Below are 57671 nucleotides of genomic sequence, written 5' to 3' on the forward strand. Positions count from 1 at the left end.
TTCTTTTGTTAGGTATGCTTTTCTTATTTCTTCGTTTCTTTCTAACATTATTGATACTTTTATTTTTTCATCTTCGTGTAGTTTTATCATTGGTTTTGTTAGTAGGGATTTACTTCTCATAAAGTGTGTTCTTTCTTGTTTTTTCATCTTTTTTGATTCTGCTATTCTTGTGTTTTCAAATCCCCATGTTACCTGTCTTATGAAGTGATATCTGTCTATTAGATGTTTTGCGTTTGGAAAGTGTTTTTTCTTTATATCTCTGTATGGTCTATACATATCGCTTACGAAGATTTTTACTTTATCTTTTTCTTCTTTTGGTATTTGACTGAAGTATTTATCTAGGTAATCAAATTTCCTTGTTGGTAGTACGTCTAATATCTTTTTATTTTGACTATCTGCTATTATTGTCTGGTATTTCTCTCTTCCGGAGTCGCCTTTGAATTCGTCTATATTTAGTACTTCTCCTAGTTTTAATCTTTTTATTTCTATGGTATCTATTATATTTGAGACTGTTTTGGGTGAAATGTAAAATTTTTTAGCTATATCTTTGATGGATATTTTATTTTTAAATTCTTCTAATACTCTTCTTTTGAGTCTTGTTGTTATTTGGCAATGTTTTGATACGAATGGTTTAGATTCTGTAAATCTTTTATTGCACTGTCTACATTTAAATCTTCGTACGTCTATTTTTAGTATTACTTGTTTATCTCTATATGGTAGATCTCTTATGTTTTGATGTCTATGGTCATGTATTTCTATCTTTTTTGATCCACAACAAGGACATGTTTTAGGTCTTTTCTTGCATTTACCTGTTATTGTTATCTTGTCTTCTGTTTCTTCTACTTTTTCTAATTTTATACCTTTTATTCCCACAAGCTTTGTGATATTATTTATTTGCACTTACTTTACCTCCTTTTGAGTTGTGGTGACTTTATTTTAGGTGATTTGTAGAGTAAGTGCAATTTTTTTATTAAAAAAACTGTTGAGGTGGTATGTTTATTCATACCCCCCAACAGTTTCTTTTGTTCCAAAAAAAACTACCGTTAAAGGTAGTTTTTTTGACTAGAAAATAAGCCGTGTTCTGTATTAGATAATCATCTGTCTAGCCTTATTGTTACCAATAAGGTCAAGCGATCTACCCATGGTGTAGCGAGCAACTACATTATTCCATTTTGATCTTGCACCAAATGGGGTTTACATAGCAACTTAGTCGCCTAAGTCCTGGTGAGCTCTTACCTCGCCTTTCCACCCTTACCATAAATGGCGGTATCTCTCTGTTGCACTATCCTTAGGGTCGCCCCCACTGGACGTTATCCAGCATCCTGCTCTACGGTGCACGGACTTTCCTCGTTATTTCACGCGATTATCTCTTCTACTCATGTATATTATAACATATTATATGATTTTTCTTTTTGAAATGTCATATTTAAAACTATGAATTTTTTCTTCCACAAATTCAGCAAAATATTTAAATAAAAAATCTATAGAGTCTATTTCAGAATTATAGTGTCCTATATCTAAAATAGCTAGATTATTTTCAGAAGCTTTCTGACCGTCGTGGTATTTTATATCTGCTGTTATAAGTAGATCTATTTTTTCATCAATGCACTTATCTATTGCAAATGCACCACTACCACCCATTACAGCAACTTTTTCAATTTCTTTATTTAAATCTCCATAAGAAATTATGCTACTTAAATTTAATCTGTCTTTAACTAGTTCAGCCATATTAAATAAGCTAATTTTTTCTATTTTAGAACTTTTCCCTAATCCATTTTCAGAATTTTCTTCTTCAAATAGAACTTCACTGTTCTTTAATCCCAGTTTTTCTGCAAGAATATTTGAAACACCAAAACTAATTTTATCAAGATTTGTGTGTGCAGAATAAACTGTAATTCTATTTTTAACTAATAGCTCTAAAATTTTTCCTCTAGTCGAATAAAAATCTAAAGACTTTATATCTTCAAAAAAGAATGGATGATGAAGAAATATTAAGTTTGAATTTTTTTCTATTGCAAATTCCACTAACTCTTTTGAAAGATCTAATCCTATTACAATTCCCTTTAACACTTCTTTGCTAAAGTCTATTTGAACTCCACTGTTGTCCCAATCTTCTTGTAGATTTAATGGGCAGTCCACTTCAAATTTATTAATTACATCGATTACTTTCAATCTCTTCAACCACCTGTTTTAAATATTCTTTTCTTTCATTGAAGTTATTGATTTTTTCAGTCATATCCTCTTTACTCAAAACCTCTATATCTTCAATTATATTGTTAATTTTTTCTATTTCTAATTCTATAAATCCCTTTAAGTTAAGGGAGCCTTTTTCAATCAAAACTTTCCCAAACTCATAGTAATAATCTTTTTTGTAAACTTCTAATCCAGACTGTACTTTTAATATCTGATAGTATTTACTGTTTTCAAACACATCAAATTCATCTACTATAGCATATCCATTTTCATGGAGAAATCTTCTTAATGCTTCTATATTATTATTTCCTTGAAGTACTAATGTATTTGCAGATTTTGCAATTTCTGGACTTTCTTCAAGAATTTTTGAAATTAAAAGTCCTCCCATTCCCGATATAATTATTGTATCCACTTCAAATGGTTTGAGTGCTTTTAATCCATCGGAAACTATTGGATAAATATTTTGATACTTTAAATTATTTTCTATTTTTAATTTCAATTTTAAAAGTGATTTCTCACTAATATCAATCCCGATTATCCTCTTAGCTATTTTGTTTTTAGATAAATATATTGGAACCAATCCATGATCAGTTCCAATATCTGCAACTATAGAATTCTTTTCCACAAATTCAATAATTTTTTCTAATCTATCTGACATATCTACTCCAAAAAGTCTCTTAATTTTTGACTTCTACTAGGATGTTTTAACTTTCTTAAAGCCTTGGCTTCTATTTGTCTAATTCTTTCTCTTGTAACATTAAATTCTTTACCAACTTCTTCCAGAGTTCTTGGAGTTCCATCGGTTAGCCCAAATCTAAGTTCAAGAACTTTTCTTTCTCTATGATTTAAGGTAGATAGTATTTCATCTAGCTGTTCCCTAAGCATAGTAAAGTTTGCAGCTTCATCTGGCGCTACAGCAGTTTCATCTTCGATAAAGTCTCCAAGATGACTATCTTCTTCTTCTCCTATTGGAGTCTCCAATGATACTGGTTCCTGTGCAATTTTTCTTACTTCTCTAACTTTTTCTACATCTATTCCCATTTCTTTGGCAATCTCTTCATTTGTAGGATCTCTTCCTAAAGCTTGAATCAATTGTCTTTCAATTCTAACTAGTTTGTTAATTGTTTCAACCATGTGAACTGGGATTCTTATTGTCCTAGCTTGATCTGCAATAGCTCTTGTTATAGCTTGTCTTATCCACCATGTTGCATAGGTTGAGAATTTAAATCCTCTGGTGTAGTCAAACTTTTCTACAGCTTTCATAAGACCTAAATTTCCTTCTTGAATCAAGTCAAGAAACTGCATTCCTCTACCAACATATCTTTTAGCTATACTTACAACTAGTCTAAGGTTTGCCTCTGCAAGTCTTCTCTTCGCAAAAACATCTCCATTTTCCATCCTTTGAGCAAGCTCAACTTCTTCTTCTGCTGTAAGTAAGGAAATTTTACCAATTTCTTTCAAATACATCTTAACTGGGTCATCTACATTGATTCCCTTTATATCCACTGCTAAGTTCTTAACTTTACTTAAACTATCTTGATCTTCATCAAAGTCTTCATCGGCATCAATATCTTCTATGTCTTCATCTTCATCATCGTCAAGATCTTCATCGTCACTATCAGTTGAATGACCTTCTCTTTCGATGGCATCTTCTTTTAATAGCTCTATATTCTCTTTATCAAGATATTCTTTTATTTCTTCAATGTCATCTTCTGTTAATTCAGAAAATCCATCAATGCCTGTGAATTTACTATACTCAATCATTCCATCATTATCTGATGCTATCGATAATAGTTCTTCAAAAATATCTTTTTTTATACCTTCTAAATCATCAGAATATTCTTGTTTATTACTCTTCACGTTACCCTCCCCTTTTAAATACTTTTCAAAAGCGAATTTATTTTAAATATTTCATTTGCTAAATCAGTATAAGATTTTTTTAAACTTTCAGATAATTCTTCATTTTCTTGAAGAAGAATTAATTGTTCTTTAAGTTTATCTCTTTCCATAATTAAAACATGCCTTTTAAGGGAGTTTAAAAATCTTATAGCATTTTCTTTATTATTGTAATAATCTCTGTTTTGAGTTTTTAAAGTAGTTTCGATGATTTTTTTAATATTACTATTCCCATCTAACTCTTTTATATCATCTAAAGTTGTATCTATTGTTAGTCCATTTTCCTCTATAAAAATAATAGTAGGTGTAAAATACTCAGTTTCTTCCTCTAGAAAATTTCCTGAGTTTAGTATTTTACTTCTAAATTCAATATCATTATTAAAAAGATAATACTTTATGCTTTCTAGGAAAATTAACTTATTGTTATTTACCCTATTTACCTTAGGAGTATCTTTTACAGGGGTTTTTGAATAACTTTTTTGTTTACTTAACTCCGATTTAATACTGTCAATGTTAATGTCCAAGTCTTTGGAAAACCTTATTAAATACTCATCTTGAATAAGTTTATTATCAATTTCATTAAGCATCTTTACAAGCTCATTTAAAAATTCAGTCTTACTATTAATATCATCTAAATCATAATTTTTTAAAAGCTTTGTATAGTTATATAAAATTGAATTTAACGAATTTGTTATTAATGTTTCAAAAGACTCTTTTCCGTATTTTTTTATATAGTCATCAGGATCAAGCTGTTCTGGTAGCTCTATAACATTGGCCTGTATGTCAATTTCCTTAAAAATCTCAATTGCTCTTTGAGTCGCACTTTGTCCTGCTGAATCTCCATCATAACATAAGTAAATATTTTTTGTATATCGACTAATTAATTTTGCCTGTTCTTTTGTAAGTGCAGTCCCTAAAGAAGCTACACAGTAGTCAATTCCATAGTTATATAATGAGATTACATCAACATAACCCTCTACAATTACAACTTTGTCTTTCTTAGAAATAGAGTTAAAGTTTGTTACTCCATATAAGTTCTTAGATTTATGATAAACTATTGATTCTGGTGAGTTTATATACTTAGCCCTGTCATCAACTAAGGTCCTGCCACCAAATCCTATTACTTCTTTTCTATTATTTGTAATTGGAAAGATTAGTCTGTTTCGATATGCGTCGTATAAATGACCATTTGCAGACTTTTTAATTAGACCAAGCTCTAATAAATCCTCTGTTTTTACATTCTTACCTTTGAAATAATTAAGTAAATTATCAAAACCATCTGGAGCATACCCCAACATAAATTTATTTACCACTGACTTGTCTAGTCCTCTATTTGATAAATACTCTTTTGGAAGTTGATATGTTAGTAATTGTTGAAAAAAATAGTACTTGGCCTCTTCATTAATTCTAAGAAGTGTCTTTCTGTGCTCATAAAGTTCTTTATCAACATTTCCTGTATCGAGAAAAATCCCTAATTTGTCAGCTAAAAAATGAATAGCTTCAACATAGTTCATATTCTCTTTTTTCATGATAAAAGTGATAGCATCTCCGCCAACACCGCATCCAAAACAATGGAAAATTCCCTTACTTCTTGAAACAGTAAAGGAAGGTGTTTTTTCATTATGAAAAGGACAAAGTCCAATATAGTTCTGTCCTGAAGGTTTTAATTCTATATAATCAGAAATAATATTTACAATATCAAGTTGATCTTTAATATCTTGAATTTTCTCTTCAGGTATATACGCCATTTTTCCTCCATTAAATATGCCATTGTTTAGGAATAAAAATATTTTTATATTCCTGTATGGCAAAAGTATCAGTCATTCCAGCAATATAGTCCGTAACTATGTCCTCCTTGCTAGAATATTTTAAATTTTCATTGTTTTTATAAATTTCTAAATGTTCATTTGGTAATTTTTCAAAATTCTTTAAAAAATATAAATATAATCTTTCAATTAATGCCTTTGCTTTTTCTTCATCTTGTTTAACAATCGGATTAAAATAAACTTCTTGAAACATAAATTTTCGAAGCTGCATCATCAGCCTATATTCTTCATCACCCATAAGAATATCATCTTTCCCATAGCTTTCATTTATCACATTAACTACCATGTTGTTAATTCTTTCAGATGGAGATTTACCTAGCTTTTCACGTATATTTTCTGGTAGGTCTTCTTCAGTTAATATACCTGCTCTTATGGAATCATCAATATCATGGTTAATATAGGCTATTCTATCGGCAAATTTAATTACTCGTCCTTCTAGTGTAGAAGCCTTGTTATTTCCCGTGTGGTTTTCAATTCCATCTATAACCTCTCTTGTAAGATTTAATCCATGATTTTGTTTTCTAATTTCTAAATATTTAACAATTCTGCTTGACTGCATATAATGTTTAAAACCTTTAGGGTTTAAAGAATTAAGAGCATCTTCACCCATGTGTCCGAAGGGGGTATGACCAAGATCATGTGATAGGGCTATTGCCTCTGTCAGGTCTTCATTAAGTTCTAACGCCCTTGCAATTGTTCTTGCAATTTGAGCCACCTCAAGAGTGTGGGTCAATCTAGTTCTGTAATGATCTTTTTCTGGAGAAATATAGACCTGTGTTTTATGTTTTAATCTTCTAAATGATTTTGAATGAATTATTCTGTCCCTATCTCTTTGGAATGAAGTCCTGTAAAAATCTCCCTCTTCATCTATATCCCTTACTGCAAATTTGCTCTTAGCAGCATATTTTGACAGATATCTAGTTTCAAATTCTTCCTGTTTAACCCTGGTGTTCATCAAAGCTCTCCTTATTATCTATCTAATAAAATAGATACCCAATTAGATTAAACTTCCACAAAATACGAATAAAAAAAGATAGAGTTAACTCTACCTTTTTTTAATTATTCTTCGCTATCTTCGTTTTCGTCAAGCTTAGCCGCAATTAAATCTCCTAGATTATGTTCTAATTCTTGATTTTCATATTCTGGAGCTTTTTCTTGTTTAGGCTTTGGAGACTTCTTTGGTTGTGGTCTTGGTTTTGCTTCAGGTTTTTCCTTAGTTTCTTTAATACTTAAAGCAATTCTCTTGCTTTCAGGATTAATTTCTAATATCTTAGCTTCAATTTCATCTCCAATGTTAAGCTCATCTGATGGCTTTTCAACATGTTCATATGAAATTTGTGAAACGTGAACTAAACCTTCAACACCTTCTTGAAGTCTTACGAAAGCACCAAAGTCTAGAAGGTTAACAACTTCTCCCTTAACAATGTCTCCCTCTTTGTTGTTTTCCATGAATTCTTCAAAAGGTTTCTTTGTTAATTGCTTTAATCCTAGAGAAATTCTATTTCTTTCTCTATTTGCTCTTAATATTTTTACTTCAATTTCGTCGCCTACTTTTAAAACATCTGATGGATGATTTATTCTCTTCCAAGAAATATCAGAGATGTGAATTAAACCATCTACTCCTCCTATGTCGACAAAAGCTCCGAAATCAGTTAATCTTTCAACTCTTCCTTCTATTACTTTACCAACTTCAATGTTTTCCCAAGCCTCGTCCATTTTCTTTTGAAGTTTTGCTTCTTCAATAACTCTGCTTGATAAAACAAGTCTTCTCTTCTTTTCATCTAAGTTGATTATTTTACATTCTAAAGTTTCACCAACATAAGGAGATAAATCCTTGACAAAAGTAGTTGCAACTTGTGATCCTGGAATAAAAGCATTAATGTCGAATACAGTTGCTAAAAGTCCGCCTTTAACTAGCTTTGTTACCTTAGCTTCTACTGTTTCATCATTTTCTGAAATTTCTACTAACTTTCTCCAATTCTTTAAGCCTTCTACTCTTCTAGTTGAAAGAACAACATTACCTTCACCATCATCTAGTTTGATAACATAAACTTCAACTTCTTGACCTTCTTTAAAAAGATCTCTAGGTTTAGCATCAGGATCAGATGAAAGCTCATCTTGCTTAATTATCCCGTCTGAAGTGTAACCGATGTTTACCATAACTTCAGAATCAGTAACGTAAATAACGCTACCCTTAACCACGTCTTTAGGGTATATCTTTGTTATACTACCCTCTACTTGCTCCATAAATTCGTCTTTGCTGTAATTATCCATTACTTGAACAACCTCCTCAATTATCCAAGCAGGTGTGGATGCACCCGCCGTAATTCCTATTCTATTATATTTACATACTTCTTGTAAAGATAAATCATCTATGGTTTCAATCATAAATGTATTTTTACAATGCTTTTTGGACAATTCAAAGAGCTTGTTAGTATTTGAGCTCGTTCTTCCTCCTATAACGACCATTGCATCAACCGTCTTTGACAGTTCAATAGTCGCCTGTTGTCTATTCTTAGTTGCATTGCATATTGTATTTTTTATCACTACATTAGTATTGCTATCCTTTATTATATCAGATAATTCAAAAAATTTCTCGTAAATGTTTGTAGTTTGTGAAATTATATATAATTTGTCTAGCCCAACTACTTTTTTTGCTTCATCTACTGAATTAATTATGATAGGTTCTTTCTTTAAATGCCCTGACATAGCTATGATTTCAGGATGTTCTCTCTTACCTATAATAACTATTTTATATCCTTCTTCCTCAGCCTTTTGAATCCTTTTATAAATAGATAAAAGCACAGGGCATGTACAATCTATAACATTGTATCCTAATTTTTTATACTTTTCTATATTTCCCCGAGTTTCTCCATGACTTCGAATAATTATATTTGCTTCTTCATATGTTTTTGTTGGATTATTTTCTATTTTAAATCCTAAACATTTTAATCTATTTACTTCCTGAGGATTGTGAATCAAATCACCAGTTGCAATTGTATTTATATTAGATTTTAAAGTTTTTTCAGTCTTTTCTACGGCATTTTTTACGCCAAAACAAAATCCTGAGTGATCCGCAATTATAATTTCCATGTTACTCCTCAATATCGTATATTTTCTTATAAACTTCCATTGTTATCTCTTTGTTAGTTTCTCTTCCTAATTCTTTAAAGTCTTCAGGGTAAACCAAATCTCTAAAGCTTACTTTTATAGGTCTAAAAAGTTTATATTCAGTGTCTATATATACAGGAAGTATAGGTGCTCCAGTTCTATTTGAAATCATCCCTACGCCTTCCTTTATATTATCTGCTGAAACTGTTTTTACTCTAGTACCTTCTGGAAATATTCCAAGAACATCTCCTCTTTTTAATATGGACATGGCAGTTCGAACGCTCTTTAGGTCTGTCTTTGATCTATTTACTGGAAAAGCTTCCAGCTTTTTTACAAAATAACCTAATACCGGTTTATTAAATAACTCCTCTTTGGCCATGAAAAAAATTTTTCTATCACAAACCTGTGCAAGTACAACTGGGTCTAATGCACTGGTGTGATTGGCACAAATTATTAAAGGACCATCTTTTGGAATTTTATTTTTATCATACACTTCAAATTTAAAAAATAATTGAAGCATACCTCCACAAAAAACTTTTAAAAATTTATACATCAATACCTCTTATAATATTTATAATCTTTTCTACGACCTCTCTTAAAGTCATTTCCGTGCTATCTATTAAATGTGCATCTTCCGCTTGTCTAAGAGGAGAGATTTCTCTATTTGAATCAAGTACATCCCTTGCCTTTAAATCCTCTAAAATCTCTTCATAGCTTTTGTTTAAAGAAGACTTTTCATCTTTAAAACGCCTCATGGCTCTTTCCTCAGCGGTAGCAGTTATGAAAAACTTATATTTTGCATTTGGAAAAACCACCGTTCCAATATCTCTGCCATCTAGCACAATAGATTTACCTTTTGAAATATTTCTTTGTGAATCAACAAGAACCTCTCTAACAATAGATATAGCAGAAACTTTAGAAACATTTTTTGTAACTTCGTCTCCTCTTATTTTTTTAGAAATATCTTCTCCGTTTAAAATGACACTGTCTTTTTCTATGTCAATATTTATATTTCCAATAACTTTTTTTATTTCTTCTTCAGTTAAACTTATATTTTCTTTTAACAGATAATAGGTAAATGCTCTATACATGGCTCCTGTGTCTAAATAACTTATATCAAGTATCTTAGCAATTTCTTTTGCCACAGTACTTTTCCCAGAAGCTGATGGTCCATCAATTGCAATGACAAAATTTTCTTTTCCCAATATGTCTATAGTAATATTCTTGTCATCTTTATCTTCTAATATTGATGTCTTTACAAATCCTTCAAAATTAAACTTGTCTAAGTGATTTGAAACTTCTTTATAGTTTTCAGGAATTGTTATAAGCACATTGTTTTTAGTAGTATCGATTTTTTTTAATTCTTCATAAATAAGATTTGCAATATCTTCACTACTTTTGCCTTCTAGTTTTAAATTATTAATTATCATTACAATCATCCTTTATGCTGCTTCCTGCAAGAAAGCCTGTAGAGTAGGCTATTTGTAAATTATATCCTCCTGTAAAGGCGTCTACATCTATAACTTCACCTACAAAGTACAGATTCTCTACTTTTTTAGATTCCATTGTTGATGAATCTAGTTCCTTAACATCTACTCCACCTCTAGTTATTATGGCTTCATTGAAGTCTCTTAAACAATTTATATTAAATTCGAGACCTTTTATAGTCTTTGTAAGTCTGTGTCTTTCTTCTTTAGTAATTTGATTTATCTTTTTATCTCTAGGAATATTAGAAATTTCCAAAACAGGCTTGATTAACGATTTAATTAAGAGATCCCTTAAACCATTTTCAATGTCCTTGTTGATATACTTGTTGAAATCTCGATTTATTCTATCATCTAACTGATTATAATTCAAACCAGGCTTTAAATCTATTGATAAGGAGCATTTCTCCTTTGGATAGATTAGTGATGATAGACTTAATATTGTTGGACCTGAAATTCCAAAATGAGTGAATAGTGCCTCTCCAAACTCTTTTTTAAATGGCTTTCCATTTTTATTTAAAGCAACTTCTACATTTTTCAAATTAACTCCGGAAAGCTCTTTATGAATTGAGCTATTTAAATTAAGTCCCACAAGCCCTGGGTAGATGTCAGTTACTTCAATTCCAAAGTTTTTTGCAAATTTATAGCCATCACCTGTTGAGCCAGTTTTCTTATATGAGTTTCCTCCAGTGGCAATTACAAGATAGTCACATGAAAAACTACTTTCCTTGGAATATAACCTAAATTTATCATCTACTTTTTCTATATACCTTATATCTTCATCAAAAATCAGATTAATCCCTCTGTCATTTAAAATTTTTTTAAATGTCTTTATAACATCCGATGATTTGTCTGATACAGGAAAAACTCTATCTCCCCTTTCAACTTTGTATTCCAAACCATATTCACTTAAAAGATTTAAAATATCCATATTACTAAAAGAGTAAAGTGCAGAATACATAAATTTTTCATTTCTGTTAATTTCAGGAAAGAACTCAGATATATCCTTGTAATTTGTTATATTGCATCTACCCTTGCCAGTAATATATAATTTTTTACCAAGTTTTTCATTTTTTTCTATAATGGTCACATTATTATTTTCATTTTTCGCTGCAATGGCCGCCATCATTCCTGCAGGCCCACCACCAATAACTATAACTTCTTTCATTTTATTTTCTCCAACACAATTAGAAAAGGAGGATTATTTTTTTGATTTATAAAATCAAATTTAATAATTTCAAACTCCTTTTGATTTAATTCTCTTAAATATTTTTCAATATGTATAGCTTCTTCTAGTCCAGATGGATGTCCTGGATAGAATGTAATAAATACCCTACCATTTAGATTTAATTTTTCTAGTAATACATCAAGACTTTTAATTACCTTTTTATAATTAGTTACAATTTTTTTATCGCCCTTTGGCAGGTACCCCAAGTTATAGACCGCAATATCTATATTTTCCTTTACATATTTACCTATGTACTCATGGCTATCTAAAATAAGGTTGATTTTAGACAACTCGTCTAAAGAAAATTTATCTTTTGTATTTTTAATACTAATCTCTTGGATATCAAATCCATAAAAATGCTATCATTTCCCAAAGTAGAAAATATTTTTCTTAGATCATTTCCATTTCCAAGGGTCATATCAACCGCAACCAAATTCTTCCCCTTATAATCTTCTAAAAAAAGATCCAGTAGTCCATTGCAATTTTTAATCATTACAACAACTTCCCTTTAAAAAATCTAAAATGTAGATAGGTGATGGTGGAAGTAGGTCTTTTAAATCTTTATTTTCGTAGTTAAGATATTCAAACCCTAGGTCATAAACCTTTGAAGCTGTTGCTTTAAGATAGAAATTTTTATCAAAAAAATCAAAATCCCCTACAACTAAAAAGTCTTTTAAGTAACATTTTTTGCCATCTATTTCTATTTGAGAGTACCCAACTATTTCTTCATCTTCAAATAATGTGAAAAAAATTTCTGGTTTTTCATAATTTGAACTTAACTCAATATTGTATTTTTCTTTAAAGTACGATAAATCATTTGGATTTGAATCTTTAACAATAAGCATTATAAACTCCTTAAATAATCTAATTCTTCTTTTGTAAGTTTTCTAAATTCTCCTTCAGGTAGATTTTTATCACTTATTTTTCCTATGGAAATTCTCTTTAAGTCAATAACCTTACATCCAATGTAATCAAACATTCTTCTAACTTGTCTATTTCTTCCTTCAGATATGGATATTTGAAACTTTAAATTAGAAATCTTTTTTATTTTAGCCCTCTTAGTTAAGTATCCATCCATTGGTATTCCTTTTTTTAATCTATCTAAATCTACTTCTTTAGGCTTTTTATCTAAAATGACTTCATAAGTCTTAAATATATCTTTTTTTGGATGGGTCAATTTATAAGTCAATTCTCCATCATTTGTAATAATAATTATTCCCCTACTGTCCTTATCAAGTCTTCCAACTGGATATAGCCTCTCATTAGAGTCAATTAAATCTATAACTGTTTTTTCAGCAAATGGATCTTTTACCGTGGATACATAGCCAACAGGTTTATTTAAAAGAAAATATTTAAACTTCTCAAGGGGAGCTACCACATTTCCATCAAACTTAACAACATCATCTGGTAAAACTTTGGTTCCTAGTTCTTTAACCGTTTTTTCATTTATACTTACCCTTCCCTGAGATATTATTTCATCCGCCTGTCTTCTAGAGCAAACTCCACTATGAGCAAGATATTTATTGATCCTCAACTTTATCCACCTCTAAAAATAACTGTTCAACTTCATTTTTTTGTGGAAGTTGTTTTAAATTAGCTAGGTCGAACACACGTAAAAATTCATCAGTGGTTCCATAAAGTATTGGTCTTCCAATTTGTTCCAGTCTACCAACTTCCATTATTAAGTCTCTTGAAAGTAATGTGTCAATTGGACCTTGTGATCTAACTCCCCTAATCTCTTCGATTTCAATTCTTGTAATTGGTTGTTTATAAGCTATAATTGAAAGGACTTCCATGGATGAATTTGTAATATTTTTGTTTTCGTTTTTATTAACTAACTTTTTTACATAGTCTAAATTGGTTTCCTTTGTAACATATTGGAAATTATCTCCATATTGTTTTAGCTCAAGTCCTCTATCGGAAGAGTCGCAGTCAAACATCATTTCATTTAGTATTTTTTTAGTCTCTCCCGGAGTTTTTTCTATTATCTTTGCAATTTCTTTATATGAAAGGGGTTCGCCCCATATATATAATAATGATTCAATTATAGATTTATAATTCATTTTCACACCTTAATTCTATGAATATTTCATCAAAGTTTTCATTTTGATAAAGTTTAACTTCATTTATCTTTAATAGTTCCAATATGGATAGAAATAGAGTAATCATCTCACTTACATGCATATTATCATGGAAAAAATCTGAAAAATTCTTTTTTCTTCCCGGTTTTAAATTGTCTCTAATAACATCCATGTATTCATCGACAGAAAATTCTTCTCTTTGCAATATATCAAACTTTTCTAGGTTTTTTTGCCTCTTTTCAATTCTGTTTAGCACTTTACATAATTCATTGTAAAGTATTGTGCCATCTCCAATTATTTTATTTTCTCTTTTGTCTTCAAAAAAATCGGACAAATCTTCCTGCAACTTAGGATATGAACTGTCCGCCTTATCTTTATGTTTTTGTAATTCTTGTGAAAGTTCTTTAATTTTTTTATATTCTCTAAGTCTTGTTAAAATCATTTCTTCCGTAACTGTCTCTTCTTCATCTAAAAATTCATTTTTTGGAAGAAGTTTTTTTGACTTTATCTCAAGTAATGTACTTGCTAGAAAAACAAAATCTGCAATATTTTCTGGATTTATTGTCTTTAAAGCCTCAACTTCCCTTAAAAAGTCTTCTGTTATGTCACTTAATCTTACAGTGTAAATATCTATCTTGTTCTTTTCTATTAAACTTAATAACAAGTCAAATGGACCTTGAAAATAATCAGTTTCAATTTTATACATATTCTACCCCAATAAACCATACATGAGTTTTAAGACAAAATCAGACATGGAAAGTACCACTTTCGATATTGCACCTGTAAAAATAAGAGCAATTAGTATCATGTTTGTATATCTTTCAATACTCAACAATTTATAAGTCATCTTTTCCGGTAAAAAGGTCATTACAATTTTTGAACCATCCAGCGGAGGTAATGGTATTAAATTAAACACTCCTAGTAGTACATTATACTGTACCATTGACTTAACAAATAAAACCAAGTACGGATTTGCATCTACCTTTAGTATTACAAGGTCAAAAATTATAAGAAATATAAATGCTAACAAAAAGTTAGTCAATATTCCTGATATAGAAACTAAAAAATCTCCTAGTTTTCTCTTTCGAAAGTTGTATGGATTAATCGGCACTGGCTTTGCCCATCCAAAACGGAAAATAAATAGTGATAATGTTCCAAGTAGCGATAGGTGTTTAAAAGGATTTAGCGAAAGTCTTCCACTGTCCTTTGCCGTTGTATCTCCCATATATAGGGCAGCTAATCCATGTGCATTTTCGTGTAGTATTAGCGATATTAAAAGAGCTGAGTAGATTACAGCATATGTTAATATAGTTTGAGTATTAAACATTTAACTTTTCCTAGCCTTCAGATATAAAAGTCCTATAATAGTCTTTGAGTCTTCAATCTTTCCTTCTTCAATCATATTTAGAGCTCCTTCTAATGTGTATTCCTCAATATTTAAATCTTCTCCTTCATCCTCTTGTAAAGGGCTTGAGAATAGATCTGTAGCTAAAAAATAGGACATTTTTTCATCTGTAAATCCCGGAGATGAATAGGAATCAAAAAGATATTCAAAATTCTTTGCATCATACTTTATCTCTTCTTGTAACTCCCTTTGTGCTGCCTCTTTTGGAAGTTCATTTGACTCAATAAGCCCTGCAGGAAGTTCTAAAAGCTCTTTGTCTACAGCCTTTCTATATTGACGAACAAATACAATTTTGTCATCTTTCATTGCGATTATAGTAACTGCATTTGCATGTTCGACAATTTCTCTTTTTGAGTATTTTCTATTCTTGAGTTCAACGGTATCAACTCTTAAATTTAAAATTCTTCCCTCATATATCATTTCAGATTTTATTGTCTGTTCTTTACTCATTTTATTTCTCCTCTTCGTTAAATTGAAACCTTCCCTGCTCAATCATATCAATTGCCTGATTAATTGTGTTCTCGGTTATGTTAATTCCACCTATAAGTCTTGATATTTCCATTACTCTTTCTTTATCATCTATAGTTCTAATGTTTGAAATAGTATCTACGTCACGTTCGCTTTTTTCTATTAATTTATGCGATGAAGCAAGTGAAGCTATTTGCGCAAGGTGAGATATTGTTATAATCTGTCTTGACTTTGAAATCTTCTGTAGTTTTTCACCTACTAAAATTGCAGTTCGTCCACTAATACCCGTATCTACTTCATCAAATATTAAAGTGTCAACATTGTCTATAGATGCTAGTGAAGTTTTAAGTGCCAACATAATCCTGGAGAGTTCTCCTCCAGACGCCACTTTGTTTAACGGCATTAGAGGTTGACCCACATTAGTAGAGATATTAAATTCTATAATATCATTTCCCGTTGATGTTATTTTTTCATCTTCATAAAAATCAATAGAAAATTTTGCATTTGGCATATTTAGCCCTTTAATATTTTCGAGAATATCTTTTTCAAGTTTCTTGCTTACTTTTTTTCTTATGTCTGTTAAAATATCACATAGTTTTTTGCAATCTAAGTACTTTTTATTAATTTCTTTATTAAGTCTTTCAATATTTTCTTCTATTTTTTCTAAAGCATTAAGTCTTTCTTTTGAACTTTCTCTAAAATCTATTAAATCAGAAATATCAGAACCATACTTTCTCTTAAGACTTGTAATGTTTGCAATTGTATCATCTAAGAGTTGTAATCTCTCTTCATCGTAGTAAAGATGGTCTTGATAACTTTCTATATCTCTATACACATCTTCTAGTTCATAGTAGGAAGATTCTATTCTATCAAAAACTTCCTTTAATTCCAAATCTAGTTCTTTTAATTCTGAAAGTTCATTTACTATTTCAGAAAGTGATCCTAACACTTCAAATTTTCCAAAGTCGTTCGCTTTTAAGCTTTCGGATATTTCAGCTATGGATACTTTTATACGGTCAACATTGCTAAGAACTTTAAATTCGTTTTCAATTTCTTCTTCATTAAAATTTTCTAAATCAATACTCTCTAACTCTTCAATTTGAAATCTTAAAATATCTTTTTCTCTATCTATTTCTTCAGAGCTCAAAGAAAGGCTAGATAACTCACTTCTTAAACTTTGTAATTCTTTTAAATTTTTATTTAAGTCTTCTAATATCTTTTTATTTCCATTAGGACTAAAAGCATCCAATATGCTTATATAGTTTGATTTGTTTAAAAGAGTTTGGTTTTCATTTTGGCTATGAATGTCTATTAAATCTTGCATCATCTCTTTTAAAAAGCTAAGGGTAACATTTCTTCCGTTAATTCTATTATTACTTGTCCCCTCACTTTTAGACTCTCTAGTTACAATTAAAACGCCATCTTCTAATTCATAACCCATTTCCTTGAATCGATTTAACTTTTCTTCTGAAGATATTAAAAACTTCCCTTCCACAATGGAAGTATTTCCATACTGACCAATATATGATTTTTGAAATCTATCACCAATCAATAGTTTTAATGCATTTACTAATATGGTCTTACCTGCACCAGTCTCCCCAGTAATAACATTAAAAAATGGATCGAATTCTACTTGCAATTTTTCAATTATAACAAAATTTTGAATATAAAGTTCTGCTAACATGACTCTCCAATTTATTTCATCAATGCTTTAATTTCATTAACAACTTCATCTAGTTTTCTTTTATCGTCAACTGCTATAAAGATTATATCATTTCCTGAAAGAATCCCACTAATATGTTTTATCTTTGCATTTGTAATGGGCACTGCAGATACAGTCGCCGTATGGGAAATAGTTTTTACAATAACCATCTCGCCATTATGATCAATACTAAGTACTGCGGATTTAAAAATTTTATTAAGCCTCTCATTTAATGAATCATGTACAGTGTCAATTACTGAATAATGATATTCTCCATCTTTTGTCTGAACCTTTGTAATCCTTAACTCTTTTATATCCCTTGATATGGTAGCTTGAGTAGCAATAACTTCATTTTGTTCAAGTAATTCCGATAATTCTTCCTGCGTTCTTATTTCATACTTGTCAACTAAATCTAGAATCAGTCTCTGTCTTGCATATTTTTTCATATAATACTCCTTATTACTTAATTATATGTTTCTTAACTTATGTAATCTCATTATTTCAGTTAAAGTCACTCATATATGATAATAAGAGCTTTTAAAAGCTCCTATATATCTCTATTAATAAAATTATTTGTCAAATCTTCTAAAAACTCAGTGTTTTTATTTAAAGATTTCAAACAATTCATAGCATTCTTAGAATGGTCCTCAATAAGCTTTATCATTTCTCCTTTGTCCTTAATCAAAGTTGCAAAGGTAAGCTTTTGAGACTCTAAATCCTCTTCATAATCAAGCATGTCATCTCTAAGTTGAAAAGCTAGGCCAAAGTTATATCCAAATTTTTCTGATAATATAACTTCCTCTTCAGTTGCTCCTGCTGTAATTGCAGCACATTTGCAAGCCGCTTTTATTAATCCACAAGTCTTTTTATCATACATATCAAAAAAATCAGACTCGGTTTCTAACTTATTTTGAATATCTATCACCTGACCATAAATCATTCCTTCATATCCAGACTGCGAATATAGATAATTTGAAGCTTCAACAAATAGTTCTTTATTATCCGAATTTGAAATGGCAAGTAAAATTCTTTCCATGCTTTTATTAAGAAGACCATCGCCAATTAGAACCCCCATATCCTCCCCATACTTCTTATGTACGGTAGGCTTTCCCCTTCTCATGTCATCATCGTCCATACAAGGAAGGTCATCATGAACAAGAGAATAGTTGTGAATTAATTCTATGGCATAAGCAAAGTCCATACAGGCTTCATCAACTTCTTTGAAGAGACTATAGAATTCTATAAATAAAATCGGTCTAAATCTCTTTCCATTATTCATTAGCGCATAAAAGGAACCGTCCTCTAGGATATTTTTATCCGTGAAAACTTTTTCAAGTCCCTTATTAACAATATCTTTTCTTAAATCGTACTCTTTTATAAAATTATTCATCACTATTTAATATATTAGGATCAAAATCAGATTCCCCTTCTTCTGTCATCATCCTAATCTTCCCTTCTTCTCTATCAAGTATTTCCATTAAATTTTTATGAAGCGCCAATGCCTCTTCATAAAGCTTTACATTTTCTTCCAAAGTAATATTGTCATCTTCTAACTTTTCCAATATTTCTTCAAGTCTCTTTAAACTTTCTTCATAGTTTGAAAATCTATTTTCCATTATCAACACTCCTTATTTCTGCGGTTGCTGTTCCATCTTCAAAGTGAAGTTTTAAAATTTTCCCAATTTCTAAATCCTTCGCCGACTTAATATATACACCTTCTGATGTGGCTCTAATATATCCAAGCTTCTTTATTCTTGAATCATTATGACATTCTATTCTAGACTCTAGTGTTTTTAGCTTCAATCTTTCTTGATCCAATTTCGAAAAAGCTTTTATATTTATAATCTTTTTAATATTGTCCACTTCATCTTTTAAAATTTTAATCTTATCAATGGGATTATGTTTTACCAAAGATATATTAAGTTTATCTAAGGCATCTCTTCTGCTTAAAATATTTAGCTTAGCTTGTCTATCAATCCTTATTTTTAATTTATCATTTTCCTCTTTCAATTTTGAAATTTTATCTAGAGGGTTATAAATTTTAAGGATGTTCAGATAATAGTCTAGTTTTTTTCTCTCTTCGAAAAAGTAATTTGAATAGGCTTTTTCAATCAAATCTATCTTTTTATTCAAGTCTTCCTTTAAATCAATTAGATTTGGTGTACATAGTTCTGCTGCAGCCGTTGGAGTTGGCGCCCTAAGGTCTGAGACAAAGTCAGATAACATATTGTCCACTTCGTGACCAACTGCAGAAATTATTGGTTTTTTCGAGTTAAATATCTTTAAAAGCAATTCTTCATCATTAAAGCAATTTAAATCTTCAAAAGATCCTCCACCTCGACCTACCACAATAAAATCTATAAAGTCATGTGAGTTTAATACCTCTATCCCATTTATTAAACTCTGTGGTGCATTTTGTCCCTGTACTATGGCTGGATAGACATATATATTTGCTATGGGAAATCTTCTCTTAATTGTGGTAATAATATCTCTAATGGCAGCTCCATTAGGAGATGTTACTACACCAATATTGTTGGGCATTTTTGGAATTGGACGTTTATGTTTTTCATCAAAGTATCCAAGTTCTTTGAATTTTTCCTTTAAGAGTTCGTATTGCCTATAGATATCTCCAATGCCTGTATTAATAACCTCTTTTACAAGAAGTTGATAGTAGCCACCCTTTTCGTATGTTATTACACTTGCCCTTAGCGAAATCTTATCTCCGTCAGAAAGCTGTAAAGTTTTAGAAATCTCCATGTTTCTAAAAATGATACATTTTATTGATGCATCTTCATCCTTTAAACTAAAATAAATATTTCCTGAAGATTTTTTGAAGTTTGAAACCTCTCCTTCAACAAATACATTTATGAGCATGGGATCTCTTTTTAGTAGAGTTGAAATATATTTACTTATTTCTGATACACTAAATGCTTTGCTATTCACAGTCCTCACCTTTTGAGATACTTCCTAATACGCCGTTTATAAACCTGTACGAATCTTCTGATGAATATTTTTTTGCTATTTCAACAGCTTCGTTAATAGAAACTCTAGCAGGCACGTTGTCATCAAAAAGAATTTCATTTGTGGCAACTCTTAATATTGATTTGTCGATGCAATAAAGTCTATTGAAATCCCAGCCAATTAAATTAGCTATAATTTTTTCGTCAATTTCTTCGAGATTATCTATAATTGAAAAAATTGAACCTTCAATAAACTCTCTATGCTTGTCATCTATTTCAAAATGATTAATAAAACTTTCGACTTCTTCTTTTTCAAATGTTTCGTTTATAGTGATTTGGAAAATAAATTTTACAATCCATTCTCTAGCTTCTTTTCTAGTCAAAATTCCTCCATAAAAAAATCCCTCTTATCACAAGAGGGATAAAATCTTAATATATACCAACAACACTTGTGTTTACTTGTGACACATTCAAACCTGTAAAGTTTTCTACATTTTCTTTTATTTTTTCTTGAATATTTCTTGAAACTTCAGGAATTCTAACTCCCATTTTCAAAATTACATTTACATTAATATTCACAAAATCTCTTCCAATATTCACTTGAACAGCCCTTGAAGCTCCTCTAAGTCCATCTGTGATTCTTTCTCCGAATCCTCCCGCAAGTCCTGCCACTCCGTCAATTTCTAGTGCAGAAGTACTTGCAATTTTATTTATAATCTCGTTTGATATCTTTACACTACCATTTTCAAATTTATTTTTATTCAACATATTTATCCCCCATTTCATTTTAACAAATGTTATATTTCATTGCAATAAAGTAATCAATTGAATATTGCAGAAATAAAATCTTTTGGATTAAATTCCATTAGTTGATCTATCTGTTCTCCCACTCCAATATACTTTATTGGAATGTTAAATTCTGATTCTATTGGAAATACCATTCCACCCTTTGCAGTTCCATCGAGCTTTGTTATAACAACTCCTGTTATATCTGCAACCTCCTTAAATTGTTTTACCTGTAAAATTGCATTTTGTCCTGTGGTTCCGTCTACTACAAGAAGAACTTCTTTCCTTGCATCAGGATACTCTCTATCAACAATTCTATGAATTTTTTCTAATTCATTCATTAAATTCTTCTTATTGTGAAGTCTTCCTGCTGTATCACAAATTAAAATGTCTGTGTTTTTCGACTTTGCCGATGCTATTCCATCAAACACAACCGATGCTGGGTCAGCGCCTTCTTGGTGAGAAATTATATCTACACCAGCTCTGTTAGACCATTCGTTTAACTGTTCTATAGCCGCCGCTCTAAATGTGTCAGCAGCTACAAGTGTTACAGATTTACCTTCATTTTTATATTTAGAAGCAAGCTTTCCTATGGTAGTTGTCTTTCCAACTCCATTTACACCTATAACAAGCATTATTAGTGGAGTGTCTTTAATATTCATACTATTGTCAAGATTTGCTTCTTCAAGTTTTTCAATCATGATGTTCATTAACATACTCTTTACTTCTTTTGGATCTTTAACCCTCTTAAGCTTAACTTGATCTTCTAGCTCATCCATAATATTCATTGTTGACTCTACGCCAATGTCTGCAGATATTAAAATCTCTTCTAGCTCTTCAAAAAGCTCTTCATCAACCTTTTGGTATCTTGCTAATGCGCTGTCGATTTTGTTTGAAATATTGTCTCTAGTTTTTTGAAGTCCACTAAAAAGATTGTTAAAGAAGCCTTTCTTTTCTTCAGTTTTTACTTCTTGAACCTCTTCGGTTTCAACAACTTCTTCTACTTCTTTTTCTTCAGCAGAATTTAAATCCTTAACTCTACTTTCGTTATCTATATCTTCTTTTTCTTCCGTAGAGTTAAGATTTTCTTCGATAGAATCCTTTAAATGGTCAATATTTTCTTGAATATCTTTAGACTCCTCTTTTATATCTTCTAAATCTTTTTCTACCGATTCTTTAGTCTCTTCAATTTTTTCTTTTATTCCAGGTTCTTCTTTGTCTTTTTTCTTAAACTTATTAAAAAAACTCTCTAACATAGTACCTCCTATTTTAATTTTAAGGAAACCACTTTACTAACTCCTTCTTCCTCCATACTTACCCCATATAGTACGTCTGCAATCTCCATTGTCGTTTTTCTATGGGATATCATAATAAATTGAGTTTGATCTGTAAGCGACTTTAAATAACTTGTATATCTTGTTATATTTGCCTCATCAAGTGCAGCGTCAATCTCATCTAAAATACAAAACGGTGACGGTCTTGTTTCAAATATTGCAAATAGTAGCGCAACCGCTGTTAGTGATTTTTCTCCACCGGATAAAAGTGTTAAATTCTGCAATTTTTTTCCAGGTGGCTCTGCAACTATTTCCACTCCAGACTCTAAAGGATTTGAACCCTCTAGTTTAAGTTCAGCATTTCCTCCATCAAAGAGAATTCTAAAAATCTTTTGAAATCTATTATTTATATCCTTGAAAGAAGTAGTAAACATCTCCTTCATTTCTTTATTAAGATTTTTTATTATCTCTTCAATATCATTTTTTGATTTTAATAAATCATTTTTTTGATTTAAAAGGAAATTTAAATCCTCATCTACAATTTTAAATTCTTCAATCGTATCTACACTAAAATACCCAAGATTTCTTAAATCCTTCTTTAACGATTTAAGTTTACTTCTAGTAGGCTCCTCTACTTCTTCAATCAATGTGAACTTGTCAATATACACCGAATATTCCTCAAGGCAATTACTGCGTATTCTAGAAATATTTGAATTTAGATTTTCAATCTTTTCAAGATTTAATCCCATTGAGTAATCAAGTTTTACATTTATATCTTTGTAGTCCTTTAATTCTTCTTTCTTTTCTAAAAGCTCATCTTGTCTAACTTTGAATTTGGCTTCATTTTCTTTTAAAATACTTTCAATTTCACTAAGCTCTTTATCTAGCTCATTAATTTCATCATTATATTTTTTTATATTTTCTCTGTTGATTACAAGTTCTGACTCTACATTTTCTTTAGATTCTATGTCAAGCTTTAACCTATGAGAAAAATCCTCATTTTCATTCTTTATATCTTTTTCCTTATTCGATAGAATATTTAAGTCCCTCTCTAAACCATCCATTTTAGAAGTGATATTTATTTTTTCTATCTCTAAAGTTCTATTATCTAGATTTATTTTTTCAAGATTAGACTTCAATTCTATATATTCTCTATTTAATTTTTGAATTTCTTCGCTAATGCTTTCATGATTTTCTAAATTAAGTTTTTCAGAAGATGCATTTAAAATATTTTCATATTTTCCAGCAGCTTCTTCATATAATGATTTTTTTACATTGATATCATTAGAAAGGATTTGGAGCTTTTTCTCAAGCTCTATCTTTTCATTTTCATTTACGTTTTTTTCAGCTTTTTTTACTTCATATTCTCTATTATAATTTTTTAAAATTTCATCCAAGTCCTTAAGTTCTTTAATTAACTTCTCTTTACTTTGATGTAGTATACTATTTTCGTTTTCAAGCTCTAGGATTTTATTATTTCTATTTAAAATATCTGTGTTTGAAGACTTTCCAGTATATCCACCAACTATTGATCCCCAGGAGTTAAAAATTTCTCCGTCAATGGTAACAATTCTATATCTGTTGTACTTTTTAGAAACTTCTATTGCATCTTCTAGGTTTGTAACAACTAATGTCTTATTTAAAAAGTGATTTATAAGTCCTTTGAATTTACTTTCACATTTAACAAGCTCTGAAGCGACTGCTAAAATTCTTTCATCATCAAATTTAACATTTGCATTTGGCTTATTAATCTTATTAAGAGGCAAGAATGTCAGTCTTCCAATTCTTTCGGACTTTAGAAATTCGATTAATGCCTTGGCGTCGTATTCATTTTCAACAACAACATTTTGAAGAGAACCACCGAGAGCATTATTAATTGCAATTAGATACTTATCTTCAACTTCTATTAAATCAGCCAGCGTTCCTATGCATTTATTTTTTAAATTTGTTCCTTTGATTCTATTGAAGAAATTTGAAACCTGTTTGCTATAACCTTCATAGTTATCTCTAACATTTATATAGAAATTAAGCTCCCTTTCTTTTGTGCTTAAATCAACTTCGACTTTACGATACTGTTCATTTAATAGTAAGAACTTATTTTTGTTATCTTCTATCTTATGTTCTAATTTTTCTATTGAAGATAATTGTTCAGATATTTTGTCATTAATTTCATTGTAAGTAACATTTAGCTTGTCATAACTTTCATTTAAAACTTTAAGTTCTTCTGCTAAACCTTCCTTATCTTTAGAAAGTTTTAAAACATCTTCTCTTCTGCTTTCAAAAAGCCTTTCTCTGGTTAGATTTTCAACCTGAATATTATTAAGTGTCTCTTTTAAAGAAGAAAGTTTTGATTCTCTTTCACTTAAAGCTGTGGTTAAATTTTCAATTTCCTCTTCTAGGTCTGCTAGCATAAAATTAATATCATTAAGTTCTTCTTTGCGATACAAAAGAGAATCATTTGTTTCTATTCTTTCTTCATCTAACTCCTTAGATCTTATTTTATTTTTACTTAACTTTTCATTAAAGTACTCAATCTCTTTTGAAATTCTATCAATTTCACTATTACCATTTAGAACTCGTTCCTCTGTAAGTTTAAGTTTAAGGTTGTAATCTTGAAATTTATTCTTCAAAGAACTTTCCTCAATTGAAAGTCTTTTTATTTCATCTTCTAAGGACTTAAGGTTTAAACTCTCCTCTTCTATACTAGGTTCAAGCTTAGAAATAATCTCTTTATAAGAGTCAATCTCCTCTTGAATGGACTTGTTTTCCTGTATTATTTCGTTGTATTTATTTTGTATTATTTCTACATCCACCAAATAATAATATAGGTCTAGAAGTTTTATCTCTTCTGTAAGCTTTAATCCAATGGTTGCACGCTTTGCCTGCTTTTCAAGATAGTCTCTATTTTCCTGCTTTTGTATTAAAACATCTTCAATCCTTCCAAGATTTGTAACGGTTTTGTCTAGCTTTTTCAAAGCCTCTTCCTTTTTGTATTTATATTTTGAAATACCAGAAGCTTCTTCAAAAATATAGCGTCTATCTTCACTTTTATTTGAAAGAATTTCATCAATTCTACCTTGACCTATTATGGAATAACCTTCTTTTCCAATACCTGTGTCCATAAATAGTTCTCTTATATCTTTAAGTCGACAGGCCTTTTTGTTGATGTAGTACTGGGATTCTCCAGTTCTAAAGACTCTTCTTGAAACCACAACTTTTTCATATTCAATTGGTATCCACTTTTCTTTGTTATCAAAAGATAGAGATACAGATGCGAAGTTTAATGGTGCAATTTTTTCTGTACCAGAAAATATAACATCTTCCATCTTGTTTCCACGAAGTGACTTGGCAGATTGCTCTCCCAAAACCCATCTTATAGCATCAGAAATGTTTGACTTTCCACTGCCATTAGGTCCAACTATGGCACATATGGGATTATTAAATTGTAAATTCACTTTGTCCTTAAAGGATTTAAAGCCCTTTAATTCAACGGATTCTAATTTCACCTAATCAAACCTCTGTAACTTTTTAAAAATTTATCTATGTCTAATTCTAACATGTCTTTATTTGACTGAATTGTTATCTTATCGTCTTTTGTTCCATGAACTTTAAAATTTTTAATATCATATTTTTCAATTATATATTTCTTGTTGGAACCTTTGTTCCCAACAAGATAGTTAAGTTCTTTATTGTTTACACATACATCTATGTCTTGTTTTGAAAAGTTTTTTAAAACTTCTTCCATTGCATCTTTGTATAGCTCTTGGATAGTCAGTTGCCTAATAGATGGATGAAAAGGGCCGGCAACAACATCCTTTCCTAATGTAATATTATCTGTCGGCTGTAAACCGATTCTTATAACATCAATCCCATTTTTATAAAACCTGCAAAAGATATCTTTACATAGCTCTATTGTTTCATTTAAAGAATATGGCTTGTACTTTCCATCTAAGTAAAGCTTCTCTAAGAAACTATCCTTTATAACAAGAGTTGGATACACCCTAACAAACTCTGGTGCAATTTTTACAAATTCTTCTGTAGTGTATAAGTCCTTTTTAAAATCTGATTTATATAGTCCTAGCATTTGTTGTAGACCTAGTTTAAATCCAAATTCCTTTATTAATTTTGAAGAGCTATAGACCACATCTGAAAGGTGATTTCTTTGGTTTGTAATAAGAACTTCATCTACTAAGGACTGAACCCCCAGTTCTATGGTTGAAACTCCATAGGACTTAAGTATATTTAAAATATTTTCGTCAATATAATCAGGCCTTGTTGATAATCTCAAAGAGTTTACAACTCCTTGGTCAATAAAACTCTTTCCAATACTTAAAAATTCTTTCATTACATCCATGGGAAGACCTGTAAAGCTCCCACCATAAAATGCAATTTGAGTTTCATTGTCCTTATTTGAAAAATAATTTAAGTACTCTTCAATGGATTTTCTTGTTTCTTCAAAATCCTTTATATAATTTTGATTTGTAATCTTTCTTTGATTACAAAAAATACAGTCATTAGGGCAACCATAATGTGGAACAAATACTGGTATTATATTTAATTTACTCAAAATCGATCCCCATCTTAATAATTGAATTTTTTGCAGCGTCTTGTTCTGCTTGCTTTTTATTTTTTCCAACGCCCTGTTCAAGCTCATTGGCCCCACAAAGGGCAGTAACATAAAAAGTCTTGTCATGGTCTGGCCCAACAGACTTATCTAGCCTATAGGTCAACTTTTCTTTCAATTCTCTTTGAATATAATTTTGTAATATGGACTTGTAATTCAAACTTGAAGTTTCTAGATATTTCATAAAAAGTCCTATATGCTTTACAGTGATAAGTTCATACACAACCTCATATGAAGAATCTAAATAAATAGATGCCATCAAAGCTTCAAATGTATCGGAAAGTGTTGAAATTCTCTTTCGTCCTCCAGACTTTGCTTCTCCCTTTCCCATGATTAATAAATCTCCAAGGTCAAAATACTCTGCAGCGTATCCAAAGCTAGGTTCACAAGTAACCATGCTCTTTAATTTTGTTAGCTTTCCTTCGTCTTTTTCATCATGTTTTTTAAAAAAATATTCCGCAAATACAGCGCCTAATATGGCATCTCCTAAAAATTCCAATCTTTCATTTGACTTGTAGTTTTTGTTTTTTGACTCATTTACCTTAGAAATGTGATGGAAGGCGAAGTCTAAAAGTTCAATGTCATTGAACTTATAGCCTATACGCTCTTCCAAATCATTTAATTTTTTAAGTCTTTCTTCACTTAATTTCAATTTTGACCTCTTTAATTGTTTTCAATATATGTTACTACATCTGAAACTGTAATTATTTCATCTAATTTAGAGTCATCTATTTCAATGTTAAATTCATCTTCAAGAGCCATAACAAGCTCTACTAGGCCAATAGAATCTGCCCCTAAATCTTCTCTTATAACTGTATCCATTGATACATTTTCTACGCCAAATTCTTCTTTTATAACTTCTGCAACTTTATCAAAAATCATTTTAATCCTCCAAATTCTCTTCGATTTTTCTTACAACATCTTTCTCAATAAATTGAATTAATTTGTCTATACCAGCTTCAACTGCCCTTTCATTGGAACTGCCATGGGCTTTAAAAACTGCCTTTTTAACTCCAAGTAGTGGTGCTGCACCAACTTCATTGTAATCAAAACTACTTTTAAGATTTTTTAGTGCAGGCTTCATTAATGCTGCACCAATCTTTGTTCTAAGTGAAGACATAATTCCTTCTTTTAAGACTTCTGATATTCTAATGGCCGTTCCCTCAATGCTTTTTAAAAGAACATTTCCTGAAAAGCCATCTGTAACAATAACATCTACATTTCCACTTAAGGCGTCCCTTGCTTCAATATTTCCTATAAAATTTAGATCCATGTTTTTTAGATGCTCATATGTTTCTTTTCTCAAGTTGTCGCCTTTGTTTTCTTCAGTTCCCACGGATAATAGTCCAACCCTTGGATTATTTACATTCAAAACTTCCCTTGAATACACATTTCCCATTATTGCAAATTGTGAAAGGAGCTCTGGAGTACAGTCCATATTTGCCCCTCCATCTAATAAAAGAGCATACGAGTCCTTAGCCGGTAGTACTACGGTCAAGGCTCCTCTAGATATTTTATCTATTCTTTTAACTATTAGAGTTGCTCCTGCAAGAAGTGCACCTGTGCTTCCACAAGAGAGGATTCCATCATAACCTTCTTCTTTTAGCTTTTTCAAACCTAAAGTAGTTGAAGAATTCTTTTTCCTTCTAATTGCAAGAGCCGGCTCTTCATCGTTTGTAATGTACTCATTAGTGTCTATTATATCTATTCTATTTTTATTTTTTGAATCTTTTACTAATTCTGTGATTTCTTTTTCTGGACCTATAAAGGTTATTTCAAGTTCATTGTGGTTGTCTAGTGATTTAAGTCCACCTTTCACAACTACTTCATATCCCTTGTCTGCCCCTAATGTGTCTAATAATATTTTCATAATACACCTCACTATATTTTACCATATAAAGAACTATTTATACATTATTACGCATATGTGTTACTAAGTTATTCTCTTTTACAAAAATAAAAAAGAGAGGAGTCATCCTCTCTAATCATATTATTATTCTTCATCCACTGTTAAGACTGCTTTGCCATCGTAGTAACCGCAATTTCTACAAACTCTATGTGGTAATTTTGGTTCATGGCACTCAGGGCATTCAGTTATAGTTACTCTAGGTAACTTATATGATGATGCTCTTCTCTTGTCTCTTCTAGCTTTGGAAGTTTTTCTCTTTGGTACTGCCATTGTTACACCTCCTCAATAGTTAAATCTTTTTAAATTTTTAAATTATGGGAGGCTAACAGTCCCATAAGCTAATTGGTTATGATTTAAATTTATCTAACGTTAGTATTATACTGATTTTTAGAAACCTTGTCAACTATTTAGTTAATTCTAAAGTATCTCTTGCAATCATAAGCTCTTCATTTGTTGGAACTACGAAGATTTTTATCTTAGAATCATCTGCAGAAATTAAAGCTTCTTTTCTAACTTTGTTCTTTTCTTCGTCTAGTTTTATTCCAAAGTTTTCAAGATTTTCTAATATTGCAGCTCTTGTAGTAATTCCGTTTTCACCAATTCCACCTGCAAAACAGATTGCATCTACATCTCCAAGTTCAAGTAGGTAAGCACCTAAGAATTTTCTAACTCTGTTGTGGAACATATCAAGTGCAAGTTTCGCTCTTTCATTTCCTTCGTTACTTGCTTGTTCTAAGTCTCTAAAGTCTGAGCTTAGTCCAGATATTCCTAGAACACCTGATTTTTTATTTAAGAATTGGTTCATTTCATCTGCTGAAAGACCTTCTTGATTTTGAATAAAGTTTAATACAGTTGGGTCTAAATCACCAGATCTTGTTCCCATAATAAGTCCTTCTAACGGAGTAAGTCCCATTGTTGTGTTTAAACATTTACCATTTTTAACAGCTGCTAAAGATGATCCATTACCTAAATGTAGAGTAACTATGTTAATATCATCTTGGTCTTTTCCTAATAATTCTGCAGCCCTTCTTGTAATATATTTATGGCTTGTTCCATGGAAGCCGAATTTTCTCAATCTATATTTTTCATAATATTCATATGGTATTCCATACATATAGTTATATGCAGGCATAGTCATGTGGAAAGCTGTGTCAAATACTGCTACATTTGGTTTTCCTGGAAGTATCTTTTCACATGCTTCAATACCCATTAAGTTTGCTGGATTGTGTAGTGGACCAAACTTGATGTACTCTTTAATAACTTCTTTAACATGGTCGTTTATAAGTGTTGAGTCTACATACTCTTCACCACCATGAAGTACTCTATGGCCAATTGCATTGATTTCATCAACGCTCTTAATTGCTCCCTTTTCTGAATCTGTTAAAAATTCAAATACTAAAGTTAAAGCTTCAGTATGTGTAGGCATTGGAGCTTCTTTAGATAATTTCTTTTCTCCTACTTCTTGTGATATTTTTGATCCATCAATTCCAATTCTTTCTACTAAACCTTTTGCAATAACTTCTTCATTTTCCATATCAAATAATTGATACTTTAATGATGAACTACCGCAGTTTACTACTAATACTTTCATACACCCTCCTGAAATATTTTTATTCATTTTACTTAACAATTATATCATACATCTTTATTTTTTGCCTAGTTTAGACTCTTGTCCCACTCTAATTCTATAAATATTTGATTTATGGCGCCATATGGCAATAACTCCCAAGGCTATTAAGAGAATAGCTCTTTCATATCTCTTTGTAACTAAATAATATATTCCTTGTAAAATACTTGCAAGTGCAGCCGCTATAGATCCAAGGGATACCATTTTGCTAATTGCTACAGTCATAAAGAAGACTATACCCAGTTCTAAAGCCAATAAAGGACTAACTGCTATAAAAACTCCTAAGGATGTTGCTATACCTTTTCCACCCTTTAGATTAAAATAAATTGGCCAGTTATGTCCACATACTGCCCCAACACCTGCTAAGAGAAGTCCAACATCTCCAAATAGTTTATAACCTATTATTGACGGTATAAATCCTTTTAGGGAATCTAGTATAAGGGTAGCAATGGCAAAGTTTTTACCAAAAGTTCGTAATACATTTGTGGCTCCCGCATTTCCAGAACCAAAATCCCTTATGTCCTTTTTGCAAAAAATCTTTCCAAGTATTATGGCCCATGAAATAGATCCTATTAAATAGGATGCTAAAAGTAAAATAAACTTCATTATTTACTCCTTGGTCCTCTAGGTTTTAAATCAAATAATATTGGAACACCTTCAAATTTAAAATATTCTCTAATTTGATTTTCTAGGTATCTTAAATATGAAAAGTGCATTAATTCCTTTTTATTTATATGGAAAAGTATTTTTGGCGGTCTTGTTGAAACTTGTGATGCATAAAACACCTTTAACCTCTCTCCCTTATCTGTAGGAGGAGCATTGTGAAGAACAGCTTCGTTTACTATTTCATTTAAAGTTCCCGTACTTATTCTCATGGAATAATTTTCATTTACCTTTTCAATCATTTGGAAAAGATTATGCACTCTAAGATTATTTTTTACTGACATAAAGATTATGGGAACATAGTTTATAAAACCAAGTTTATTTCTAATGTCCATTTCAAATTGTCTTTGAGTCATATTATCTTTTTCTATTAAATCCCATTTATTTACAGCAATAATCATTGCCTTTCCATTATCGTGGGCATATCCTATTATTTTTGAGTCCTGCTCTGTTACACCTTCCGCTGCATCAATCATCAATACAGATATATCGGAGCTATCTATTGAAGAAAGAGTTCTAACAACACTATATCTTTCAACTTCTTCATCAATATATCTTTTTCTTCTAAGTCCCGCCGTATCAATTAGCACATAGTCATGGCCATTATATTTGAAGTTTGAGTCGATAGAGTCCCTTGTGGTTCCTGCAATGTCTGTAACTATCATCCTCTCTTCTCCAAGTAGTCTGTTGATTAAAGAAGATTTTCCAACATTTTGCTTTCCAATAATGGAAACCTTGGTCACATCATCTTCAAACTCAGCATCCATTGGCTCAAAGTTTTTAACTATTTCATCTAGAAGATCCCCTATGCCTTGAGATCCTTCGGCACTAATCCCCATTACAGTAGGTATTCCAAGTTCATAAAACTCATATATTAAATCATCATCTTTTCTGCTGTCTATCTTGTTAACTGCTAATATAATCTCTTTATTAGACCTTCTCAAAAGATTTGCAACATCTCTATCTTCAGCGGTTATTCCAGTCTTTGCATCTACGACAAATAAAATTACATCTGCCGTTTCTATTGCTAAGTCAACTTGATTGACAATTTGCTTAGAAAACACATCATCACTTTTTATTTCAATACCACCAGTGTCCACTAGTGTAAAATGTCTATTTTGCCACTCTGCATCTTGATATAATCTATCCCTTGTAACACCAGGGTCATCCTGAGTAATGGCAATTCTCTTTCTAACAATTTTATTAAATAATGTAGATTTACCTACATTTGGTTTGCCTACAACTGCTACTATAGGTTTTCTCATATTTCCACCTCTTTTCATACAATATAATTTTATCATCTTTTTAGAATTAAAATCATCTTCTATATTATACTGTATTTTAAAAAAGTTACAAAAAATCCCTGAGATTTCTCCCAGGGATAAATATTATTTGTATAGAGGATATTCTTCTGTTAATGCTAGAACATCTTTTCTAATTTCTTCTGGACTTCTTTCTTTCTTTAGTGTTTCAATAATCAACTCACCAATTTTTTTGAAAGCATCTTCCTTCATTCCTCTTGTTGTACAAGCAGGTGTACCAATTCTTATTCCTGAAGTAACAAATGGTGATTCAGGATCGTTAGGAATTGTATTTTTATTTGTAGTTATATTAACTTCTGATAAAAGCGCTTCTGCTTCTTTACCAGTTAGGTTAAGTCCTCTTACATCAAGAAGTAGTAAGTGGTTGTCTGTTCCACCAGATACAAGTCTTATTCCGCCTTCTTGTAATGTTTCACCAAGAACCTTAGCATTCTTTAAAACTTGTTTTATATAGTCTTTGAATCCATCTTCTAAAGCTTCTTTAAAACATACAGCCTTTGCTGCAATAACATGTTCTAATGGACCGCCTTGAAGTCCTGGGAATACAGCCTTGTCAATTGCCTTTGCATGTTCTTCTTTACAAAGGATTATACCACCACGTGGACCTCTTAAAGTCTTATGTGTAGTTGAAGTTACGAAATCAGCATATGGGATTGGGCTTGGATGTTCTCCAGCAGCCACAAGACCTGCAATATGAGCCATATCAACCATTAAATATGCTCCAACTTCATCTGCAATTTCTCTAAATTTCTTAAAGTCAATTATTCTTGGGTATGCACTAGCACCAGCTACGATTAATTTTGGTTTGTGTTCCAATGCTTTTTTTCTAACTTCTTCATAGTCTATAGTTTCTGTTTCAGAACTTAGTCCATATTCAACAAAATTGAAGTAAAGTCCTGAAATATTTACAGGTGATCCATGTGTTAAGTGTCCACCTTCTGAAAGCTTCATTCCTAAAACAGTATCTCCTGGTTTTAGACATGAAAGATAAACAGCTAGGTTTGCATTTGCTCCTGAGTGAGGTTGAACGTTTGCATGGTCTGCACCGAAAAGCTTGCAAAGTCTTTTTCTTGCTAAGTCTTCTGAAACGTCAACATATTCACAGCCACCATAATATCTCTTTGCCGGATATCCTTCTGCGTATTTGTTGTTTAGAGTTGTTCCTAGAGCTTCTAAAACCGGTTCTGAAATAAAGTTTTCAGAAGCAATAAGCTCTAAATGCTCCCTTTGTCTGTTGGTTTCATCTTCAACTACTTGATAGATTTCACTATCAAATTCCTTTAGATGTGGTAGTTCTCTTAAGCTCATCTTAAAATTCCTCCTAAAATATTTAGTTAATTTTTTTTATAGTTAGAATATCATTGGTATTCTTACTTATCTTTTTATCTATTCCTCTTAAAATAAGAATTGAAATTGCTAAGAACAACATTCCGAATAATAAACTTAAAAATTCATGACTCTTTACATTGTACTTTCCAAGTATAATTGTAGCACATACAACACCTGTAATAAAAGCTATTATAGGTATAATATATACCATCGCAGAGTACTTTAACACCTTTGAACTGTCCATGTTAAGTTCTACTCTGTCTCCCTTATCAAATCTTCCATCATCTTTTACATTTATAATCAGTGGCTTATCTTCTCCAGAGCATCCAGCGCAGCTTTCACACTTTCCACCACAGGCACTCTCCCTGATTACAAGTATATCTAACATGTTACTGTCTTTATTTATTACAAGACCGCTTTTCTTCATTTAATCATTCCTTTATTAAATCTTTAATTACTTCACCTGCAATTACAAGTCCGCAGGCAGGTGGTACAAAACTTATGCTTGAAGGGGAAATTTTCCCCGTAGATTCGTCAACAAATCTATCTCCTGATGGGCTTTCTTTAGACCATACTACTTTTAGTTTTTTAACGTCCAAAGCCTTAAGCTCTCTTCGCATAATGCGCGCAACAGGGCACATTTCAGTTTTATATATATCTGATACCCTAAATCCTGTAGGTTCAAGCTTATTTCCTGCACCCATTGCAGAAATTAATTTCAAATTATAATCCCAAGCGTATTTCGCTAAAGCTACTTTACCCTTTAAAAAGTCTATGCAATCCACAATATAATCATATTCATTAAGATTAAAAATTTCAATATTATCAGGTGTCAATTTTTCTTTAATTGGATTTACATTTAATTCAGGATTTATTTCAAGTAATCTATCTTTCATGACTTCAACTTTAGACTTGCCTACGGTTTTTGTCGTAGCGATTATCTGTCTATTGATATTTGTAATATCAACATCGTCAAAGTCTACAATGGTTATATTTGAAACTCCCGCCCTTACAATTGACTCTGCACATATTCCACCAACTCCTCCAAGGCCGAAGACTATTACTTTGGCCTTGGAAAGTTTTTCTAAAGACTTCGTTCCGATTAAAAGTTCGGTCCTTTGAGTGAATTTATTTTTCATCTTCTCTTAATGACACATGTATTTCTTCTAATTGCTTTTCATCAACTATTGCCGGAGCTCCAGTTAATAAATCTGTAGCAGATTGTGTCTTAGGGAAAGCTATAACATCTTTAATATTATTTGTTTCACAAATTTGCATTGCAAGTCTGTCGATTCCATATGCAATTCCACCATGAGGAGGTGTACCATACTTAAGTGCATCAACAAAGAATCCGAATTTTGCTTCGATTTCTTCGTCAGTTAGCTTAAGGGCTTTGAAAATTCTCTCTTGAATTTCAGAGTTATTTATTCTTATGGATCCTCCCGCTGCTTCTTCCCCGTTAATAACAAGGTCATAGGCTTTTGATTTCATCTTTTCGGGTTCAGTTTCAAGTAATTCTAAATCTTCTTCCTTTGGCATTGTGAATGGATGGTGTTTTGCCACTAGTCTACCCTCTTCTTCAGAGTATTCAAACATTGGGAAGTCAACAACCCAGGCCATTTTAAATTCCTTTGGATCAAGTAATCCAAGATTTGAAGCAATATGTCTACGAAGGGCTCCTAGTGAATCAAATACTACTTCATTTTTGTCTGCAACTATTAAGATTAGTGCATTGTCTTTAGCATCAAATGCATTTAAAATATTTTGAAGCTCTTCTTCACTTAAGAACTTTGCAATTGGAGAATTAACTTCACCATTATTTACCTTAATCCATGCAAGGCCCTTAGCACCGTAGTCCTTAACAAATTTTTCCAGTGCATCTATTTTCTTTCTTGAGTATTCACTTTGATACTCACCAATATTTATACCCCTTACAGAGTGTCCTTCTTTAACATTTCCTGAGAAAACTTTAAACTCAGCATCTTTTACAATTTCAGAAATATCTACAAGTTCAAATCCAAATCTAAGGTCTGGTTTATCTGAACCGTATCTTGACATGGCTTCATCAAAAGGAATTCTCTTTAGTGGAATTTCTATATCCACGCCCTTAAGTTCCTTAAACACCTTTTGAACCATTCTCTCGTTTATATCCATAACATCATCTTCATCAACAAATGACATTTCAATGTCCATTTGAGTAAACTCTGGCTGTCTATTTGCCCTTAGGTCCTCGTCTCTAAAGCATCTTGCCAATTGATAGTATCTGTCCATGCCTGCCACCATTAGAAGTTGTTTCATTAGCTGTGGACTTTGTGGTAGTGCGTAGAATTTATTTGGATTTACCCTTGATGGAATAAGGTAGTCCCTTGCCCCTTCTGGAGTTGGCTTTCCAAGATAAGGAGTTTCTGTTTCAATGAATCCTTCCTCATCTAAAAAGCTTCTCATAAGTGTAATAAGGCGAGCTCTCTTAATTAAATTTGATTGAATAGATTCTTTTCTAAGGTCTAAAAATCTATATTTTAATCTCATTTCCTCTGAAACATTGTCGTCGCTCTTAATATATATAGGTGGGGTTTGTGCCTTATCAAGTATTCTAAACTCGTTACATAAAATTTCTATATCTCCATTTGAAATATTTGGATTAACAGACTCTCTATTTCTCACGCGGCCCTTTGCAGCAATTACAAATTCAGATCTTACTGTCTTAGCCTTTTCAAAGTAGTCTTTACAATCTTCATCGTTAACAACTATTTGAACTATGCCAGATCTATCCCTAACGTCCATAAATATAATATGTCCTAGGTTTCTTTCTTTTGCAACCCAGCCCATCACAATAACTTCTTTTCCAACTAATTCATTTGTTACATCAGCACACATGTTAGTTCTTTTAAAACTTTTAATATTATCCATATCTTCTCCTAAAATTAAAATTTTGCACAAAAAAACCCGTCACAAAGGGACGAGTTAGCTCGCGGTACCACCCTAATTAGGTAAACCTCACTTGAAATTTATAACGCAATTACCATAGCTCCTAGGTGTCATCAAAAGCCTTAGTAAGTAGGTTTCACCAAACCCTACCTCTCTTTGATACTCTTAGCTTTATCCTTCCTATTCATCGCTAATATTAACATGATTTTATTGTATATTATTTAATATCAAAGGTCAAATTATTGTTTTTTCGACTTAACCTTTGACTTTATTTGTCTAATTAAATTCTCAGCTTCTTTAACTTTAAACACCATTACAAGTACAGCATATATTAAAGCTCCCACAAGTATTGCCACAAACATTGCCTTCTTGCTTCCAAAGCTATTAACAAGGGCATTATTTGTGAAATATACTCCTATACCCATAATAATGGATGCGGCTGCTATCTTTAATGTTTCCACAATCAAGTGGTTCATCTTTGAAAACTCACCAATTTTTTTCTTTAAGTTATAAAAAAGCAGAACCGCACCAAAGTATGCTGCAACTGTAGTTCCCAGTGCTAAACCATTAAGTCCTAAAAATCTTGAGCTTCCTACGGAAACAATTATATTTACTAAAATCATCCACATTGTATTTTTTGTTGGTGTCTTAGTATCTTTTAAACTATAAAAAGATTTAAATAGTATGTCTCTAAGTGCTATGGCCATAAGACCAGATGAGTAAAGCATTAAGACCGGTGCAGTTAAAGCTGTGTCACCCTTAGTAAAGTTACCACCTTCATAAATAAATTCCACTATTGGGTTTGCAAGTATTGCAAGTCCCACCATGGCAGGTATTACCAAGAGAAACATTGACACAAATGTATCTACGATAACATCTTTAAATTCTCCAATCTTATTTTGCCCAGCAAACTTACTTAGAATAGGATACATTACTGTACTCACTGATACAATAACAATTCCATTAACAAGTTCACTTAGTCTAGAGGCATATTCCATTACATTTATACCTCTTTCTCCCATTATCATTGTGGCTAAGTTTTTATCTACTATTACATTTAACTGGTTAACAGAAACTCCCACGATTATAGGTATGGCCATAATCAACATGGATTTAATTTCCGGTTCTTTTACACTTAATATCTTTGTCCACTTATATCCCTTTTTCTTAACAGCAGGAATATATGGAGCAAATTGTAAAGTTGATGCAACTGCAATACCTATGGCTAGGTAGTACTTGTTTATATACTTCCCAAGATATAGTCCAAGGATTATAAATACATTTAATATAAAACCTTGTAAAGCCGTTACAATAAACTCTCCATGGCAATTTAAATAACCTCTATATACAGTTGCAATTCCTATTGGTATTAAAGAAACCATAGAAATACGCAAAAAGTTTGTAGTAAGTACCCTTGCAGGTTCGTTTAACTTAAAAGCAAATACGTAGGTAAGTTGTCTTGCAAATATTTGACATAGTATTACAAGCACAATGGTTATAACAGTAGTTATATTAGCTAAATTACTGGTAAATCTATCTGCAAGCTCAACGCCTTGTTGTTCTTCCAGTCTTTTGTATGTCGGTATAAAGCCCGTTGTTATACCAACTGCAATAAAACTGAATACTAAAACTGGAATAGACATTGCCAAGTTAAATGCCGCCGCCTCAATCCCCGTTCCAAAAAGTCTTGAAAGAGTTGCAATCCTTACGGCACCCAAAATTTTTGAAAGCACCGTTAAAACCATTAATATAATTGATATTCCTTTCATATTCCCCCTCTTTTCATTAGCCTTATAACTTTACCATAAACTGGAATTTCAATCAATATGCTAAATTACTTTAAGTATTTTAAAGTTTTTGATATACTCAAAGCATAAAATAAGATAGGGTGAGGAAATGCTCTTAAGTCAAATAAGCGAAATAAAAGAATTAAATATTAAAGATAAAAATATTTTCTCAAATGAAGATATTTACGCATGTTCTATTTCAAATTCAATTGATGAAAATAATTTGAATATCATAACGGAAGATGAAATAAAAAATTTAAATCCTACCAAGGGGAATTTTTTAATTGTAAACTCAAATGGTGAATTCAAAAGCAAGAATAAAATTAGTTATCTACACTCAAGTTTAGATGATGCAGGAAAGGCTATGGAAATACTTCAGCCTTTGATTATTGAAAACCAAAAGTTTTTAGAGACAATTTACTCCATCATCTGTTTAGATAAGGGAATAGAATCTTTGCTTAAGGAAATTAGTTCAAAGTTTAAAGATAAGGTTTGTATTTTGGATAATAACAAAAAATTACTTTATAATCCATTTGACTTTAACAAGGTCAGCGAGTTATATCCACTGAAGTTCATATCGTCAAATTCGTCCAGAATGTTTGCATACTTGGCATTTGAAAATAGCCATGAAGATGAAAAAGAAAGTATAAGTAAATTATGTACTATAATTTCAAATTATATTCACAAAGAAGTTAAGAACCTTCAAACTTCATTCGATAACTTTTATGTATCTCTTAAAAATTTATTAAAGGGAGACTTCTCAGACGAAGATTACAAAATACTTAAGGGGCTTAATTGGAGTGCAAAAGACAGCTACAAGGTTTATGTGATTCAACTTGAAGCAGGACTATTTAAGTATAGAGATATGTTTATCCATGGCAACCGCTTTATACTAGATAACCCACAATACCTATTTTCAATTTTAAACCAAAATCACCTTATACTTTTAATAAACAAGACAAGACTAAACAGAAATAAATTAGAAGATGAAATTTTAGAATACATTACAAAGTATAACTTAAAATACTATAGCCATGATTTAAAGAATAAATTATCAAATTTCAATAAGGTATATGAATTATCAAAATTTATTTTCGATAACGAGGTTCCCATTTCATCTGATGGACAAGAAGAGCTTCACAGTTTAATGAAGCCGCTACTTGGACAAATGGATTTCTTGGAGATATTGATTCCAGAAATTTTAAAACCACTTCTTGAGCACGATTTAGAAAAAAATTCGGAATTTTTAAAGACACTTTATCTTTACTTAACAGAAGAGAGGTCGCTTATAAAAGTTGCAGAAATTATGGACATTCACAGAAACTCCGTAGTCTATAGAATAAACAGACTTTCAGAGATTGTCGACATTGATTTTGAAGATTCTAAAACAAGATATAATCTATTGATTGGAATTGAAATATTAAAAGAGCTATATCCAAAAATACTAGACCTATAGGCCTAGTATTTTTTAATTTAAATCTTTTATTTTTTCTAATAAGATCATTGCATTATTGAAAAGTTCTTCGGAAATGTCATAGAAACTAACAACGCTTTCTAAGTCTTCTTTTGCCTTTTCAGTTTCACCTATGTTCAAATAAATAATCGCTCTGTTGAATTGTAGTGGAGCGTTATCTCCGATGTTTTGAAGAGCCATATTTATAAGACCAAGGGCTTCTAGCACAAGTCCCGCTTGGCCAAGCACAAAGCTATAGTCAATAAAGAAGTTTGCATCCTTCAAGTCCTCATGTTCCTTATGAGTCTTTTCAAAAAGTTCTAAAGCTTTCTCAACATCTCCTCTATTGTAATACGCCATCGCAAGATATTGTTCTTTTTTGTAATTAAAAGTGTCCACATCTTCTAATATTTCAATGACTTCATTATAACTTCCCCTTTGAAGGGCATGAAAAGCCTCTTCAATTTTTGAATCTGTTACAACTTCATGCAAAAGTGGAGCAATTTTTTCCCTAAGTTCTGATTCAAAGGGACTGTCTTTAGATAATTCTAATGCCTTTCGAAGATAAATTTCCGCTTTCATTGGGTTTTGTTCAATCATTTCAATCGTTCCAAACAAAAAGTAATTGTACGGAAAGTCAGGATAGTTTTTAATATTTTCATTTAAAACTCTCTTTGACTCTTCTAAGAACATTTCTTCCAAAGTATTGTCAAAATAGTCCTTAAGTGCAGATGCATATGCGAATGATGACGAACTTTGAGGAAAGTTTTCATAGATGAACTTGAAAAATATCATAGCATTTTCATAATTTATTTCTATCTCTTCAAATGCCATGGCCATTAAATAACTTTCAGTGTTTTCTATATTGTCAAGCATAAAGTTTACATAGTCGTCCCTATATATAAAGTCTTTATCCAACGCACAGATATAGGCCATTCCCCTAATAAAATAACTTACATCTATCTCCTCTGTAAAGGTCTCGTACTTTAACTCATCCATAAAATCCGATTTCAATATTGGGAGTGGAAAGCCGTAAATGCTTTTATCTTTAAGCTCCAAAAAATATATATTATCCGTTTTTGATGCAAAAAATTCTTTAATATTATTCATTAAAATTCCTCATAAACTCTCTTTTTCTTCTTGATGAACCATTTAGTATTTCAAATAACATTCCTCTATACATCAAATAAATACCCATTATTAAAATAACTACAACGGATTTTATAATTGACTTTAAATCACTAAAATATAGCCCTGTAAATAATGACCTTCCATCTATTAAAGCGTAAATTAAAGCCATTATGATTATATTTGGAAGTCCCCAATTAAGAGCATTATCTTTTAAAAATTCCACACTTGCCCTAATAGAGTTATATCCATCATAATCTTCAAGATAAAGGGTTTCTGGAAGGGCATTTAAAATAATCATGGCAATTATTGTAACTATAAAATAAAAGTTCATAGCTAAGGGACGTAATATTATCTGAGCTATATAGATTACAAACCCAACTTGAATAATCTTTATGACAAATGGTTTAAAATCATAATTTTGAAACACAATTCTATTTTCCGTGTCTTTAACTCCCGTATATAAAATGGACATTATGAAGCCTAATATGCACACTTTAAAAATATAAACTAAAAGGCCTGAAATATATCCATTTAATTTTAGCACTCCAAATAAAATATTTGAAATTATATTAGTAGCTATTATGCCAACTGCCAAAATAACTGCACATAGCACAATATATCTTGGATTTTTAAATGTGTTTCTCAGTGCTTTTTTTTGAATATAAATAAAATCGTTTAAGATATCCATGCTACCTCCAACTTTCTGTAATATCATAATATTTTCTGTCTTTAATTCTGTAAATCAAAAGTAATTCTTCTTTTTTGAAATCATCTAAAATCTGATAGTCGTATCTTAAAAAAATATAGTTTTTAATTAGCTTTTTTGCAGGAACATCATGTTCAGATATTTTTTCTAAAACGTATTCGTCCCTTAACAAATCGTGTTCCTTTGCACTTTCAATCTTTTTCGGATTTAAAAACCAAGGAACTTTGCCATTGGTCAACACATAATCATGTATCAAGAGTTCATTTAATAAATCATTCTCTTTAAACTCTCTCTCAATTAAAAACTCTTTTAAAATTTTATATAACGAATCTCTAGAGTGATTTTTAAATAGATAGTCCTTTTCGTCCCAATAATTTCCCAGCTCTAGAAAAAATTCATAGTAGTCGTTGTAATGATTTTCAAAAAGATAATTTATTGTGTTCTTAAAATATCCCTCGTTGTAATACTTATCAAGCATCTGCTCTATCTTTTTAACTTCTTGTAGCTCCATGTAGCTAATCCACTTTGTAGAAATAACTTCAAAAGGCGACTTCTTATCATAAACAATTTCATATTGCTCTGCTTTGTAATAAATTGGCGATCCCTTTAAAACCTTTAAAAATCCCAATTGAAGTTTGTCTGGCCCTATGGATAAGATGTCATTAAAAGACTTTCTCAAACTTTTTAAATCTTCAAAAGGTAGTCCCGCAATTAAATCAAGATGAAGATGTATATTTTGAAACGACATAATCTCCTTACAAACCCTTGTTATGGTTTCAAAATCTCCCACCCTTTTAATCGCCTTGCACGTGTCTTCATTAGTAGACTGAACTCCAACTTCAAATTGAAAAAGATCTTTTCTAGCTTTTCTAAATAGATTTAAATAGTCTTCATCAATAAGTTGAGGGTGTATCTCTAAGTGAAAAGTAGTAAAATTGTTGTCATTATCAATAATGTATTTTAGTATTGTAAGACTTCTCTCTTTGTTAAAATTAAAAGTTCTATCAATAAACTTAACAAGTGGAACATTTTCATCTAAAAATAATTTTATATCCTTTAAACATCTTTCCAGTGGATAAAATCTTACACGCCCCGTAGATGAAGACAGGCAAAATTCACAATTGTATGGGCAACCTCTGGAAGTTTCGTAATAAACTATCTTCTTGTCTTTAATGTAATCTAAAGTGTATTCTATTTTTGAATTTTGAAGATCTACAACTTGGTAAATATCATTGCCAACTACTTCCTCATCAGACAGTGTAACCACACCTGATGGCAATTCCTTTCTCTCACCATGAACATAGTCAAGTAGTTTTAAAAAGGACTCTTCGCCTTCTCCACTCATAATATAATCGACATATGGATGATTCTTTATAATCTCTTTTGAGTTAAAAGAAACTTCTGGACCTCCCATAAAAATAATTAAGTTTGGATTAATTAATTTCAGTTTTTCACAAATCTCTAAAGTCATTTCCACATTCCAAATATATGTTGAAAAGCCAACAATGTCATATGCTCCTCTTATTATTTGAAATATTATCTCGTCACTATTTTGATTTATAGTAAAGTCAATAGTATCGCATTTGTACTTTGGATACACCGTGTCTTTCAAGTATCTTATTGCTATATTGCTGTGAATATACTTTGTATTTAATGATGTTAAAAGTATTTTCATTTAACCACCTATTTCAATTGTGCTACAGTCACACCTAGTCCGCCCTCGTTGAACTCACCATCTCTGAACTTTTTAATAAATTTATGCTTTCTAAGATAGTCCTGTACTCCTTGCCTTAGTACTCCAGTACCCTTTCCATGTATAATTGAGACCTCTTTTAGCCCCACTATATATGCGTCATCTAAAAATTTATCGATTTCGAAGATTGCCTCTTCTATATTCTTGCCTCTTAAGTCCAATTCACTTTTAATATTGGATCCTGATTTTGATTTTATAATGCTTTTGATATTATAATTTGATTTTTTCTCTTCTTCTGATTCCACTAATTTTAAGTTTTTAATATTAGCAGATATCTTCATTATACCAACTTGAACCTGTAAGTCACCTTTTCTATCTGGCTGTGTAACAACTTCACCAACTCCGCCAATACCTAGAATCTCTACTGTGTCTCCAAGTTTAATTTCCTTTTTATTTTTCTTTCTATTTTCCTTTAAGATAGATTTATCTTCAGTTTGCTTCTTTAAATGAGTGTTGAATTTATTTTCAATTTCAACTGCTTTTGAAGCAATATTATCCTTATTTGACTTTGAAAGAAATTTTAATTCCTTCAATAGACTGGCAGATTCTTTCTTTGCCTCATTTATAATTTCATAGGCCTCATTTTGAGCGTCCTCTATGATTTTTTCTCTATCATTTTTAGATTTTTCAATTTCGAAGTTAAGTCTTTCTTTTAAACTTTCAACTTCTTCTTCAAATCTCTTTTGTCTTTGTCTACTCTCTTCTATTTCTTTTCTATCTGAGTCAATCTTATTTAAAATATCTTCAAAGGAAAGCTCTTCCTGTGGAATTATTTTCTTTGATTCATTAATTATATCTTCAGAAAGACCAAGTCTTCTGGAAATTTCAAAGGCATTGGACTTTCCTGGAATACCTATTGTAAGTCTATAGGTTGGACTTAAAGTCTTTACATCAAATTCCACACTTCCATTTTTTACTCCCGGCGTATTTAATGCAAATAATTTTAATTGTGAATAATGTGTTGTTGCCACAGTTCTAATGTTTTTATCAAGAAGTTTTTTAAGAATTGATATTGCAAGGGCAGCTCCTTCAGTAGGATCTGTTCCTGCACCAAGCTCATCAAATAGAACAAGTGATTTTTCATCTACTTTAGAAAGTATGTCTACAATATTTGTCATATGTGATGAAAATGTACTCAGTGATTGTTCAATACTTTGCTCATCACCAATGTCACTAAATACTTCTTCAAAAATCGCAACGGTTGTATCCTCTTTGCAAGGTATTAATAATCCTGATTGGGTCATTACAGTCATAAGACCTAATGTCTTTAAGGTTACCGTCTTACCTCCTGTGTTAGGTCCTGTTATTACAAGGGTGTTGTAGTCTTCTCCAAGATAAATATTAATTGGAACAACCTTTTTCTTGTCAATAAGAGGATGCCTTGCACTTTTCAAGTCAATAATGCCATCTAGGTTAACATCTGGCTTAATTCCGTTCATTTCAATACCAAGGGACCCCTTTGCAAACACAAAGTCCAAATGAGCCATATTCTTTTGATTGAAAATAAAATCATCATATATGTTTAAAAGAAGATTTGAAAGTTCTTTAAGAATTCTCTTTATCTCTTCCTGCTCTTTAAGCTCTAAAGTCTTAATGTCATTATTGATTTCAACCACAGATATAGGTTCTATAAATACAGTTTGTCCCGATCCCGACTGGTCATGTACAATTCCTTGAACAGAAGATTTGTTTTCAGATTTAACAGGAATTACATATCGGCCATCTCTCATGGTCACATATGAATCTTGTAATAGCTTTTGAGAGCTCTGTGCCTTTAAAATTTGAGATAATTTTGTTCTAATGGACTCTGTTTTAGACTGAATTTCTCTTCTAATGCGTTTTAAAGTAGAGCTTGCATTGTCACTTATCTCCGTTTCAGAAATGATTGCAGAGCTTATTTCTCTTTCAATATTTGGATATGGCTTAAGAAGTGAAATCAAATTTCCAATCCTTGGATACTTTTCCATGTTCTCTTCACTGTCATTAAAGTATTTTTTAGTTTCTTGCACTGACCTAAGTAACATGGCAGCATCCAGTAAATCTCTATTATCTAAAGTTCCACCCTTTTCCACATGCTTAAGCATAAGTCTGAAGTCCTTTACTTCATAAATAGGTGCTCTACCATGGGCATATAATAAAGAAAGGGCTTCTTCACTTTCAGAAAGATTGTTTTGTATTGAGTCCATGTCTGTTTCAGGTAAAAGTTCTTCACATAATTTTTTACCCAATGCAGAGCTTGCATGACTAATTAGTTTTTCCTTTATAATATTAAACTCTAATATTTTTAAAGCCTTATTATTCATCTATTCAATCCCCTTTTCAAAGTGTCCAAAAGTGTAATTTTTTAAATCAAATTTATGTTTTGAATTGTTGTTGCCATTAATCTTTTCAAAATATATCTTAGGTAAATCTAGCTTCTCCCCATCGTCTATGACTCTGATATTTCCACCATTTCTAAACTGAATATCAGTTAAGAAATTATACCCTAAAAGTTTTTTACTATGATATACTTCACTATAACCATTTATTCTTTTAACTGGAAATATCTCTCCGTTTTTACCTTTCATAAATCCAAAGTTAAAATTGCAAGTATCGCATCCACTGCTATCTTTGCATCCCTTTATAACGGAAAATGGACAGTGGACCATAATCATTGAAATAAGTGGACCATGCACTATTATTTCTGCATCATCTTCTGTATATTTTAAAATTTCGTTCAATTCTTTTAAATTTAATTCAGTTGATAAAGTAATCCTTTTTATTCCTAATCGTTTTAAAAACAAGTAGGAATAAACATTTAAAACATTTAGTCCATAGTCCCCTATAATCTCTTTGTTTTTAAATTCTTCTTCTATGAACTGAATATCTCCTAAGTTATTTACTAAAAATCCCTTAAAGTCTTTTTCGTTTAATTTTGAATTGAGTGTCTCGAAATCACTTTCAAACTGAATTCTAGGCATTTTATAAAACTTTTCACTGGATAATCCATCAATATTTTCAGTATAAATATCGCCGTATTCATTGTCTGTTCCAGTTGAAAAAATATTTTCTTCAAGGTTCACACTAATATCCTTGTGTTTAAAGTCTGAAACCTTTAGCTGTTTTAAAGAAACATAATCTAATGGAACTCTTTTATTGAAGTTAGAAATTTCTTCATCAAGTTTCCCTACAATTTCACGGCGCATCTCATTTAGTGTTCTAACGGGAATAAAGATGTCATCGTCAATTAAAACTTCGATATTTTCCAATACATAGTCCGTATTTCCGAGTTTTTCTAAAGAACGCACTACATCTTCCTTACAAGCAGGTTTAGTATTGGCTCTTTCAATTGTATTTTCAGATAAAACTTCAAGGGATATATCTTTATATGTTAAAAATAACTTTGCAGGTTCCGATACTTTTCCCACAAATTTAAAATCTATTTTATTATTTAGTTCTAAATTTCTAGAATTGATTTCGTCTATTAGTTTAGATGAACTGGATCTTACAACTTTTGACGACATCTTTAAGTCATAGAAATATTTTTCACAAACTCTTTCGCCCTTTTTAAAATCTCTTTTAAGTGTGTAAGGAATATTTTTATTTTTTTCCGTTTCTAAAATTAATATATCATCTTTATTGCATGGAAGTTTAAACAAGATAGATTTTTTTCCTCTATCTTCAATAATCTCTCCAACTTCTAGTCCCTTTTTTCCGGCTTGTCTGTTAAGCTCCGTATAACTTTTTCCAAAGTCATTAAATATTAGTCCATCAGTATAGCCCCTTAGAGAAACTTCCTTTAATCTATTTTTGTCAAAAGAATTTTTTTCAATTTTATCTTTGTAAGACTTAACCACATTGTAAACATATTCAGGTTTTTTCATCCTACCTTCAATTTTAAAGGAGTTTACACCTGCATCAAACAGTGTTTCCACATTTTCAATGGTGCATAAATCTTTAGGACTAATGAATGAGTCAAAGTCTTTACTTATGTCTTCTTTATTTCTATTTAAAAGCTTATAGTCAAGACGACATGGCTGTGCACATCTTCCCCTATTTCCACTTCTATTTCCAATATATGAACTCATTAAACATTGTCCAGAGCAACCAACACAAAGGGATCCATGAACAAAGACTTCAACTTCAATATCTAAGTTTTTACAAATCTTTTTTATTTCATCTATGGGAGTTTCCCTTGCCAGTACAACCCTTTTAAATCCAAGACTTTGAAGAAGTTTTGCTCCATAGTAGTTATTTATATTCATCTGTGTAGACCCATGTATTGGAAGATTTGGAAGATGTTTTCTTATAAGATGGAGTAATCCCAAGTCTTGTATGATTACTCCATCCACATCCATATTATATAAATCTGTTACAAAGTTTAATGCTCCTTGTATCTCGTTGTCATGAAATAGAGTGTTTACAGTCACATATACTTTAACACCTCTTTTGTGACAAAATTTTATAACTTTTTTTAACTCTTCATTATCAAAATTAGTTGCATAGGCTCTTGCTGAATATAAGAGCCCTCCAAGATATACTCCAGTAGCTCCCGCTTTTATTGCAGCTTCAAGCATCTCCATATTTCCAACAGGAGCAAGTACTTCCGGATTATATTTCATTAATTACCATCCTTAATGTCTTCAAGTTCTGAAATAATATTGTCAATCTTGCTATTTATTTGCATATAAGCTCTGTTTAAGCTGATATTTTCTTTGTTTAACTTATCGTTTTGACTTTCCAATCCTTGTTTTTCTCTCTTTAACACTTCTAAATCTCTTCTCAAGTTTTCTGACTTAGTTTCGAAGTCAAGCTTCATATCTTTTATTTTGAATTCCAAGTCATTTTTTAATTTCTTTTCTTCATTATAGAGCTTTAAAACTTCGTCATACTTTTCGTTCATTTCTATAAATTTTTCATTGTCAGCCTTTGCAGATGATTTATAATTTTCATTTTCAAATTTTAAACTGATTAAATCACTTTCCTGTTTCTCTACAAGATTTTTATTTTTATTAACCGCCTCTGCAAAATACAGAAGTGCCAAAGTATAAACCATATCATTAGAAAGGGATGAATGATCCTTTCTAATGTTTTTGATTTGTTCATTAATAATATCTTCCAAGGCCTTTATATCCTCTGGAGATTTATCAGAAAGAAGATTGTAGGATCTTCCCATAATGGTTACGCTATATTTTTCCTTTTCCGCCATCTTAACTCCTTAATTGTGCGTTAAACTTATCCTCCAACTTAGAAAGTATATTTTTCATTATCTCACTTATCTCTTCTTCTCTTAAAGTTCTATCCTTTGATTGGAATTTAAGTTTATATGCAGAACTCTTCTTGTCCTTTTCTATATTTCCGCCCATGTACACATCAAATAGTTCCACTGATTTTAAAAGCTCTGATCCATTTTCAATCATAAACTTTTCTAATACATCAGTTTCTAAATCTCTATCAATTACAATAGCAATATCTCTTTCAACAGTTGGATACTTACTTATTTCTTCCATTAAAATATCTTTCACAATGTATGGCATAATCTTGATTAAATCAAGTTCACCAATGTAAACTCTAGATGTAATATCGTAGTTTTTAGCAAGTCCAAAGGAAATCTCTCCAATTTCACCTATTTTTACATCGTCGATATAGATTTTAGCCGCCCTTCCTGGATGATATGTGGCATTATCAGTTAATGCTACATAACTTGTATTTTTAATTCCTAGCTCTTTAAGAAGTGTTTCTACTACTTCTTTAAGTGAGTAGAAATCCACATCTCCATACATACCGAATCCAATTTTCTTAGTTTCTCCATATTCGCCTTTAGAGTCCTTTAGGAAGGTATTTGCAAGTTCATATACTTTCATACTAGGTATTTTGTTCTTAGAATTCTTTTCTAAAACATCTAGAATGTTAGTAAGTGTAGTAGTTCTCATAACAGAGAAGTCTTCTCCTAGAGGGTTAATAAGTTCAATTGATTCCTCTGGATTATATTCGATAGATGCTTTTGCATAGGACTTCTTACTTATGAATGAATATGTCATAATTTCAAAAAGACCACATCCATATAGTATATGTTTTATTCTGTCTTCAACCTGTCTACGTTCACTCTTTCTACCACTTAATAAATCTCCTCTTAATGGCATTGGAGTTATATTGTGAAAACCATATAGCCTTCCAACTTCTTCTGCAATATCTTCAACGATTGAGATGTCTGTTCTAAAGAAAGGAACCTTTACATTAACATCTTCTCCATTTGAATTTACTACAAATTCTAAATCTTCAAGGTAACTTATTATTTCGTCTTTTGAAAGAGAAGTTCCTAAAAGTTCATTGATTTTATTGTAATTAAAGTTTACTTCTACTTTTTTACTTTCTTTTTCTCCAATGTCAAACTGTCCTGCTACAACTGTTCCTGAGTTTGTTATTTCGATTAAATTGCAAACTCTATTTATTGCAATTTCTGCAAATTCTACAGGAACTCCCTTTTCATATCTTGCTGAAGCCTCTGTTCTTAAGTTTAGTCTCTTAGATGTATCTCTAACAGAATCTGGAGAAAAACTTGCAGATTCAATAAATATTGTCTTAGTGTTGTCTTTAACATCTGAATCAAGACCACCCATTACACCTGCAATGGCAGCTGGTTCGTCCTTGTCATAGATTACTAAATCATCTGATGTCAAAGTTCTCTCTTCATTGTCCAAAGTTGTAAATTTAATTTCTCCACTTGGTTTCTTAATATGAATTTCCTTAGATTTTATTGTATCTAAGTCAAAGGCATGAATTGGTTGACCAAGTTCAAGTAAAACGAAGTTTGTAATATCGACTATATTGTTAATAGGTCTCATTCCTGACTGCATAAGTCTATTTTTTAGCCATTGTGGAGATTCTTTTATAACAACATCCTTCACAACTTTACCCATATATCTGTAGCAATCTTCAGATTCAATTACAACATCTTTAAAATAATTTTTAATGTCGTCTTCTTCATTTTTAATTTCAAACTCAGGTACTTCAATTTTATCTTTAAATGTAGCAGCAACTTCCCTTGACATTCCTACTATTGAAAGACAGTCCGGTCTATTTGGAGTGATTTCAAACTCAATTATAGGCATGGTCAATTCTAAAACCTCTGTAATTGGAGTTCCAGGATTTCCTTCCTCTAATATTATTATTCCATCTTGGGAATTTTTTGGTACTAAAGATTTTGAATATCCAAGTTCTTCGTATGAACATAACATTCCTGGTGACTCTATTCCCACAAGCTTAATCGGCTTTATTTCAAGTCCATTTGGAAGCTTTGCTCCCACTTGTGCAAAAGCAACAAAGTCTCCTTCTTTCATGTTCTTAGCCCCGGTAATTACATCTATCTCTCCACTGCCATAGTCCAATGTAACAATGGAAAGCTTGTCTGCATCAGGATGCTTTTCTATTTTTAAAATCTTTGAAACTATTATTTTTTCAAGTCCCACACTTAAATCTATAACCGATTCAACATGTGAACCTGTAAGTGTAACTTTGTCAGCAATCTCCTTGCTGCTTATATCTATATTAAGATAATCTTTCATCCAAGTTAATGGTAATAACATATATGCCTCCTAAAATTGTTGTAAAAATCTCTTGTCGTTATCATAAAGTAATCTAATATTCTTTATGCCATGTTTAATCATGGTAATTCTGTCTATCCCCATACCAAATGCAAAGCCTGAATAAATTTCTGGGTCTATTCCACAATTTCTAAGTACATTAGGATGAACCATTCCACAACCTAAAAGTTCCATACTCCAACCTGTAAAGTTACATGCTTCACAGCCTTTGCCATGGCAGTTGAAACATGAAACATCTACCTCTGCTGATGGCTCTGTAAATGGGAAGTGATGTGGTCTAAATCTAGTTTCCATATCCTCACCAAAGAATTCTTTTATAAACACATTTAATGTGTCAATAAGATTTGCCATAGTAACTCCCTTATCTACAACAAGGCCTTCTATTTGGTGAAACATCGGTGAGTGAGTGTCGTCAACTTCATCATATCTAAAAGTTCTTCCAGCAGAAACCATTCTTATTGGAGGCTCTTGCTCCAGCATGGTTCTGATTTGAACAGGTGATGTATGTGTTCTAAGTAATGTATTTTCATCAATGTAAAATGTATCTGAAGTTGATCTTGAAGGGTGATTCATTGGCGAATTTAACTTATTAAAGTTATTTTCAACAGTTTCTATTTCCGGTCCTTCAATAATAGAAAATCCCATTCTTTGGAATAGATTTTCAAGCTCTTCCATGGTTTCATTAAGTGGATGTCTATGTCCAATTTCAAAACTATTTATATTTCTTGTTATATCAATCTTTTCAGTCTTTATCTTTATTTCGTTTAGTTTTTCTTGTAACTCTTCTTTCTTAACTGCAAGTGCATTTTCAATTTCTGCCCTAACTTCATTTGCATATTGACCTATTATTGGTCTTTCTTCCTTTGAAAGTTTACCCATCTCACGTAAAATCAAGGTTAAATCACCTTTTTTACCAAGAACCTTTACTCTTATTTGTTCTAAGTCTTCCAACTTATCTATGCTCTTTATATTTGAAAGGGCATTTTCTTTGATTAAATTAATTTTATCTTTCATAGTTCCTCCCTTATATTAAAAAAATCTCTCATCCCAAACGGGACGAAAGATTCGCTATACCACCCAAAAGTAATTCTATTAACGCTAGAAACGCTTGGCATTACCCAAGAACTCCAGAGCGAAAAAAGTAAAACCAATTACTATGTTCCACCAAACCATAGTTCTCTGAAAAATTCGTTAAACTTCCTTCTCCTTCTTAGAATATATTAAGTTAAAATAAAACATCGATATGCTTGAAGCTATGGCCGCATTTAAAGAGTCTATATTTTCACTAATAGGTATTATTACCTTTTTATGGGCCAGGTCTGATACTTCTTTTCTAACACCATGTGATTCATTACCAATTATTATAGCATGCTTTGGAATTTTTGTCATAGATGTTATGTCTATGCTGTCTTCATCCAACGCCGTTGCAAGTATTGTATGGGTATGTCTTAAATCCTTTATAGTCTTTATATCTATTTGGTTAATTGAAACCCTAAAAATAGAACCCATGGTAGCTCTTAGAACCTTGCTATTGTATATATCAACGCAATTTCCTAAAAGAAGAATATTTTTATAGTTAAATGCTTCTGCAGTTCTAATGATTGTTCCCATATTTCCTGGATCTCTAATTTCATCTAAGATTAGTAGATTTTCATCAAAATCAATTTCACTTTCAATCTCTTTACAAATTAGAATAGCTCCTTCTGGATTTTTCAAATCTGACAATTGTGAAAATAGTGAGTCTTTTACTCTTACAACCTTTTTTTGTAATTTTTCATCTAAGTCTAAGTTTGCATTTTCATCTAAGATTATATTTTCAATTTCTACTTGTGACTGGATAGCTTCCTGGGCCATTTTAAATCCTTCTACTAAAAATAGTTTATCTTTATTTCTATTTTTCAAAAGCTTAAGACTTTTAACTTTTTTCACTATTGCATTGTTGCCGCTTGTTATTATATTACTCATTCGAAATTTTCACCAAGGCCTCAACATTATCAGTAGGTCCAAGCACAAGTAGTACATCTTTTTTATCAATAACTTCTTGAGGACTTGGATTAATTATATCTTCATCGTCTCTTCTAATTGCTATAATTGTTAGGTTGTCATCCTGTCTAATACCAAGGTCAATAATCTTTTGATTAATCCAAGGTTTAGGGGCTCTAACTTCCATCATGCTAAACTCTTTAGAAACTTCTATAAAGTCTAGTATGGCATCTTTAACCATGCTATGGGCAAGTCGAAGTCCCGATTCTTTTTCTGGAATTATAACTTTGTCGGCTCCAATTTTATACATGATCTTTGCTTGGAAACTATCCCTCGCCTTTACAACAACCGTTGGAACTCCAAGTTCCTTTGCTATTGTTGTAACTAATACGGAAGCTTCAAAGTGAGAACTCATTCCTACCACTACAACATCGAAGTTTTGAATTCCTAACTCTTCAAGCACACCCTCCACAGTTACATTGGCAGTTACCGCGTGGGTAACACTGCTACTTATTTCGTTAATTACATTTTCGTCTATATCTATAGCCAGTACTTCTTGCTCTAGCTCTGATAGTTTTATGGCAAGTGCCTTACCAAACCTACCACAACCTATTACTGCAAATTGTTTCATATTTCACCTATCCTAAAATAATAGTTCCATAAGCTTCTTTGTAAAGCTTTTGTTTTCTCTTCTTTGTAGCAAATATTATGGTCAAAATTCCAACCCTTCCAAAAAACATAGTTATGATTATAAGGATTTTAGAAAGCGGAGACAGTATAGCAGTTATACCTCTACTTATTCCTACTGTACCCAAGGCTGAAATCACTTCATATAGTACATCTGAAGTTTTAAAGGGCTCCATAAATACAATAATATTTCCAACTACAAGTATCCACAACATATATATTATAAATGCAGCGATGGCTTTTTTTACCTGCGTAAATTTAATCGTCTTGTTGTACATTATTATATCATCATCACCGCGAATTTCAGACACTAAAACCATTATTATTAGTGCTACCGTAGTAATTTTAACTCCACCACCAGTACTTGCAGGAGCCGCTCCTATTATCATTGCAACCATGGACATAATGGTAGAGCTATTATGCAAGCCTGTTTGACTCATGGCTGAAAATCCAGCAGTTCTTAAGGTAACAGATTGGAAAAATGAATTTAATAGCTTGTATCTTACAGGTAATCGTCCTATGGTTAGTTCGTTATTAAATTCAAAAACAAAAAATATAATCGTAAACGAAGCTAATAATATTGCAGTTGTAGTTAAAACAACCTTTGAGTGTAATGAATATCTTTTGAAATTCAATCTATATTTTGTAATATCCATATACACATTAAATCCAATTCCACCTATTATAACTAAAAGCGCTATTGGAAAAATAATCATAAAATTTGTATTAACTCCAAGTAAACTCTCTTCTCCAATTAAATCAAAACCCGCATTGCAAAAGGAAGATATGGAGTGGAATATAGAAAACCAGATTCCCTTAAAGAAACCATATACAGGGACAAAACTAAATGCCAATATGAATGCTCCAACGGACTCGATTACAAGTGTGGATGTAAGGACATACCTTATAAGCTTTACAAGTCCACTATATCCCTTGGCGCCAACTTGCTCTCTAATAATCAGTCTTGTTGATAATGTAATCCTCTTTCCAAGTAACATTGCAACTAAAGTTGATAGTGTCATTACTCCAAGTCCACCAATCTGAATTAGAATTATAATAATTAGCTGTCCAAAAAAATTCCAATGGGTTGCTGTTACAACTGGACTAAGTCCCGTAACACATACTGCAGATGTGGACACAAATAGACTATCTAAGTATAATGTGGATTTTCCATTTGCAGAAGAAATCGGCAATGAAAGCAGTATGGAACCTATTAAAATAATTATTAAAAATCCAATCATAAGATAGAGTGGCGGATTGTTTTCTATTTTTTTAATTAATTTAGTGAATTTATCAAGTTTTTTTGAAAAATGCATTTATTTTACCTCTAAACGCAAAAAAACCCCAATAGTTTGGGATTTAAGCGTTTTTTGCTATCTCTACAAGTTTTTCAAAAGCTTGAGGATCTTTAATTGCAAGATCAGATAACATCTTTCTGTTCATGTCAATTCCATTTTGCTTTAAACCATGCATAAACTTGCTGTAGCTAAGTCCATGTTGTCTAGTTGCAGCATTGATTCTTGCAATCCACATTTGTCTGAAATCTCTTTTTCTTCTCTTTCTACCAATGAAAGAATAAGCCATTGACTTCATTACAGCTTGATTAGCTGTTCTATATAAAGTGGATTTAGAACCGTAATATCCTTTTGCAGATTTTAATACTTTTTTATGTCTTTTGTGGGTATTTGTACCCCTTTTAACTCTAGCCATTCTGTATTACCTCCTAACCTACGGAATCATATGATCAATTCTTTTTTGATCACCCTTGCTAACTAAAGCAGATTTTCTTAAGTTTCTAATTCTCTTTTGAGATTTCTTTCCTGTTATGTGGCTCTTATAAGCTTTATATCTTTTTAATTTTCCAGAGGCAGTTCTTTTAAATCTCTTTGCAGAACCTCTGTGAGTTTTCATCTTTGGCATAATTTACCTCCTAATTATTTTCTGTATTTGGAGCAAGGAACATTACCATGCTACGGCCTTCCATAGTAGGTTTTTTATCAATAATTCCATTTTCAGATGTTAATTCAGCAAAATCATTTAATACATCATTACCTATGGAAGTATGTCCAAGTTCTCTTCCTCTAAATCTTACTGTAACTTTTACTCTATCACCCTTCTTAAGGAAATTATTAGCTTGATTTGCTTTAACTTCTAAATCATGTGTGTCAATATTAGGTGATAGTCTAAGTTCTTTTACATTAATAACTTTTTGTTTTTTCTTTGCTTCTTTTTCTCTTTTGATGGCTTCGTATCTATACTTGCCATAATCAATAACCTTACAAACCGGTGGTTTTGCATTAGGAGCAATGTTTACTAAGTCCAAGTCTGCTTCCCTTGCTGCATCAAGCGCTTCATTAATAGATACAATACCTATTTGTTCACCATCTGCACCAATAAGTCTTACTTCTTTTGCTCTAATACCCTCGTTAATTTGTAATTCCTTAATGATTACACCTCCATAAAATTTCATTAAAAAAAGGCAGATAGAAATATCCGCCTATAAATAACTTAAATTATTACCTTATGCACCCGATTGTGATAAGGTGAGAGCGGATAACTCTACTTTCAACTAACATAAAACATTATATAGTCTAAATTTTATTTTGTCAAATGTTTTTTAAAATTCGCAATGTCCAACTGTTCTTGGGAATGGAAGCACGTCTCTAATGTTGGTCATACCAGTTAAATACATTACCATTCTTTCAAAACCAATTCCAAATCCACCATGGTGAACAGTACCATATCTTCTTAGGTCCATGTACCATTCATAATCTTCTGGGTTAAGTCCCCCGTCAATTATCTTTTGTTTTAGAATTTCTGGTCTGTATTCCCTTTCACTTCCACCAATTAACTCTCCAATTCCTGGAACTAGTAAGTCCATTGCCGCTACGGTCTTACCGTCTTCGTTGAGCTTCATGTAGAAGGCCTTAATGTCCTTTGGATAGTCTGTTATAAACACAGGTCCATCAACAATTTGTTCTGAAAGATATCTTTCATGTTCAGTTTGTAAATCCATTCCCCATTCTACAGGATATTGGAACTCAACCTTTGCATCTTTTAGTATGTCTATAGCTTCTGTGTAGGTCAATGTTTTAAAATCGCTGTTAACAACTTTTTCAAGTCTTTCTATTAATCCCTTTTGAACGAACTTGTCAAAGAATTCCATTTCTTGTGGGCAGCTTTCTAAAACATATTTAATAATGTACTTTATTACATCTTCTGCTAGTTCACAAACATCCTTTAGTTCTGCAAATGCAATTTCCGGTTCAATCATCCAGAATTCTGCCGCATGTCTTGGTGTGTTTGAGTTTTCTGCTCTAAATGTAGGTCCAAATGTATATACATTTCTATGGGACATTATAAAAGATTCTACTTGAAGTTGACCACTTACCGTTAGATTTGTTCTCTTACCAAAGAAATCTTCTTTAAAATCTATCTCGCCATTTTCAGTCTTAGGCAAATTATCTAAGTCCAATGTGGAAACTTCGAACATCTCTCCCGCACCTTCAGCGTCGGATCCAGTAATTATTGGTGTGTGAACATATACAAAACCTCTTTCGTTGAAGAACTTATGGATTGCATAGCTAAGTTCTGAACGAACTTTAAATACTGCATTAAAAGTATTTGTTCTAGGTCTTAAATGTAGTATGGTCCTTAAAAATTCAAAAGTATGTCTCTTCTTTTGAAGTGGATAGTCATCGTCAGATGCTCCTTCAACATATATATTACTTGCTTGAACTTCATAGGCCTGTTTAGCTTGTGGACTTTTAAC

At 31.4% G+C, this 57671-nt stretch carries 56 protein-coding genes, 1 other RNA gene and 1 other annotated feature (2 of these 58 cut by a window edge); of the genes, 1 reads left to right on the forward strand and 56 read right to left on the reverse strand.

Annotated elements, in window-relative coordinates; genetic code table 11:
• The 41 genes from L6651_RS02010 to murJ form a co-directional block, all read right to left on the reverse strand.
• Positions 1–900: the 5' portion of an ISL3 family transposase gene (locus tag L6651_RS02010; RefSeq protein WP_237036390.1), read on the reverse strand. 279 nt of this gene lie to the left of the window's left edge; 900 of the gene's 1179 nt are visible here — the first part of the coding sequence; the start codon lies at positions 898–900; its stop codon lies beyond the left edge, outside the window.
• 155 nt (positions 901–1055) lie between these two features.
• Positions 1056–1379, reverse strand: an RNA gene (gene rnpB / locus L6651_RS02015) — RNase P RNA component class A.
• Between the two features lie 16 nt (positions 1380–1395).
• The gene (locus L6651_RS02020; RefSeq protein ID WP_237036391.1) at positions 1396–2172 is read right to left on the reverse strand and encodes a Nif3-like dinuclear metal center hexameric protein; all 777 of its coding nucleotides are present in this window, start codon (positions 2170–2172) and stop codon (positions 1396–1398) included.
• Positions 2150–2851 carry a tRNA (adenine(22)-N(1))-methyltransferase gene (locus L6651_RS02025; protein WP_237036392.1) on the reverse strand — a complete coding sequence of 234 codons (702 nt, stop codon included), beginning with the start codon at positions 2849–2851 and terminating at the stop codon, positions 2150–2152. Before L6651_RS02025 ends, L6651_RS02020 begins: the two co-directional genes overlap by 23 nt.
• Before the next feature lie 2 nt (positions 2852–2853).
• Entirely contained in the window at positions 2854–3957 is a 1104-nt protein-coding gene (gene rpoD / locus L6651_RS02030; protein ID WP_237037615.1) for an RNA polymerase sigma factor RpoD, read from the reverse strand.
• Between the two features lie 110 nt (positions 3958–4067).
• Entirely contained in the window at positions 4068–5837 is a 1770-nt protein-coding gene (gene dnaG / locus L6651_RS02035) for a DNA primase (RefSeq protein WP_237036393.1), read from the reverse strand.
• A gap of 10 nt (positions 5838–5847) precedes the next feature.
• Positions 5848–6870, reverse strand: a complete 1023-nt coding sequence (locus L6651_RS02040) for a deoxyguanosinetriphosphate triphosphohydrolase (RefSeq protein WP_237036394.1) — start codon at positions 6868–6870, stop codon at positions 5848–5850.
• Between the two features lie 104 nt (positions 6871–6974).
• A complete protein-coding gene (locus L6651_RS02045) occupies positions 6975–9008 on the reverse strand; it encodes a bifunctional 4-hydroxy-3-methylbut-2-enyl diphosphate reductase/30S ribosomal protein S1 (protein ID WP_237036395.1) in 2034 nt (677 codons plus the stop codon).
• Between the two features lies 1 nt (position 9009).
• Positions 9010–9579, reverse strand: a complete 570-nt coding sequence (locus tag L6651_RS02050; RefSeq protein WP_237036396.1) for a lysophospholipid acyltransferase family protein — start codon at positions 9577–9579, stop codon at positions 9010–9012.
• Positions 9572–10456: a (d)CMP kinase gene (gene cmk, locus L6651_RS02055; protein WP_255784606.1), complete on the reverse strand. Its 885-nt coding sequence runs from the start codon at positions 10454–10456 to the stop codon at positions 9572–9574. The genes L6651_RS02050 and cmk overlap by 8 nt, the downstream gene beginning before the upstream one ends.
• Positions 10446–11678: a BaiN/RdsA family NAD(P)/FAD-dependent oxidoreductase gene (locus L6651_RS02060; protein WP_237036397.1), complete on the reverse strand. Its 1233-nt coding sequence runs from the start codon at positions 11676–11678 to the stop codon at positions 10446–10448. The genes cmk and L6651_RS02060 overlap by 11 nt, the downstream gene beginning before the upstream one ends.
• On the reverse strand, positions 11675–12079 hold the full coding sequence (mnmM, locus tag L6651_RS02065) for a tRNA 5-(aminomethyl)-2-thiouridylate-methyltransferase MnmM (protein ID WP_331473714.1): 405 nt from the start codon (positions 12077–12079) through the stop codon (positions 11675–11677). Before mnmM ends, L6651_RS02060 begins: the two co-directional genes overlap by 4 nt.
• Positions 12034–12231: a hypothetical protein gene (locus L6651_RS02070; RefSeq protein ID WP_237036398.1), complete on the reverse strand. Its 198-nt coding sequence runs from the start codon at positions 12229–12231 to the stop codon at positions 12034–12036. Before L6651_RS02070 ends, mnmM begins: the two co-directional genes overlap by 46 nt.
• Positions 12224–12583, reverse strand: a complete 360-nt coding sequence (locus L6651_RS02075) for a hypothetical protein (RefSeq protein ID WP_237036399.1) — start codon at positions 12581–12583, stop codon at positions 12224–12226. Before L6651_RS02075 ends, L6651_RS02070 begins: the two co-directional genes overlap by 8 nt.
• Complete coding sequence (locus L6651_RS02080; protein WP_237036400.1) at positions 12583–13272, reverse strand: pseudouridine synthase; 690 nt, start codon at positions 13270–13272, stop codon at positions 12583–12585. The genes L6651_RS02075 and L6651_RS02080 overlap by 1 nt, the downstream gene beginning before the upstream one ends.
• Entirely contained in the window at positions 13259–13801 is a 543-nt protein-coding gene (gene scpB, locus L6651_RS02085) for an SMC-Scp complex subunit ScpB (protein ID WP_237036401.1), read from the reverse strand. Before scpB ends, L6651_RS02080 begins: the two co-directional genes overlap by 14 nt.
• Entirely contained in the window at positions 13791–14525 is a 735-nt protein-coding gene (locus L6651_RS02090; RefSeq protein ID WP_237036402.1) for a segregation and condensation protein A, read from the reverse strand. The genes scpB and L6651_RS02090 overlap by 11 nt, the downstream gene beginning before the upstream one ends.
• Before the next feature lie 3 nt (positions 14526–14528).
• Positions 14529–15146 carry a site-2 protease family protein gene (locus L6651_RS02095; protein ID WP_237036403.1) on the reverse strand — a complete coding sequence of 206 codons (618 nt, stop codon included), beginning with the start codon at positions 15144–15146 and terminating at the stop codon, positions 14529–14531.
• Positions 15147–15674: an NUDIX hydrolase gene (locus tag L6651_RS02100; protein ID WP_237036404.1), complete on the reverse strand. Its 528-nt coding sequence runs from the start codon at positions 15672–15674 to the stop codon at positions 15147–15149.
• A gap of 1 nt (position 15675) precedes the next feature.
• Complete coding sequence (recN, locus tag L6651_RS02105; protein WP_237036405.1) at positions 15676–17376, reverse strand: DNA repair protein RecN; 1701 nt, start codon at positions 17374–17376, stop codon at positions 15676–15678.
• Positions 17377–17387: 11 nt separating this feature from the next.
• Positions 17388–17840: an arginine repressor gene (locus tag L6651_RS02110; protein ID WP_237036406.1), complete on the reverse strand. Its 453-nt coding sequence runs from the start codon at positions 17838–17840 to the stop codon at positions 17388–17390.
• A gap of 101 nt (positions 17841–17941) precedes the next feature.
• Positions 17942–18784, reverse strand: coding sequence for a polyprenyl synthetase family protein (locus L6651_RS02115; protein WP_237036407.1), 843 nt, complete (start codon positions 18782–18784; stop codon positions 17942–17944).
• Positions 18777–19010 carry an exodeoxyribonuclease VII small subunit gene (gene xseB, locus L6651_RS02120; protein WP_237036408.1) on the reverse strand — a complete coding sequence of 78 codons (234 nt, stop codon included), beginning with the start codon at positions 19008–19010 and terminating at the stop codon, positions 18777–18779. Before xseB ends, L6651_RS02115 begins: the two co-directional genes overlap by 8 nt.
• The gene (gene xseA / locus L6651_RS02125; protein WP_237036409.1) at positions 19000–20337 is read right to left on the reverse strand and encodes an exodeoxyribonuclease VII large subunit; all 1338 of its coding nucleotides are present in this window, start codon (positions 20335–20337) and stop codon (positions 19000–19002) included. The genes xseB and xseA overlap by 11 nt, the downstream gene beginning before the upstream one ends.
• Positions 20330–20737 (reverse strand): transcription antitermination factor NusB, encoded by a 408-nt coding sequence (nusB, locus tag L6651_RS02130; protein ID WP_237036410.1) that lies wholly within the window; start codon positions 20735–20737, stop codon positions 20330–20332. The genes xseA and nusB overlap by 8 nt, the downstream gene beginning before the upstream one ends.
• 46 nt (positions 20738–20783) lie before the next feature.
• Positions 20784–21122, reverse strand: a complete 339-nt coding sequence (locus L6651_RS02135; RefSeq protein WP_237036411.1) for an Asp23/Gls24 family envelope stress response protein — start codon at positions 21120–21122, stop codon at positions 20784–20786.
• A gap of 53 nt (positions 21123–21175) precedes the next feature.
• Positions 21176–22396, reverse strand: coding sequence for a signal recognition particle-docking protein FtsY (ftsY, locus tag L6651_RS02140; RefSeq protein ID WP_237036412.1), 1221 nt, complete (start codon positions 22394–22396; stop codon positions 21176–21178).
• Between the two features lie 8 nt (positions 22397–22404).
• The gene (gene smc, locus L6651_RS02145; protein WP_237036413.1) at positions 22405–25920 is read right to left on the reverse strand and encodes a chromosome segregation protein SMC; all 3516 of its coding nucleotides are present in this window, start codon (positions 25918–25920) and stop codon (positions 22405–22407) included.
• Entirely contained in the window at positions 25917–26981 is a 1065-nt protein-coding gene (locus tag L6651_RS02150) for an elongator complex protein 3 (RefSeq protein WP_237036414.1), read from the reverse strand. Before L6651_RS02150 ends, smc begins: the two co-directional genes overlap by 4 nt.
• Positions 26974–27690: a ribonuclease III gene (gene rnc / locus L6651_RS02155; RefSeq protein WP_237036415.1), complete on the reverse strand. Its 717-nt coding sequence runs from the start codon at positions 27688–27690 to the stop codon at positions 26974–26976. The genes L6651_RS02150 and rnc overlap by 8 nt, the downstream gene beginning before the upstream one ends.
• 11 nt (positions 27691–27701) lie before the next feature.
• On the reverse strand, positions 27702–27920 hold the full coding sequence (gene acpP / locus L6651_RS02160; protein WP_237036416.1) for an acyl carrier protein: 219 nt from the start codon (positions 27918–27920) through the stop codon (positions 27702–27704).
• 1 nt (position 27921) lies between these two features.
• Positions 27922–28908, reverse strand: a complete 987-nt coding sequence (gene plsX, locus L6651_RS02165) for a phosphate acyltransferase PlsX (RefSeq protein WP_237036417.1) — start codon at positions 28906–28908, stop codon at positions 27922–27924.
• A 123-nt stretch (positions 28909–29031) separates the two neighbouring features.
• Positions 29032–29217: a 50S ribosomal protein L32 gene (gene rpmF, locus L6651_RS02170; RefSeq protein WP_237036418.1), complete on the reverse strand. Its 186-nt coding sequence runs from the start codon at positions 29215–29217 to the stop codon at positions 29032–29034.
• Between the two features lie 133 nt (positions 29218–29350).
• On the reverse strand, positions 29351–30538 hold the full coding sequence (locus tag L6651_RS02175) for an acetate kinase (protein ID WP_237036419.1): 1188 nt from the start codon (positions 30536–30538) through the stop codon (positions 29351–29353).
• A gap of 54 nt (positions 30539–30592) precedes the next feature.
• A complete protein-coding gene (gene plsY / locus L6651_RS02180; protein ID WP_237036420.1) occupies positions 30593–31180 on the reverse strand; it encodes a glycerol-3-phosphate 1-O-acyltransferase PlsY in 588 nt (195 codons plus the stop codon).
• Positions 31180–32502 carry a ribosome biogenesis GTPase Der gene (gene der / locus L6651_RS02185; RefSeq protein ID WP_237036421.1) on the reverse strand — a complete coding sequence of 441 codons (1323 nt, stop codon included), beginning with the start codon at positions 32500–32502 and terminating at the stop codon, positions 31180–31182. The genes plsY and der overlap by 1 nt, the downstream gene beginning before the upstream one ends.
• A gap of 123 nt (positions 32503–32625) precedes the next feature.
• Positions 32626–33867, reverse strand: a complete 1242-nt coding sequence (gene glyA, locus L6651_RS02190; RefSeq protein ID WP_237036422.1) for a serine hydroxymethyltransferase — start codon at positions 33865–33867, stop codon at positions 32626–32628.
• Positions 33868–33889: 22 nt separating this feature from the next.
• A complete protein-coding gene (locus L6651_RS02195; RefSeq protein ID WP_237036423.1) occupies positions 33890–34315 on the reverse strand; it encodes a SoxR reducing system RseC family protein in 426 nt (141 codons plus the stop codon).
• A 4-nt stretch (positions 34316–34319) separates the two neighbouring features.
• Positions 34320–35027, reverse strand: coding sequence for a tRNA threonylcarbamoyladenosine dehydratase (locus L6651_RS02200; protein ID WP_237036424.1), 708 nt, complete (start codon positions 35025–35027; stop codon positions 34320–34322).
• The gene (gene aspS, locus L6651_RS02205) at positions 35017–36798 is read right to left on the reverse strand and encodes an aspartate--tRNA ligase (RefSeq protein WP_237036425.1); all 1782 of its coding nucleotides are present in this window, start codon (positions 36796–36798) and stop codon (positions 35017–35019) included. The genes L6651_RS02200 and aspS overlap by 11 nt, the downstream gene beginning before the upstream one ends.
• 42 nt (positions 36799–36840) lie before the next feature.
• Positions 36841–37013: a binding site (T-box leader), on the reverse strand.
• A 42-nt stretch (positions 37014–37055) separates the two neighbouring features.
• Positions 37056–38585 (reverse strand): murein biosynthesis integral membrane protein MurJ, encoded by a 1530-nt coding sequence (gene murJ, locus L6651_RS02210; protein ID WP_237036426.1) that lies wholly within the window; start codon positions 38583–38585, stop codon positions 37056–37058.
• Between the two features lie 127 nt (positions 38586–38712).
• Here murJ and L6651_RS02215 point away from each other — a divergent pair, with 127 nt between their 5' ends.
• Positions 38713–40059 (forward strand): helix-turn-helix domain-containing protein, encoded by a 1347-nt coding sequence (locus L6651_RS02215; RefSeq protein WP_237036427.1) that lies wholly within the window; start codon positions 38713–38715, stop codon positions 40057–40059.
• A 12-nt stretch (positions 40060–40071) separates the two neighbouring features.
• Here L6651_RS02215 and L6651_RS02220 read toward each other — a convergent pair whose 3' ends face one another.
• From L6651_RS02220 to asnS, 15 genes are all read right to left on the reverse strand, one after another.
• The gene (locus L6651_RS02220; RefSeq protein WP_237036428.1) at positions 40072–41166 is read right to left on the reverse strand and encodes a tetratricopeptide repeat protein; all 1095 of its coding nucleotides are present in this window, start codon (positions 41164–41166) and stop codon (positions 40072–40074) included.
• Positions 41159–41875: a hypothetical protein gene (locus L6651_RS02225; RefSeq protein ID WP_237036429.1), complete on the reverse strand. Its 717-nt coding sequence runs from the start codon at positions 41873–41875 to the stop codon at positions 41159–41161. The genes L6651_RS02220 and L6651_RS02225 overlap by 8 nt, the downstream gene beginning before the upstream one ends.
• 1 nt (position 41876) lies before the next feature.
• On the reverse strand, positions 41877–43568 hold the full coding sequence (locus L6651_RS02230) for a B12-binding domain-containing radical SAM protein (protein WP_237036430.1): 1692 nt from the start codon (positions 43566–43568) through the stop codon (positions 41877–41879).
• Between the two features lie 8 nt (positions 43569–43576).
• Positions 43577–45949, reverse strand: coding sequence for an endonuclease MutS2 (locus tag L6651_RS02235; protein WP_237036431.1), 2373 nt, complete (start codon positions 45947–45949; stop codon positions 43577–43579).
• Positions 45950–48247 (reverse strand): U32 family peptidase, encoded by a 2298-nt coding sequence (locus tag L6651_RS02240; protein ID WP_237036432.1) that lies wholly within the window; start codon positions 48245–48247, stop codon positions 45950–45952.
• Entirely contained in the window at positions 48247–48834 is a 588-nt protein-coding gene (locus L6651_RS02245) for a cell division protein ZapA (protein ID WP_237036433.1), read from the reverse strand. The genes L6651_RS02240 and L6651_RS02245 overlap by 1 nt, the downstream gene beginning before the upstream one ends.
• 1 nt (position 48835) lies before the next feature.
• Positions 48836–51211: a phenylalanine--tRNA ligase subunit beta gene (gene pheT, locus L6651_RS02250; protein ID WP_237036434.1), complete on the reverse strand. Its 2376-nt coding sequence runs from the start codon at positions 51209–51211 to the stop codon at positions 48836–48838.
• A gap of 9 nt (positions 51212–51220) precedes the next feature.
• Complete coding sequence (gene pheS / locus L6651_RS02255) at positions 51221–52243, reverse strand: phenylalanine--tRNA ligase subunit alpha (RefSeq protein ID WP_237036435.1); 1023 nt, start codon at positions 52241–52243, stop codon at positions 51221–51223.
• Between the two features lie 177 nt (positions 52244–52420).
• Positions 52421–53194, reverse strand: coding sequence for a TrmH family RNA methyltransferase (locus L6651_RS02260; protein WP_237036436.1), 774 nt, complete (start codon positions 53192–53194; stop codon positions 52421–52423).
• Positions 53187–53843: a potassium channel family protein gene (locus L6651_RS02265; protein WP_237036437.1), complete on the reverse strand. Its 657-nt coding sequence runs from the start codon at positions 53841–53843 to the stop codon at positions 53187–53189. The genes L6651_RS02260 and L6651_RS02265 overlap by 8 nt, the downstream gene beginning before the upstream one ends.
• Positions 53844–53850: 7 nt before the next feature.
• The gene (locus L6651_RS02270) at positions 53851–55215 is read right to left on the reverse strand and encodes a TrkH family potassium uptake protein (protein WP_237036438.1); all 1365 of its coding nucleotides are present in this window, start codon (positions 55213–55215) and stop codon (positions 53851–53853) included.
• A gap of 43 nt (positions 55216–55258) precedes the next feature.
• Positions 55259–55609, reverse strand: a complete 351-nt coding sequence (gene rplT, locus L6651_RS02275) for a 50S ribosomal protein L20 (RefSeq protein WP_237036439.1) — start codon at positions 55607–55609, stop codon at positions 55259–55261.
• 18 nt (positions 55610–55627) lie between these two features.
• On the reverse strand, positions 55628–55819 hold the full coding sequence (rpmI, locus tag L6651_RS02280) for a 50S ribosomal protein L35 (protein ID WP_055079296.1): 192 nt from the start codon (positions 55817–55819) through the stop codon (positions 55628–55630).
• Between the two features lie 10 nt (positions 55820–55829).
• Positions 55830–56369 carry a translation initiation factor IF-3 gene (gene infC / locus L6651_RS02285; protein WP_237036440.1) on the reverse strand — a complete coding sequence of 180 codons (540 nt, stop codon included), beginning with the start codon at positions 56367–56369 and terminating at the stop codon, positions 55830–55832.
• 147 nt (positions 56370–56516) lie between these two features.
• Positions 56517–57671 carry the 3' portion of an asparagine--tRNA ligase gene (gene asnS, locus L6651_RS02290; RefSeq protein ID WP_237036441.1) on the reverse strand. It continues 231 nt past the right edge of the window, so the window shows 1155 of its 1386 coding nt (coding positions 232–1386); its start codon lies beyond the right edge, outside the window; the stop codon is at positions 56517–56519.

It is taken from the genome of Mediannikoviicoccus vaginalis (genome assembly GCF_928097925.1).
In the GTDB taxonomy this organism is placed as follows: Bacteria; Bacillota; Clostridia; order Tissierellales; family Peptoniphilaceae; genus Mediannikoviicoccus; species Mediannikoviicoccus vaginalis.

What these genes read in the sequence shown, in the direction of transcription:
- L6651_RS02090 (WP_237036402.1), bottom strand. Translation starts at nt 14,525, where the DNA reads ATGTATAAAATTGAAACTGATTATTTTCAAGGTCCATTTGACTTGTTA.
- L6651_RS02235 (WP_237036431.1), bottom strand. Translation starts at nt 45,949, where the DNA reads ATGAATAATAAGGCTTTAAAAATATTAGAGTTTAATATTATAAAGGAA.
- L6651_RS02200 (WP_237036424.1), bottom strand. Translation starts at nt 35,027, where the DNA reads ATGAAAAATAAATTCACTCAAAGGACCGAACTTTTAATCGGAACGAAG.
- L6651_RS02115 (WP_237036407.1), bottom strand. Translation starts at nt 18,784, where the DNA reads ATGAATAATTTTATAAAAGAGTACGATTTAAGAAAAGATATTGTTAAT.
- L6651_RS02260 (WP_237036436.1), bottom strand. Translation starts at nt 53,194, where the DNA reads ATGAGTAATATAATAACAAGCGGCAACAATGCAATAGTGAAAAAAGTT.
- L6651_RS02270 (WP_237036438.1), bottom strand. Translation starts at nt 55,215, where the DNA reads ATGCATTTTTCAAAAAAACTTGATAAATTCACTAAATTAATTAAAAAA.
- L6651_RS02050 (WP_237036396.1), bottom strand. Translation starts at nt 9,579, where the DNA reads ATGTATAAATTTTTAAAAGTTTTTTGTGGAGGTATGCTTCAATTATTT.
- rpmF (WP_237036418.1), bottom strand. Translation starts at nt 29,217, where the DNA reads ATGGCAGTACCAAAGAGAAAAACTTCCAAAGCTAGAAGAGACAAGAGA.
- L6651_RS02110 (WP_237036406.1), bottom strand. Translation starts at nt 17,840, where the DNA reads ATGAAAAAATATGCAAGACAGAGACTGATTCTAGATTTAGTTGACAAG.
- L6651_RS02215 (WP_237036427.1), top strand. Translation starts at nt 38,713, where the DNA reads ATGCTCTTAAGTCAAATAAGCGAAATAAAAGAATTAAATATTAAAGAT.
- L6651_RS02220 (WP_237036428.1), bottom strand. Translation starts at nt 41,166, where the DNA reads ATGAATAATATTAAAGAATTTTTTGCATCAAAAACGGATAATATATAT.
- L6651_RS02175 (WP_237036419.1), bottom strand. Translation starts at nt 30,538, where the DNA reads ATGAAAGTATTAGTAGTAAACTGCGGTAGTTCATCATTAAAGTATCAA.
- L6651_RS02070 (WP_237036398.1), bottom strand. Translation starts at nt 12,231, where the DNA reads ATGATTAAAAATTGCAATGGACTACTGGATCTTTTTTTAGAAGATTAT.
- L6651_RS02095 (WP_237036403.1), bottom strand. Translation starts at nt 15,146, where the DNA reads ATGTTTAATACTCAAACTATATTAACATATGCTGTAATCTACTCAGCT.
- ftsY (WP_237036412.1), bottom strand. Translation starts at nt 22,396, where the DNA reads ATGTTAGAGAGTTTTTTTAATAAGTTTAAGAAAAAAGACAAAGAAGAA.
- L6651_RS02060 (WP_237036397.1), bottom strand. Translation starts at nt 11,678, where the DNA reads ATGAAAGAAGTTATAGTTATTGGTGGTGGGCCTGCAGGAATGATGGCG.
- L6651_RS02225 (WP_237036429.1), bottom strand. Translation starts at nt 41,875, where the DNA reads ATGGATATCTTAAACGATTTTATTTATATTCAAAAAAAAGCACTGAGA.
- glyA (WP_237036422.1), bottom strand. Translation starts at nt 33,867, where the DNA reads ATGAGCTTAAGAGAACTACCACATCTAAAGGAATTTGATAGTGAAATC.
- L6651_RS02195 (WP_237036423.1), bottom strand. Translation starts at nt 34,315, where the DNA reads ATGAAGAAAAGCGGTCTTGTAATAAATAAAGACAGTAACATGTTAGAT.
- murJ (WP_237036426.1), bottom strand. Translation starts at nt 38,585, where the DNA reads ATGAAAGGAATATCAATTATATTAATGGTTTTAACGGTGCTTTCAAAA.
- cmk (WP_255784606.1), bottom strand. Translation starts at nt 10,456, where the DNA reads ATGATAATTAATAATTTAAAACTAGAAGGCAAAAGTAGTGAAGATATT.
- rpoD (WP_237037615.1), bottom strand. Translation starts at nt 3,957, where the DNA reads ATGATTGAGTATAGTAAATTCACAGGCATTGATGGATTTTCTGAATTA.
- dnaG (WP_237036393.1), bottom strand. Translation starts at nt 5,837, where the DNA reads ATGGCGTATATACCTGAAGAGAAAATTCAAGATATTAAAGATCAACTT.
- plsX (WP_237036417.1), bottom strand. Translation starts at nt 28,908, where the DNA reads ATGAAAATATTATTAGACACATTAGGGGCAGACAAGGGATATGAAGTA.
- plsY (WP_237036420.1), bottom strand. Translation starts at nt 31,180, where the DNA reads ATGAAGTTTATTTTACTTTTAGCATCCTATTTAATAGGATCTATTTCA.
- scpB (WP_237036401.1), bottom strand. Translation starts at nt 13,801, where the DNA reads ATGAATTATAAATCTATAATTGAATCATTATTATATATATGGGGCGAA.
- L6651_RS02045 (WP_237036395.1), bottom strand. Translation starts at nt 9,008, where the DNA reads ATGGAAATTATAATTGCGGATCACTCAGGATTTTGTTTTGGCGTAAAA.
- L6651_RS02025 (WP_237036392.1), bottom strand. Translation starts at nt 2,851, where the DNA reads ATGTCAGATAGATTAGAAAAAATTATTGAATTTGTGGAAAAGAATTCT.
- L6651_RS02245 (WP_237036433.1), bottom strand. Translation starts at nt 48,834, where the DNA reads ATGGCGGAAAAGGAAAAATATAGCGTAACCATTATGGGAAGATCCTAC.
- L6651_RS02230 (WP_237036430.1), bottom strand. Translation starts at nt 43,568, where the DNA reads ATGAAAATACTTTTAACATCATTAAATACAAAGTATATTCACAGCAAT.
- L6651_RS02135 (WP_237036411.1), bottom strand. Translation starts at nt 21,122, where the DNA reads ATGTTGAATAAAAATAAATTTGAAAATGGTAGTGTAAAGATATCAAAC.
- pheS (WP_237036435.1), bottom strand. Translation starts at nt 52,243, where the DNA reads ATGAAAGATAAAATTAATTTAATCAAAGAAAATGCCCTTTCAAATATA.
- L6651_RS02040 (WP_237036394.1), bottom strand. Translation starts at nt 6,870, where the DNA reads ATGAACACCAGGGTTAAACAGGAAGAATTTGAAACTAGATATCTGTCA.
- acpP (WP_237036416.1), bottom strand. Translation starts at nt 27,920, where the DNA reads ATGATTTTTGATAAAGTTGCAGAAGTTATAAAAGAAGAATTTGGCGTA.
- L6651_RS02075 (WP_237036399.1), bottom strand. Translation starts at nt 12,583, where the DNA reads ATGCTTATTGTTAAAGATTCAAATCCAAATGATTTATCGTACTTTAAA.
- infC (WP_237036440.1), bottom strand. Translation starts at nt 56,369, where the DNA reads ATGAAATTTTATGGAGGTGTAATCATTAAGGAATTACAAATTAACGAG.
- der (WP_237036421.1), bottom strand. Translation starts at nt 32,502, where the DNA reads ATGAGAAAACCTATAGTAGCAGTTGTAGGCAAACCAAATGTAGGTAAA.
- aspS (WP_237036425.1), bottom strand. Translation starts at nt 36,798, where the DNA reads ATGGATAATATTAAAAGTTTTAAAAGAACTAACATGTGTGCTGATGTA.
- recN (WP_237036405.1), bottom strand. Translation starts at nt 17,376, where the DNA reads ATGTTAGCAGAACTTTATATTCAAAATTTTGTTATAATTGAAAAATTG.
- rpmI (WP_055079296.1), bottom strand. Translation starts at nt 55,819, where the DNA reads ATGCCAAAGATGAAAACTCACAGAGGTTCTGCAAAGAGATTTAAAAGA.
- L6651_RS02100 (WP_237036404.1), bottom strand. Translation starts at nt 15,674, where the DNA reads ATGAGTAAAGAACAGACAATAAAATCTGAAATGATATATGAGGGAAGA.
- xseB (WP_237036408.1), bottom strand. Translation starts at nt 19,010, where the DNA reads ATGGAAAATAGATTTTCAAACTATGAAGAAAGTTTAAAGAGACTTGAA.
- rplT (WP_237036439.1), bottom strand. Translation starts at nt 55,609, where the DNA reads ATGGCTAGAGTTAAAAGGGGTACAAATACCCACAAAAGACATAAAAAA.
- pheT (WP_237036434.1), bottom strand. Translation starts at nt 51,211, where the DNA reads ATGTTATTACCATTAACTTGGATGAAAGATTATCTTAATATAGATATA.
- L6651_RS02240 (WP_237036432.1), bottom strand. Translation starts at nt 48,247, where the DNA reads ATGAAATATAATCCGGAAGTACTTGCTCCTGTTGGAAATATGGAGATG.
- L6651_RS02265 (WP_237036437.1), bottom strand. Translation starts at nt 53,843, where the DNA reads ATGAAACAATTTGCAGTAATAGGTTGTGGTAGGTTTGGTAAGGCACTT.